Raw genomic sequence first — 57,671 nt, 5'->3', positions numbered from 1 at the left:
ACCGTGTCTTTCAATTACAGCACACGTAAAACCTATTTCAACTACGACTTTTTAAAGGCAACCGAAAATACCACATTCAAGGCCAACTTACCCGTAAACGATATTCTGTTGAACTTGACCGGAAATATGCAACGCTATGTTTGGAGTATGAATGGCGTACCACTTTCAGAAACCGATAAAATAAAAATCAAAAGTGGCGAAGTAACCCGAATAACACTCAACAATCTAACGATGATGCACCACCCAATGCATTTGCACGGTCATTATTTTAGGGTCGTTAACGAAAATGGTGAACGTTCACCATTAAAGCATACCGTCAATGTACCGCCAATGCAGAAAGTGGTCATAGAGTTCTACAACGAAGAGTATGGAGATTGGTTCTTTCATTGTCACGTACTATATCACATGATGGGAGGTATGGCAAGGGTGTTTAGTTATGATACCCCAAGAGATAAAAGGATGGAAGATTTTCCCGTTCAAAAACTCATCGATGAAACCGACCATTACTATTCTTGGGGATTGTTGCGTGCAGGCTCAAACTTTAATGAACTCTTTTTAACCTCTAGCAATATCCGTAACGAATTTGGATTACGAGCAGAATTCGATTATGACAAAAATCTTGAAGCTGAAGTAAATTACAACAGGTATCTCAATGATTGGGTGCGTCTCTATGTAGGTGTTAATACCGAAACCGAAATACCAAATTCCTTCGATGAGTTCAATACAGTTGGTCTTATTGGTGTAAAATACTTTACTCCTTATAGATTCAATGTAGATGTGAGTATGGATAACCAGCTACGCCCAAGAATACGCTTGGACAGAGAACTATTGATTTTTCCAAGAATATTTCTGGAAGGCGAATATGAATATAGAGCAGACTTTGGATGGGTCAATGATTTAGGAGATAGCTCTTTTGAAAGCGAAACACAATGGTTGGTAGGTCTTTCATACATCCTCTCTAGAAATTTTTCAATTCAAGGAAACTATAACAACCGATATGGTTGGGGTGGCGGTCTTTTAGCAAGATTTTAAATAAAGATTAACATATATCAATAATAATTAAATCAAAAACAAAATGAGCAAATTAAAATTAGTATTAGGGATAGTTGCAATAGCATTTGTAACCTTAACAGCAGTGTCTTGTAAAGACGCTAAAACAGACAAGAATAATTCAACAGAGCATCATTCAGAGATGAATGCAGATGGAGACCATTCAAAAATGAATCACGATAATAGCGATGGTCATCACGATGGTGATAAAAAGGAAATGACGATGAATGGCAACGGTACCTCACAGGCCGTATTAAATGATTATTTCAGTCTTAAAGACGCTTTGGTAGCCGATGACAACGCAAAAGCGAAAAATTTAGGAGGTGTATTGGCTAAATCACTTAAAGCTTTTGACACTTCTAAATATTCAGGTAATGAGCAAAGTGAACTGAATGATATAATTGAAGACGCCATTGAGCACGCCGAACACATTGCCGAAAGTGCTATGGACCATCAACGGGAACATTTCAAAATATTGAGCAAGGATATTGCCGATATGATTGCCATAACTGGAACAGAAAATACTTTATACCAACAGTTTTGCCCAATGTATGATGGTGGAAGTGCGTGGTTGAGTATGAGTGAAGATATCAAAAACCCGTACTACGGAAGTAAGATGTTGACCTGTGGTAAGGTACAAAAAGAAATCAATTAGATGAAAATTGTAAAAATCATAGCAGTGGTTTTATTGGTGGCGTTTGTGGGCATACAGTTTGTGCCCACCGAGCGTAACCAAAGCGATGTCGTTCCAAAAACTGATTTTATGTTGGTCAACTCTGTGCCAGACCACATCAAGAGCAAGTTGCAAACTTCCTGCTATGATTGCCACAGTAACAATACTCAATATCCTTGGTACAATAAAGTACAACCCATTGCTTGGTTTTTGGAAGACCATATCAAAGAAGGAAAAGCAGAATTGAATTTCAATGAGTGGGATTCGTTATCAAACAGAAGAAAAAAGAGCAAGTTAAGATCCATCATCAAACAGATTGAAAATGACGAAATGCCTTTGGATTCTTATACTTTGATTCACAAAGATGCAAGCTTTTCAGAAGCCGAAAAACAGGAACTAATCCAATGGGTAGGACGATTAAAAGATAGTATATAAACAATAATAATTAAAAATAAGAAAATGAAAAATTTAAAAATGAGTATAGCAGCAATGCTATTGTTAACCCTTTCTTTTGCCAATGGACAAGAAAAAGAAAAAATGAACCACGATCACGCAACTATGAAAATGGACCATAGTAAAATGATGAATATGAACAATGATGCAAAAGTAGAAGCAATATTAAACGATTACTTCAACTTAAAAGATGCCTTAGTAGCAGATGACACCAAAAAGGCAGCCCAGGAAGGCTCTAAATTGGCTGCCTCACTAAAAGCATTTGATGCTTCAAAATATACAGCAGAAGAACAAAAAGAATTAGCTGATATTATTGAAGATGCCACTGAGCACGCCGAACATATTGCAAAAAGTGAAATGAGTCATCAAAGAGAGCATTTTAAAACCTTGAGTAAGGATATTTCAGATTTGATAGCAATTACAGGTACAAAAAGCACTCTGTACGAGCAGTTTTGCCCAATGTATGATGGTGGTAGCTCTTGGTTGAGTACAAGTGATCAAGTGAGAAACCCATATTATGGCAGTAAGATGCTCAAGTGTGGAAAAGTAAAAAAGACTATTAATTAGATAATCCCTTCTTTAAGATTAGGAATCGTTCTGGTTTATTAGTTAACAGAATGGTTCCTGTCTTAAGGAAATATTAATAGTCATTAAGTCCTGTCACGGGAAGGAAAAAATATTGATGGTTAGTGGTTAATTCCTTCCCTTGTCAGGCACAAAATTAATTTTTCCCCTAATTAATGGCAGCCGATAGGGAAAGAGGTAGAAGATTTGAAAGATTGGTAAAAAGAACCTCTTTCCTTAAAGGTATTAAAAATTGAAAAAGAAAAGTTTAGTAAAAGGTACTTGACTATGAGAGGAGAACCTATTTTTTGATTGATGGATAGAGGCTGACTCTCATTTTCAAGTACTATTTAAATATGAAATAGAAATTTAATTTAGCTAAAGTAATGAAAGATTGTTGCAAAGACAGCTGTAAACAGAATACTGAAAAATCAGTTGTCAAAAAATGGATTAATTATATAGTCTATGCAATACTTATCCTAATAGTTGGTGGTGCATTGATACTTCAATTATTTAGTTAAAACAACAAGTTAAAATGGTGATAGGGAATAGAATAAAGATATCTAAAATAAAAATCTAATAACAAACCTTTTAATACCAAAATTATGAAAACACTAAAACTAACAACAATGTTAATGCTATTGTTAATTACGACTAGCCAAATGTTCGGCCAAAATGTAAATGGAGAGATAGAAAAGGAGGCTGTTCTTAAAGTAATGAAAACTTATAAGGATGCCCTACAAAGCCTAACCACGGAAGGTACGTTCAAATTGTTTACCAAAGATTCCGAAGTCTTTGAATCTGGAGGAGTCGAGGGGTCCTATGCGAATTACATAGAACATCATTTAGGGCCTGAATTGGGGCATTTTGAAAAATTTGAATTTTCAGATTATGAGATTGATGTAAAGGTAGATACACCTTATGCATTTACCACCGAGACCTATATTTATACTATTGTTCTTAAAGCAGATGAAAAAGGCGATGCAAGAACAATTAAGAAAAAAGGAGTGGCAACATCTATCTTAAAGAAAGTGGATGGTGATTGGAAAATTATCAAAATGCATTCATCTTCTAGAAATATAAAATAATACATAATGAGACAATATTTTTCCTTTGGCCTTTTATTGTGTGCACTTCTTTTTACAAGCTGCAAGCAAGAAATAAAAGAAACCAAAACAATTCCTGAAAGCCCAAAAACTGACACCACAACGGAGTCGCCAAAAAAACCGTTGAGTCCACATACTTCAACGATGGCAATGATAGGGGGAGCCCACATCCATATTGACTATTCATCACCTGGAGTAAGAGACAGGATGATTTTTGGTGGTTTATTGGCATATGACCAAGTCTGGCAAGCAGGTGCGCATATGGCAACGTGGCTAGAGACAGACAAGGATTTAATAATTGATGGTCAAGAACTTCCCGCTGGGAAATATGGGTTCTTTACTATCCCATCAAAAAATGAATGGACAATAATTTTCAATTCCAATTGGGACCAACACGGAAAAGATGAGTATGACGAAAAAGATGATGTAATACGATTTGAGGTGACACCAATTATTTCAGATGAAATTACGGAGCATTTAGAATATAAAGTTAGCCAAGTTAGTAAAAACGAAGGCACTATAGCATTGGCTTGGGAAAAAGTGTCAATTAGTTTCAATTTTAAAGTGAAGCAATAATGGTAAATAGGCATACAGCATTAAAAATAAGAAAGGTTCATCGCTATTTGGGTCTGTTTCTGGGAATCCAATTCCTAATGTGGACTATCAGCGGAATGTACTTTAGTTGGACAAACATTGATGACATTCACGGCGACCAATTCCGTAATATGGACTATGTGCCAAAAGCATTTGACAACCTTATTAGCCCTTCACTTATTAAAAGTAATGAAGACATTCGTGAAATCGAAATAAGGGATATCAATAACGAGCCGTATTATTGGATAAACAATGAACAATTATATAATGCGAGAACTGGCGAAGCAAAAAAGACGATTTCTGAAGAAGAAGCCTTGTACATAGCCAAAAACCAGATGAAGGAGAATTTAAAAGTTTCCAATATCCAAAAGATAAACGAAGTGGGCGACCATCACGAATATCGTGAAAAATTATTGCCTGCCTATGTGATATCGTATGATACCGATGAGGCTCTAAAGGCCTACGTTTCAGTAACCGATGCAAAATTCCAAACTGTAAGGCACAGGGCGTGGCGTTGGTTCGATTTTTTGTGGATGACACACACTATGGACTATGAAGGGCGAGATAATTTTAATACCATTGTTTTAAGAGTATTCTCATTGTTGGGATTAATAACCGTATTGAGTGGTTTTTTACTTTGGTATACATCATCACCTACAATTAGAAAAATAAATAAGAGAACAAAAAAGTAATATTATGAATAAAAACATTATTTACATAAGTGTTGCGGTAATTGTTGGCCTGTTTGGTGGCTATCTAATTTTCGGTAGAGGTTCTGCTGATAAGGCAACTAATAGTGCTAAAGACAATCACGAACATTCAGAAGAAATTGCTACTAATCAAATGTGGACCTGTTCTATGCACCCACAGATTATGCAACCAGAACCTGGCGACTGCCCAATATGTGGAATGGATTTAATTCCAGCTGAATCGGGTGCCGATGGCCTCAATGCCAATGAAATCAAAATGACCGATAACGCAATGGCCCTAGCCAATATTCAAACGTCACTTGTGGGACAAGGACAAATGGGAAATAATTCCCTAAAGTTATCTGGAAAGATAAAAGCAAATGAAGAGTCAAATGCCGTACAGGTCACATATTTTGGAGGAAGAATTGAAAAATTATACGTTAATTCTACTGGAGAACGTGTGGGCGCAGGACAACGCTTGGCAACTATTTATTCTCCAGAATTAGTTGCGGCACAACAAGAACTGCTTACCGCTTCATCCTTAAAAGAATCGCAACCAGAATTATATAAAGCTGTTAGAAACAAGCTTAAACTTTGGAAACTTTCAGAAAAGCAAATCAACGCCATAGAAAACTCTGGGAAAGTACAAGAAAACTTTCCTGTGTACGCAACCGTATCAGGAACGGTAACACAGAAAATGGTAGAGGAAGGAGATTATTTAAAACAAGGACAACCCTTATACAAAATTGCCAATCTCAATACAGTATGGGCAGAATTTGATGCTTACGAAAACCAAATTGCGTCCTTAAAAGAAGGACAAACCATTAAAGTAACCACCAATGCCTATAGAAATGAAGTGTTTGACGCCAAGGTCTCATTTATTGACCCCTTATTAAACTCTGCTACAAGAACGGTGGTCGTGAGAGCAGTTTTACAAAATAAAAAAGACCTCTTTAAGCCGGGAATGTTTGTGGAAGGAAAAATCGAGGGTGCTCAAACGAGCACAGAGAACACCGTTTCCATACCGTCAACGGCTGTTATGTGGACGGGCGAACGTTCTGTGGTCTATGTCAAAACAGACCCTAATAAAGCTGTTTTTGAGATGAAAGAAGTTTTATTGGGCAATGCCACTGGCGATAGTTATACCGTTCTTGAAGGTTTAAAAAATGGAGATGAAGTGGTAACTAACGGCACGTTTACAGTAGATGCCGCGGCACAGCTTCAGGGTAAAAAATCAATGATGAATCAAGAAGGAGGTAAAACTATGACGGGACACGAAGGGCATTTGGGAATGCAAGAAGATAGTTCTGGAGAAAATATGGATGTAACCGATCATTCTCAAATGAAGGAAAGAATTAAGGTTTCAAACAAATTTCAGATTCAGTTAGAACAGGTTTTTGATGATTACATTCTTTTGAAGGACGCATTAGTAAACACTGATACCAAGGGTGCTCAACAAGCAGGAGAACAAATCAACCAGTCCTTGAAAAAAGTAGATATGAAATTATTATCTGATGAAAAGGCACATAACCATTGGATGACCATTCAAAAGGAACTAAAGTCATCAGCAGATGCTATTGAGAACAGTTCAGACATAGCAGCACAAAGAGGGCATTTCAAGCATCTTTCGGCACATATGATAAGTGGTGTACAGCTTTTTGGGGTCAATCAAAATGTATATATCCAGTTTTGCCCAATGGCCAATAACAATAAAGGTGCCTATTGGATAAGTTTGGAAGAAGAAGTGCGAAATCCATATTATGGAGAGGCTATGTTAACCTGTGGAGAGGTAAAAGCAACTTTAAGATAAAACGAATTACGGATTAATCAAGTAATCTTCATAAGGCCAAAAAATAATCTTGGTTTTATAATGGCGAACGATAATGAGTGAAAGAAGAAGAAATAGACGAAAAAATGAAAGGAAGAAGCATCAACCTAAAAGTAATATCTCAAAAAAAGATAAAATTATAGCTTTTGTTGTGATAGTATTGGTTTTTGTAATTGCTGCGATAGCTGCTGTTTACTATTCACTAAACAAATCTGGGTTAACCTTGTTTTAAAACAAGTATTATATGAGTGAGATTATCTATATTAAAAATATGGTCTGCCCAAGATGTATCTCGGCAGTATCCAATATTTTAAAACAACTTGAAATATCCTATGCTTCTATTAAATTGGGAGAGGTTAAATTAATGTCAACATTAAATACAAACACCAAAAAAGAGCTTTCCGAAGCCCTTCAAAATTCAGGTTTCAATTTGATTGACGACCGTAAAAGTCAACTTATCGAACAGATGAAAACATTGGTTGTAAATAAAATTCATCTCTCATCCAGAGAACTGAACATTAAATGGGCAGATTATGTAAGCGACAACATACATCTTGATTATAAATATTTAAGCTCACTGTTTTCATCGGTTGAAAGTATCACCTTTGAGCAATACATTATCAACCAAAAAATTGAACGTGTCAAGGAACTAATAGTTTATGATGAATTAACCTTGAGTGAAATAGCCTTTAAAATGAATTACAGTAGCGTCGCTTATTTAAGCAATCAGTTTAAAAAGCTAACAGGAATGACCCCTTCGGAATTTAAAAAAAGTACTAATAAAAACCGTAAGTCATTAGATGAGATTTGATGAAAATTCAATTAAAATCAGAGATTACCTGTCCAAACTTCGGACACAAAAAAGTAGAAGAGATGCCAACAAACGCTTGTCAATTCTTTTATGAGTGTGAAAATTGTAAAACAGTCTTGAAGCCTTATGATGGAGATTGTTGTGTGTTTTGTTCTTATGGAACAGTTGCTTGCCCGCCAATTCAAGAAAATAAAGATTATTGCTCACACCTAAACAATCTTTGCACAACCTGTGCATCGATTAATTTGTATCTTTGTCAAACTTTATGAAAATATTCTTTTCCATATCAATGTCAATTTTATTCTTTTTTCAGGGAATTAGCATTGATATGGACTTTTGTGGACCAATTAAAGAAATTTCAAGCATTATTACCCATTATCAAGACCATAAAGTTTATGGAGACTCTTTCCTTGAATATGTAATTGAAGATTACATTGACAATGATGCAAAAAATGAAGGGCATCATAATAACCCAGATAAGGAGAATACACCAGTCCATTCCCATCATCAATGTTGTCACCCTTTAGTATTAATTATTGCGAACAACAATTCGGCTTTAACCAATCGACTAAAGTTTGAAGAGAAAAAACAGTTTAACTTACATAAAGTAAACTTCACTTCCAGATATCTGGAATCGCTTTTCCAACCCCCTAAAGTATAATTCAGTTTTTTTAAGGATATCTATATCCTATCGTGATGCTTTTCAAAGTAAGTATCACATCATAAACGTATTGCATCTATTTGCACTGCGAGGTTTAAACTGAATTAATACTTTTTCTATGATTAACAAAATCATTTCATTTTCCATTAATAACAAGTTTATTATTGGGCTTTTTATAGTGGCGCTTGTAGGTACGGGCATTTGGTCTATGGCCACTATAAAACTGGGTTCTGTACCCGATATTACCAACAACCAAGTACAGGTTATTACCGTTGCCCCAAATTTAGGGACTGAAGATATTGAGCAATTTGTAACCTATCCGGTAGAATTGGCAATGGCAAACCTTCCTGACGTTATCGAGCTGCGTTCCGTATCTCGTTTTGGGCTGTCTGTGGTTACCATTGTCTTTAAGGACGAGGCAGGTACTTATCTTCCCCGGCAATTAGTGCAGGAGAAATTAACGGAAGTTGCTGGCGAAATCCCCGAAGGCTTCGGCACACCATTTATGGCACCAATAACTACGGGTCTGGGCGAAATCTACCAATACACCCTAAAAGTAAAAGAAGGCTACGAAGATAAATACGATGCTATGGAGCTTCGTACCATACAGGATTGGATTGTAAAACGCCAAATGGCATTAGTCCCAGGAGTGGTAGAGGTTAATGCTTTTGGAGGCTATGTAAAGCAGTACGAAGTTGCCATAAACCCTGATAAACTAAAAAGTTTTGGCATTACAATGAATCAGGTTTTTGAAGCCCTGAAAGTTAATAACGCAAATACCGGAGGTGCGTATATTGAAAAAAACCATCAGGCCAATTTTATTCGTGGCGAAGGCTTGGCGCGTAGCATTTCAGATTTGGAAAACACCGTTGTAACCACACAAAACGGAAGCCCTGTTTTAGTGCGGGATGTCGCCGAAAAAGTGGGCTATGGAAATCAAGTGCGCTATGGTGCGTTTACCCAAGATGGCCACGAATCTGTTGGTGGACAAATACTAATGCTGAAAGGCGAAAGTCCAAGTAACGTTATAGAAAATGTTGAAAAGCGTATAACCGAAATCCAAAAATCCCTGCCGGAAGGCGTTTATATTGATGCTTTTTTAAGTCGAAGTGAACTTATTGAGGCAACCACAAGTACCGTAAAAACAAACCTAATAGAAGGAGCGCTTATTGTCATATTTGTTTTGGTCTTGCTTTTGGGAAGCTTCCGTGGAGGATTGATTGCTGCTTCAATCATTCCCTTATGCCTATTATTTGCATTTATTTTAATGAAACAATTTGGCATTTGGGCAAACCTGATGTCGTTGGGGGCAATTGATTTTGGGATTATTGTTGACGGGGCGGTAATTATAGTGGAGGGTACGGTATTCCACATTCATCAACGGATGAAAAAATCCAATGCCATTATAGGACAATCCGAAATGGATGAAATAACCTACGATTCTGCAAGTAAAATGATGAATTCTGCCTTTTTCGGACAATTAATCGTTCTCATTGTTTTCACACCTATTTTGTTCTTGACCGGCGTAGAAGGAAAAATGTTCCGGCCAATGGCATTCACTTTTGGTTTTGCTGTTTTAGGAGCGATTATCCTTTGTCTTACATACGTGCCAATGATGTCGTCCTTATTTTTAAAACCTGCTAAAAATCAAAACAGTTGGTTTGCCAAATTTGAAAACCAGATGGATAGGATAAGCGATAAAATTATGGATATTTTAAATCGGGCTTATTTACCCATACTTAATTTTGCACTTCGCTTTCGAGCCGGTGTCGTTATAGGTGCGATTGCATTGCTATTAATTACAGGATTTGTATTTAGCAATATGGGAGCAGAATTTGTCCCTAAATTTGATGAAGGAGATATTGCCTTTCAGGCCTTGATAAAACCGGGGAGTAGTCTTACAGAATCCATTGAGGCTTCAGAAAAACTTCAGAACTTAATCAATGAATTTCCGGAAGTAAAAACAGTGGTTTCACGGATTGGTGTGGCCGAAATACCAACAGACCCAATGCCTATGGATATTGCGGATAGTTACATTATTCTTGAAAAAGACAAGAGTAAATGGACTTCCGCAGACAGTAAAGAAGAACTCATAGAAAAAATTCAAGAAAAAATTTCAGTAGTTCCCGGAGTAAACTTCGTGTTTACACAACCTGTCGAACTTCGATTTAATGAATTGCTTACAGGTGTTCGTGAGGACGTAGCCATCAAATTATATGGAGAAGATTTAAACGTGTTGGCAGATAAGGTTCAGGAAATTGCTGCGGTAATACGGAAAGTTCCCGGTGCAGCAGACCTTAACGTAGAGGCTACAAGTGGTTTGCCCCAAATGACCGTGGTGTATAACCGCGCAAAAATGGCTCAATACGGAGTAACCGTTGACAAGCTGAATGATTATGTGAGTGCATCGTTTTCAGGAGAAGCCGCAGGTGTGATTTTTGAGGGCGAAAAACGCTTTGATGTAGTCATTCGTTTGGCAGAAGATTTTAGACAGGACATCAATAGCTTAAAAAATCTTTATATAGACCTACCAAACGGTGCACAAGTTCCACTAAAGGAAGTAGCAGATATTAGCTACAAACCCGGACCAATGCAGATTTCAAGGGACAATACCTCGCGGCGTATTTCGGTTGGTGTCAATGTTCGTGGGCGAGATGTAAAATCGATGGTTGAGGAGATTCAGCAAAAACTGGAAACGGAAGTGAAACTGCCACCGGGATATTATGTTACTTACGGAGGGTCATTTGAAAACCTGCAACGTGCGTCAGACCGATTGATGATCGTAGTCCCAATCGTTTTAATAACAATATTTGTTCTGCTTTACTTTGCTTTGAATTCATTTTCACAAGCCTTGATGATCTATATGGCGGTACCTTTGGCAGCCATAGGTGGCGTTTTCGTTTTGTGGATTCGTGGAATGCCTTTCAGTATTTCGGCGGGAGTCGGGTTTATCGTACTCTTCGGAGTTGCCGTATTAAACGGCTTGATTCTTATAAACAAATTCAATGAACTAAAAGACAGTGGAATGACAGATATAAAAAAACGTATATACGAAGCTACGCACGAACGTTTACGTCCAATTTTATTGACAGCCATTACAACAATTATGGGCTTTATCCCAATGGCGGTTTCCACCTCTGGTGGTGCCGAAGTACAACGACCATTGGCAACAGTAGTGATTGGAGGAATGCTTACGGCAACCTTTCTGACCTTGGTGGTTATTCCTATTCTTTATTACTGGCTCGAATCGAGAAAAGAACGAAACAATAACGATGGAGCTATAAGCTATGTCAACAAATCAACTAACATTGTAACCGTATTATTGATGGTTGGCGGTTTGATGGCTTCTGGAACTGCTTTTGCCCAAGACACCAATGCAGATGGAACAATTCCAAAAACCTTGACCGTGGATGAGGCCATCGCTTTGGCAAAACAGAATTATCCTTCTCTTAAAGAAAGTCAAGCCTTTATAGAACGTGAACAGGCTATGAAAGGCACAAGTTTCGACTTGGGCAGTACGCAAGTTTTTACGGGAAAGGAAGAATATGGCAATAATCTTCCCGGAGTACAGACTACCATTGGTGTGCAACAGGGCAACATTGATTTGCTTTCAGGATTTTCAAAATCGAAGTTTTACAAAGAGCGTATTGCCTTGGGAGAAAAGTTTTATGTGGCCAATGAACAACAGTTGGTGCGCAATGTGATGCAAGCCTATGACCAAATTAATTATTACAAGGCACAGTTGCGTTTTGCAGAACAGCTGGATAGTGTTTATATTAATTTTAGGGAGGCTGCTGAATTGCGTTATGAAACAGGGGAAACCGGGAAATTGGAATTTATTGCAGCATCTTCGGAATATCAGCAAATACAAGTATTAAAACAACAAGCCTATGATGATATTGAAATTGCCAAACGTGCTTTAAAACAGTATTTGGGAACGGATGAAAGCATTGAAACGGTGAACGATTTTTACGAGCCATTGGATTTTATGGCAAATTTGGATTCTACCTCGGTAGCAAACAACCCAATATTGCAATATGCGTTGCAGAACGCCGAAGTAAGTAAAGCAAATGTGGGTGTTGAAAAATCGCAACTCCTACCGAAATTCAGTTTATCGTTTGGAAGGCAAGTAGTGGATGATGTTTCTGGATTCAATACCTATCAGGCAGGTATTAGTATTCCGTTATGGTTTTTTCCGCAGAAATCGAGGATAAAGGCAGCCAAGGCAGATGCAATGGTCGCAGAAAATCAATATTTGGAGCAAAAGGCAACCACCGAAAGTAGGGTGTCGCAATTGTTCAAATCCCTTGAAAAAACGCGGAAAATATTGCAGTATTATGAAGAAGGCGCATTGCTTTTGGCGGAAGAACAAATAACCACCGCAGAATTGGCATCCAAGGAAGGCGAAATAGATTATGTCAACTATATAACCATCCTTAACAGTGCCATCAGGATAAAGCAAACACATTTGGAATACATCAATCAATACAACCAACAATCTATTGAGGTACAATATCAGTTGGGTAATCTATAATATAATAAAGAAGAAAAATGAAGAATATACTATTAGTAAGTACCGTATTATTTACACTTATGTTTATGAGTTGTAACGATGGCCAAAAATCTGAACTTGGGCATAACGAAGCTGAAGGCGTATCAAAAACCGAAGCAGGTGGCGAAGATGCACACGGCGAAGAAGGTCACGACGAAGAAGAAGGAGGCCATAGTGAGGAAGAAGGCGTTGTAGAACTTACAAAGCAACAGGCTGAAACCATCGGTTTGGAAATGAAACCTCTGGAGGAACGGAATTTAGGGAACAACATTAAGGTAACGGGTACGCTGGAACTTTACCCACAGGACAAGGCGAACATCAGTCCGTTTGTTGGTGGAAATGTGAGTTCCATAAAAGTTGTACCTGGAGATAACGTAAGCAAAGGACAGGTGCTTGCGTATATTGAGCATCCAGATATCATTGCAATTCAACAGGATTATCAGGAAAAAAATGATGAACTGGTCTTTTTGAAACAGGATTTTGAGCGTAAGCAGACTCTTTATGATAAAGGTGTTTCTTCTGGCAAGGAATTTCAGATGGCGCAGTCAAAATTTCGTTCCACAACATCCAGCGTCAATGGTTTGCGTTCCCAATTGAGACTGTTGGGCATCAACCCGGACAAGGTGGCTGAAGGCCAAATATATTCCGCAGTTCCCATTATCACGCCCATAAGTGGCTATGTGGATGAAGTAATGATTAGTCTGGGCGATTATGTGGCACAACAATCCAAAATGTTCTCAATAAGCGATAATTCAAAGATTTATGTCAACTTCAAAGTATATGAGAAGGACATAAAGCAAATCAAGAAAGGGCAACAGATATATTTTTCAACGGCTTCTCGTCCGGACGAACTGCTTAAGGCAACCGTTAGGTCTGTTGGCAAAACCTTCAATACTGACCCAAAAGCATTGGAAGTTTTGGCAGATATTGAGAACAAGGATAAAAACCTGTTGCCGGGTATGTACGTGGAAGGACGCATAGTGCAGGGCGAGAAAAAAGGTTTTGCAGTACCGGAAGCTGCCATTATAAAAGAAGGCGAGCAATCCTTTATTTTTATTTTGGATGAAGATGAAGCAATGGAAGCGAACAAAATGAAATTTAAAATGGTACCCGTAACGGTTGGACTAACTGATTTGGGCTTTGTTGAAGTCAATCTTCCTGCCGAAGTTTCAACGGATGCCAAAGTGGTCATCAAAGGAGCTTATAACCTGTCTTCTGAAATGGTTAAAGGCGAACTGGAACACGACCATTAATTCAAGAAAAACCAAAGGTTTTGATTCCGAGTTTGTTTATCGTCTTAATTAGTTTGTTAAAAATTAGAAAACAGGCTCGGTTCAAAATCGATTAAAAATTTAAAAAATTCATAATATGAAGGAAATAAAAGCATTTATAAAACCGAACCGAATCCAAAGAGTCATTGAAGCACTATCTGATAATGGGTTCAAAAGTATGACCCTTTCACAAGCTGAAGGCACTGGTGCATTCAAATCAAAAGGTGCAAGACCGTCGCTGGATTTTCACGTTACAGACAGTCCAGTGGTTAAGCTGGAACTGGTCTGCCAAAATGAGGAAGCCCAAGCGGCCATTGAAACAATTATAGCCAACGCCAAAACCGACGGGCCTGGAGATGGTATTATATATATAGCCAATATAGAGAATGCCTTTCAGATTAAAACTGGAGATTCCTTAAAACGGTACGACCTATAAAACACTTTATCACAAATGGAAAAAATAGTCCAACTACTTGAAAGCAAAGGGATACGACCTACGGCTATGCGCCTTATGACTTATAAGCGTTTAGCAGAATTAGAGGTGGCCATCAGTCTTGGCGATTTGGAAAAGGATTTTAAGGTCAGTGAAAGAAGCACCCTATTTAGGACTATGAAAGCGTTTGAGGAAAAAGGTATTGTACATCAAATTGAGGATGGGACAGGTGTTATAAAATACGCCCTTTGCGAAGAAAATTGTGAGTGCGAGGTTGGCAACGACCTTCATTTACACTTTCATTGCAACAATTGTAATGAAACTGTCTGTTTAACAGAGCATAAAATCCCTCATATCAACTTACCTGATGGCTACATTACCGAGGATATCAACTTGGTGGTAAAGGGCATTTGTGAAAAATGCAGCGACAATCTGGATTAAACGTTTGGTTTTTAAATTCAATTATCATTTATAAATAGTGAGCAATGATAACAATCTATAAAAAAGAGGCTACTGTATATATGGTGGCAGAGAATAAGCTGGATGCCAAGGATTATGAAAACTTGATACCGGTCTTAACAGAACATATAACTGCATATCAGGAAGTTTCCTGGTACATTGAAATGCAAAATTTTGAAGGCTGGACGGTAAGTGCCTATTGGAAGGGCATTGAATTAAATCTTCCGAATGAAACACATTTAAAGCGTGTTGCTTTAGTGGGTAGCGTTAAATGGCAGGAGCAATTTACCGAGGCATTGCTTCCTTTTTCAGAGGCACATATAAAATTTTATAAGCCAGAAGAAAAAGACGATGCCAAAGAATGGATTAAAAAAAATAGTAAAAAATGAAAAAACTACAAATAAAAATCCCGGTTATCCTACCGCAAGTTCCAAACGAAAAAGATAATTGTGTTGAAAGGCTTATTCAAGAACTACAGGCTAAAGAGGGTATTGAAAAAGTGCACGTTGCCGATACAAAAGAAGATGCCACGCCACAGCTCTGTTTTCATTATGACCCCGATATTATTTCCATAGACCGCATTCAATCTCTCGCAGAACGGACAGGTGCCGAGATTACCGAAAAATACGGGCATTTGCTCATTGAGGTTAAAGGAATCAGACATACAAGACAGGCACGTTCCATAGAGAAAAGCCTTTTGGCAATCAATGGGATTTTGGAGGCTTCCGTTTCGGCCTCTGGAATGGTTCGCCTTGAGTTTGATAAAAAGCAAACAAATTTTGATGAAATAAGTAAACAGATTGAAAAGGAAAACCTTCAGGTTCAGCGGAGTTCTTCAAACGAAAATGATTACATCGAAGCATCCAAAAAAAAAGAGGTGCGTTCAAAGAAGGAAGATACTAAAGAGCAAACTTCCACAAAGGGCCACGAGCACAAGGAGGGCGAGACCCACGAGGAAGGAGAAGAGCACGCCCACGGTGGGGTTTTCGGTAAAAATACGGAACTTATTTTTTCCATTATCTGTGGGGCACTTCTCGGGATAGGTTTCGGGCTTTCCTATGTGGAATCCATCCCAGATTGGGTCAGTCTTACTTTGTACATTGGCGCTTACTTTTTCGGTGGTTTCTTTACCACCAAGGAAGCGGTTCAAACTGTGGCCAAGGGTGGTTTTGAGATTGACTTTTTAATGCTGGTCGCGGCCATTGGTGCCGCCATTCTGGGCGAATGGGCAGAAGGTGCACTTTTGTTGTTCCTTTTTAGTCTTGGGCACGCCTTGGAACATTATGCAATGAACAAGGCAAGAAAAAGCATTGCCGCGCTTGCAGACCTTGCACCAAAAACAGCCTTGCTTAAAAAAGATGGTAAGACTGTAGAAGTTGGGATTGAGAAATTGAGTATTGGCGATATTATAGTGGTCAAGCCCAATAGTAAAATATCCGCAGATGGCGTCGTGGTCAACGGAAAAAGTAGTGTAAACCAAGCACCAATTACTGGGGAAAGTGTACCTGTGGACAAAATCCCTGTGGAAGATAAGGACAGAAACTATTCGGCAGACGATGATATCAAGGATGAAAACCGTGTGTTTGCTGGAACTATCAACGGTAATAGTATGTTGGAAATTAAGATAATCAAAGAAGCCAAAGACTCTACCCTGTCCCGATTGGTTAAACTGGTCAACGAGGCGCAGACCCAAAAGTCCCCCACACAGCTGTTGACCGATAAGTTTGAAAAATACTTTGTGCCATCCGTACTGATATTGGTTGGTGTCTTGCTCTTTGCCTTTCTGGTCATTGATGAACCGTTTAGTGCCAGCTTTTACCGTGCAATGGCGGTATTGGTAGCTGCAAGTCCCTGTGCTCTGGCCATTTCAACACCAAGTGCCGTATTGAGCGGTGTGGCGCGAGCAGCGCGTGGTGGTGTACTCATTAAAGGTGGGAGACCGCTGGAAGATTTGGGCGAATTGACCGCTTTGGCTTTTGATAAAACAGGCACGCTTACCGAAGGCAAGCCCAAACTTACCGAAGTAGTACCATTGGGGGATATTGAAGAAAATGAACTGTTAAAGATAGCCGTTGCCGTTGAAAACTTGAGCGACCACCCTTTGGCCAAAGCCGTCGTAAGGGATGGGAAAGAGCGTCTGAAAGGTACTGATATTATCGATGCGTCAGATTTGGAAGCAGTTCTCGGAAAAGGTATCAAAGCTTCTTTGGGCAAGGATAAAATCTATATTGGAAACCTTGACTTGTACGAAGACCTCGATGAAGCAAAACCATCCGAAGATATATCGAATAAAGTAAAAGAACTTGAAGGTGGTGGAAATACTACGATGCTCATAAGAAGGAACAAAGAATATATAGGTATCATCGCCCTGATGGACACCCCACGGGAAGCGGCCAAGGAAACACTGAAAAAATTAAAGGAAATCGGTATCAAGCGGATGATAATGCTAACCGGGGATAATCAAAAGGTTGCCGATGCCGTTGCTAAAGAAATTGGGTTAACCGATGCCTGGGGAAGCCTGTTGCCAGAGGAAAAAGTAGATGCCATTAAAAAATTAAAAGAACAGGAATCCAAAGTCGCAATGGTAGGCGACGGTGTGAACGATGCCCCTGCAATGGCAAACAGCACCGTAGGTATCGCAATGGGTGCAGCGGGCAGTGATGTGGCCTTGGAAACTGCGGACATTGCCCTAATGGCTGATAAACTGGAAACACTGCCCTTTGCCATAGGTTTGAGCAGGAAGGCAAAGGCCATTATCAAGCAAAACCTTTGGGTCAGCCTCGGTATTGTGGCATTGCTTATCCCATCGACCATTATGGGTTGGGCCAATATCGGTATTGCAGTGGTCATCCACGAAGGCTCAACGTTACTTGTGGTTTTTAATGCGTTAAGACTTTTGGCTTATAAAAAATAAATTTAATAAAAAGGGTTGCTTTTGAATCAAGGCTAAAATGACCAAAACGGAAAAAATATTATCATATCACGGTATTCGCCCTACTAAAATGAGGTCGAAGATATACAAGTTCCTGAAAAGGAAACAAAGTGCCGTGTCCTTTACCGATTTGAAAAAGGCCTTTGTTCAAAAGAGCGAAACCAATAAAACAGCAAACAGAACTACCTTTTATCGCAACCTCAAAATTTTTGAGGATAAAAGGCTAATTCATCAGATTAATGATGGGGTCGGAGTGGCAAAATATGCGATTTCTGATGAAAACGCCAAAGTTAAATATGGTATAGATTTACATATGCACTTTCATTGCACCGATTGTAGGAAAACAATCTGTTTACCGAATAAGATATCGGAAGAAAGCTTGCCAGACGATTATGAAGTGAGCGATGTGAATCTGGTATTAAAGGGAATATGTGAAAAATGCAGGCAAAAATAACAGGTGGGAGTTCCAGAACTCTGAACCCTTGCGCTCAATGGTCAAGTTCAGGTTTCTTCCACCTTCTCTAACTTAAAAATATTATGGCAGAATTAAAAAAATCCTTGGGTACGCTTCGTCTTACTTTTTATGGCGTTGGTACCATTGTGGGTGCTGGAATCTATACTGTGATTGGCGCGGCAGCCGGACAGGCAGGAACCGATATTTGGTTGAGCTTTATTTTTGCAGCAGTTGCAGCCAGTATTTCTGCAATGTCCTATGCTGAATTATCATCTACCTATCCCAATGCAGGTGCCGAATTCATTTTTGTACGCAAAGCGTTTCCGAAAATTGACATTCCTTCCTTTCTCACTGGCTGGACAATTGCCTTTCACAGTTCTGCCACGATAGCCGCTGTATTGCTGGCCTTTTCAGGTTATTTCAACACTTTTTTTAGTGTGCCTTCCCTATTGATAAGTTATGGCGTATTGATAATTCTTTCATTGATAAGCATTACGGGAATCAAGAAATCATCTACTGCCAATATTATAATGGTTAGCATACAACTTTTGGGATTGTTCATTCTTATTGTGGTCGGGCTTGCAGAAACTGGCCCGCCAAAGGCTGAATTTTTTAAAGTTGAATCCTTTTCCGGTACTTTGGCGGCTACCGCAACCTTGTTTTTTGTCTATACAGGTTTTGAGCATATGGCTGCATTGGGTTCTGAAGTAAAAAACCCTGGCAAGACCATTCCTCGTGCCTTTCTACTGACAATGGTTTTTACAACCGTTATCTATCTGCTCATAGCTTTTACGGTACTTAACATTGCCGACCCGTCAGAACTGGCAAAAGTAGATTCGCCACTTTCACTTGCGGCATCAAATCTCAACAGTTGGTTGCCCGTGACATTGGCGGTCGCAGCACTTTTTGCTACTGCCAATGCGGCCTTTAGCGGTATTATCTCTATCAGCAGGCTGCTGTTTGGAATGGCAAGCGTGGGCGAACTTCCGAAATTTATGACCAAAACCAATGCACATAAAGTGCCGTGGGTTACTACCATTGTGGTTATGGCGGCAGTTGCGGGTTTTATGCTATTGGGCGATATTAAAATCGTAGCGGGAATGTCGTCATTGGGTGCGTTGCTCGTCTTTGTCGCCGTGAACATTGCCCTTATCGTATTGCGTTTCAGAGCACCAGATAAATACAGGCCCTTTAAAGTTCCTTTATCTGTTGGGAAAGTTCCGATACTGCCAATTTTGGCGATAATCATAAGCCTCTCTTTGGTCATACAATTTGATTGGAAAGTTTATGCCGCGTTTGTGGGAGCGATTGTAGTAGGTATCTTGCTGGATTATTTTTTGGATAAAAGAGAAAAAAAAGATATAGACCCCGAAAAGGAAAAGGAATTGTTTAACCACTAATATATTTTTTATGGACTGGACATTTGAAGAATTTAGAGCAGAGCTTGACACCCTTAATCCATCGGTAAGAAAAAAGGCAATTGAAATTGCGAAAGAATTAATCGAAAAGGAAGACTTTTCAAAAGAAAAGGCTATCAAAAAAGCAATTGTAATGGCTGAAGAATGGTTTTACGATTTAGAAGGATAATAATTAATTAAAAACTATATAAAATGTTACAGATAATTGAGTTAAAGGAAAAAAATATTGTTGCAACAAAAGCTTCGGGCAAATTGAGAAAAGAAGACATCGAAAAAATCCATCCACTTATCCACGCTATACTGGACAAGGGGATGAAGGTTCGTTGGTATTTTGAGATGGACAATTTTACGGGTTGGGACTTGCCTAGTTTATGGGAAGACCTCAAAATGGATACGGCCCACGCCAGAGACTATGAAAAAATAGCAATGGTAGGAGATAAAATATGGCAAGAATGGATAACCCAATTTATGAAGCCTTTTACCAACGCCGAAATTAAGTATTTCAATATAGACCAAAAGGAAGATGCCAAAAGTTGGATTGAGAGCCAGTAAGCTTACTTCCGTAAAAGACAGACGATGAATAAAAAGAATATTCTTATTACCATACTAATTGGGTTTGCCATAGGTGTTTTTATCCTTCAACCTTTGGGGATAACAATTTTCACGATTAGCAGTCAGAATTATGAAATTAATTGGTGGCAATATTTAATAAATAATTTCATTGAAATTGTGAATATCAATGGGAATCAAATTTTCGAGAATATTCTGTTTGGACTATTAGGTGCAAGTGTTGCTCTGATGTATTATTTCGGTAAAAGAGAAAAGGATATAGATAATAAATAGCGGTAAGTGGTTATGTGAAAGAGTGAAATTTTTTATTTAAAATAAATTAAGTGAAAACTTAATTAATAGCAGGCAGCTTTTATGATGCTTCTTAAAGCAAAATGATTAATAGCATTAAAAGCAAAAGTAGAAGCTGCTTTTTTTTAATTATACAATTAAAGATGGATATTATGAATGTTAAACATTGTATTTTAATAATCTTGTTGGTTAGTTATTATAAAGTAAACGCCCAAAAAATTTATACAACTGAAGAAGGTCATATTATGATGATGACTTTGGTTAACTCTAAACCCGTCAAGGCAGAAAGCCATAAATTGGCCTTATATCTTGATTATGATTCCAAAGTGGTTAATGGTGTACTCGACCTTAAGACTTTATCAACAGATATTCCTGAAATCAATACCATTTTACAACAGCAGGAAGCCCCTTTGATGCTTCGGTTCACGGGCACTATTCCATCACAGGATTTTTTATCAAAACGGCACGACCCTATCAACTTTAATTGGCTGATAGATGTTACTTATCAAGGAAAATCCTTTAAATCACAATTTAAAGCAACCATTACCCATATAGAACAAGGAGTAAGTATGTCCTGCTTGATAAGTGCAACCGGACAATTATTGGTTTCAAATACTGGTTTGGATTTCTTAATAGAGGGTATCGATGATACCATAGAAGTGCAGTTTGCGCAATTGGTGTTGAGATTGGAATAACTGTGAATTAAAATAAAATTATTATCAAACTAATGAAAAAAAAGAAAGTCAATTTAAGAGATTTGAATAAAACTTCTTCAGATACTCACAAGCGCAATGATGCCCACAACCAAAGCAGCGCAGAAAGCATAGGGAAATTTAAAGTTTATGTACCAGCAATTTTCAGCTTTGTAATGCTGATTATTGGCATTGCGATGGATTATTTTGACGTAGCATTTTTTAAAGATTGGATACGTATCGTCTGGTATGCAGTCGCATACCTTCCTGTAGGTTTTCCTGTGATAAAGGAAGGTTGGAACAGCATCAAAAATGGCGATTTCTTTACCGAATTTCTATTGATGTCCATCGCATCCATAGGTGCATTCGCCATTGGCGAATATCCGGAAGGTGTGGCAGTAATGTTGTTTTATGCGGTAGGCGAATTATTCCAAAGTGCCGCGGTTAAAAGAGCCAAAGGAAGCATCAAGGCATTACTGGATGTAAGACCCAATGAAGCTTTGGTTTATCGGGACAACAATTATGTTTCTGTAAATCCCGAAACCGTTGCTATTGGCGAAAAAGTGCAAGTACGTGTGGGCGAAAAAATTCCTTTAGATGGTATTTTATTGTCCGAAAAAGGCTCGTTCAATACCGCAGCATTAACGGGCGAAAGCAAACCTGATACCATTGCAAAAGGCGAAAAAGTATTTGCTGGAAGCATAAACTTGGACGGTGTAATTGAAATAAAAACTACTAAAGAATTTAAGGATAGTTCTATTGCAAGAATTTTGGATATGGTGCAAAACGCCACCGCACGGAAATCAAAGACCGAATTGTTCATTAGAAAGTTTGCAAAAATCTATACGCCTATCGTGGTATTCTTGGCAATTGCCTTGACATTTCTACCTTACTTTTTTGTGGACGATTATGTTTTTAGCGATTGGTTGTATAGAGCATTGATTTTCTTGGTTATTTCCTGTCCGTGTGCTTTGGTTATCTCTATTCCGTTGGGCTATTTTGGTGGATTGGGAGTAGCTTCAAAAAACGGGATTTTGTTCAAAGGCGCATCTTATTTGGATGAAATGACGAAGGTTAATACCGTTGTTATGGACAAAACAGGAACTGTAACCAAAGGTGTTTTTAAAATCAAAGAAATAAAAGCCATTGGCTGGAAAGAACCTGAATTTATGAAATACCTAATGGCGATGGAAGAACAATCTACCCATCCCATTTCCAAGGCAATTATGGATTATAAAGCCGATGGCGAAGATTTTCAAGCTTCCGAAGTAAGTGAAGTAGCAGGAAAAGGCTTAAAGGGAACAGTAAACGGCAAAACCGTATTGGTTGGGAATAAACCATTGATGATTTCAAACAATATCGAAGTTCCATCTGAAACCGACAACATTGTAGAATCTATCGTGATGGTTTCCATTGAAGGCAAATTTGCAGGCTATGTAATCATTGCAGACGAGCTAAAGGATGATGCACACGAAGCCATTAAGCAAATTAGGGAATCAGGAATTTCCAAAATCATAATGCTTTCAGGCGATAAGGATTCCATTACGCAACAAGTCGCAAAAGAAATGGGCATCGATACCGCAAAAGGCGGATTGCTTCCAGAAGATAAATTGAACGAAGTCGAAAAATTGATGTCCCGAAATGACGGAAGAGTAGCTTTCATTGGCGATGGCATCAACGATGCCCCAGTATTGGCAGTAAGCGATGTTGGTATAGCAATGGGCGGCTTGGGAAGTGATGTAGCGATAGAAACGGCAGACGTTATCATCCAAACAGACCAACCGAGCAAAATTGCAAAAGCTATTAAAATTGGTCGTTCAACCAGACGTATTGTATATCAAAATATTGCGCTTGCTTTTGGAGTAAAAGCTGTGGTACTTGTTTTGGGTGCAGGAGGCCTGGCGACAATGTGGGAGGCTGTGTTTGCAGATGTAGGAGTGGCTTTGTTGGCTATCTTAAATGCTGTTAGATTACAGAAGATGAAATGGTAATAATCAAAAACGATGTATCAAAAACAGAGAAATAAAAGAAATAAAAAGGTTAGTAAATCATCGAATAACAAAATCACAAAAAAAGATAAGTTTAATGGGATTCTTGCAATAATCTTTGTGGTAATAACCGCATTCCTATTATACTATTTTGTGCTAAAAGGGAATATTCATAAGCATTGATTAACTGCGAGAATATAATTTTTGGGGTTACAGCAGATGAAGTGGAAGTGGTTGATTGGTTGGTTGGTTCATAGCAAAAATGATATTCTATGTTAGAAAATAGACGAAATAGACGAGATAGACGAAATAAAAAAAACACTAAAGTACCGTCTGTAAAAAATAGCATTACCAAAAAAGATAAAATAATTTGGATTGGTATTCTAATCGTTGTTATCCTGTTAATCTGCTTTGTACTGTTCTTACAGTTCCTAAAGTATTTTATATCTGTTTAGATACAACGCTTTTGCAATAGATGAACCGAATTCAGCAAATTCTACAAATCATTCAGCAAATAACATAATACATTAAAGTCTTTTAATCCTGAAATTTGCAGAGTACAAATTAGAATAGGACTATGGAGACAATTAACATATTTGAAACCAAAGAGAAAAACCATAAGCAAGGAATAAAAGAATCATTCCCAGTTACAGGAATGACCTGCGCATCGTGTGCAGCGAGTGTTGAATCTGTGTTAAAACACACAGACGGTGTATTTGATGCAAGCGTAAACTTTGCGAGCAGTTCTGTTCTTGTAGAGTACGACAAAGAGTTGAGTCCTAATCAGCTTAAAAATGCACTTCGCGAAGTTGGCTATGATATTATCATTGATGCGGAGAATCCTTCGGAAGTACAACAAGAACTACAGCAAAAGCACTATCAAGACATAAAAAATCGCACTATTTGGTCAGCCATTTTAACGCTGCCCATTTTTATTCTGGGAATGTTCTTTATGGCTTGGGAACCCGGAAAATGGATATCGTTGGTGTTGACCGTTCCAGTTTTATTTTGGTTCGGTCGTAGCTTTTTTATCAATGCTTTCAAACAGGCCAAACACGGTAAAGCAAATATGGATACCTTGGTGGCGTTGAGTACCGGAATCGCCTTCCTCTTTAGTGTATTCAATACCTTTTTTCCTGAATTTTGGTTAAGTCGTGGCATCGAGCCTCACGTATATTACGAAGCGGCTACCGTGATTATCACCTTTATTTCCTTGGGGAAACTATTGGAAGAAAAGGCAAAATCAAATACATCTTCAGCCATTAAAAAACTAATGGGGCTTCAGCCTAAAACCCTTAAAATTATTGAGAATGGGGAAGAGAGGGAAATCCCTATTTCATCCGTACAGGTTGGTCAGACCATTTTGGTGCGTCCCGGAGAAAAGATTCCCGTGGATGGCGAAGTTTCCAAGGGAAGCTCATATGTAGATGAAAGTATGATTACTGGAGAACCCGTTCCAGTTCAGAAATCCCAAGGGGAAAAGGTATTCGCTGGTACCGTTAATCAAAAAGGAAGTTTTCAATTTACCGCTGAAAAAGTAGGTGGAGAAACCCTGCTTTCCCAAATCATTAAAATGGTTCAGCAAGCGCAAGGGAGTAAGGCACCCGTTCAAAAACTGGTCGATAAGATTGCAGGTATTTTTGTTCCGGTGGTATTGGGTATTTCCATTGTCACCTTCATCGTCTGGATGTTAGTAGGAGGCGATAACGCCTTTTCACAAGCCCTATTGACCTCTGTAGCAGTGTTGGTTATCGCTTGCCCCTGTGCCTTGGGTTTGGCAACACCTACCGCCATTATGGTGGGAATTGGTAAAGGCGCAGAAAATAATATCCTTATAAAGGATGCCGAAAGTTTAGAACTCGGTCATAAAGTGAATGCTGTCATTCTTGATAAAACAGGTACAATTACAGAAGGAAAACCTTTAGTAACTGATATATTTTGGAAGGATAAACTCGAAGATATCAACGAATACAAAAAAGTTCTTCTAGCTATTGAAGCACAATCAGAACACCCTTTGGCGGAAGCTGTAGTCAATCACTTAAAAGATGAAAATATTGAAAAAGCTGAAATTGCTTCTTTTGAAAGTATTACAGGAAAAGGTGTGAAAGCTCAAACAGAAAATGGTTCACCATACTATGTTGGAAACCATAAACTAATGCTTGAGAAAAATATTCAAATCGATGCTTCCTTGATGCAAACAGCAGAAAGTCTCGAAGAGCAAGCGAAAACCGTCATTTTCTTTGGCAATGAAAAACAAGTGCTGGCGATACTCGCCATTGCAGACAAGATTAAGGAAACTTCAAAAATGGCCATAGCAACACTTCAAGAACGAGGCATTGAGGTCTATATGCTTACTGGAGATAACAATAAAACCGCATCTGCTGTCGCAAAACAAGTAGGAATAACAAATTACCAAGGAGAAGTGATGCCTTCGGACAAAGCGGCTTTTGTCGAAAAATTACAGGCGGACGGAAAGATAGTAGCAATGGTGGGCGATGGTATCAACGATTCGCACGCCCTGGCGCAAGCCAATGTGAGTATTGCTATGGGCAAAGGTTCGGATATCGCAATGGATGTAGCAAAAATGACCTTGATAACATCAGATTTACAATCTATCCCAAAAGCATTGGAACTATCAAAAAGAACCGTGTTGGGCATACGTCAGAACTTATTCTGGGCATTTATTTACAACATTATTGGCATTCCAATTGCAGCGGGAGTTCTTTATCCTGTAAATGGGTTTTTGTTGGATCCGATGATTGCAGGTGCAGCAATGGCATTCAGTAGTGTATCCGTAGTTGCAAATAGCTTAAGACTTAAACGAGTAAAACTTTAATAATAAATAAATTCAATACTATGAAAACTTTAAAATTTAAAACAAATATCAATTGTGGTGGGTGCGTATCAAAAGTCACCCCTTTTTTAAACAAACAAGAAGGTGTAGAAAGTTGGGAAGTAGATACCTCTAATCCTGATAAAATCCTAACCATTGAAAGCGATGGTGTAACCGAAGAAGATGTAAAGGCGACTTTGCAAAAAGTGGGATTTAAGGCCGAACCTGTAGATTAATACGTTTTTAATATGGCTTATATTTTTATTTCGGTTGTGATTGTTCTTTTTGCTGTTCATTTTTATAGAAAAGCAAAACGTCATAGTGTAAAGCCATTTCCAGAACATTGGCATAAATTATTGACGGATAATGTGCTGTTTTATAGAAATCTATCAAAAGACGCACAGCTAATTTTTCAGCAAAAAATGATGCTATTTTTAAGTGAGGTCTATATCGATGCTGTGCAGTTTGAACTGGAAGAGTTGGATAAGGTTTTAATTGCAGCAAGTGCCGTCATTCCAGTTTTTGGCTTCAAGGAATGGCACTACACAAATTTAAGTGGCATCCTTTTATATCCTGATAATTTTAATGAGGATATGCAATTTAGCAGTAAGGATAACTCACGGAATATTGGTGGAATAGTTGGAAATGGAAGGTTCGAGAAACAGATGATACTTTCCAAGAAAGCATTGTACCACGGCTTTAAAAATACAACCGATAAAAGCAATACTGGCATACACGAATTTGTGCACCTTATAGATAAGTTGGACGATAGAACAGACGGTGTGCCAGAGCGGCTAATGGAACATCAATATGCCATACCTTGGTTAAACTTAATCCATAAAGAAATGGAAGCGATTAACGATAACCATTCAGATATTCGTAAATATGGTGGAACAAATCAAGCTGAATTCTTTGCGGTTGCTTCAGAGTATTTTTTTGAACGAGCGGATTTACTAAAAAGAAAACATCCAGAACTTTATGGGATGTTGGTGGAATGTTTTAGGCAAGAACCGAGCACTTGAGAAAATGAATCAGGCAAACTATAGAGAGTTCAGTTTACACTCTCGTGTAACGTGCTCAAACGTTAGTTTACTATGATTTCCGCATATCCTGCAAGTTCCTTTACGTTTCAAATTATCCTATGAATCCAGTTTTTTGATTTTATCAGTTAGTTCTTCAGGTTGTAAAATTGGTATTGCTTCACGTTCTACATGCAATCCCAATCCTTTGGTCTGATTTATATGGTTAGTAGTAAATTGATTTATGTGAACGTAAATAATTCCAATATCATCACTCATTCGGGTTTGCCAGTCAAAACCATACAATTCTTTCAACCATTTAAAAGGTGTAGTTCTGAACATAACATTGGGGTTTTTGTAATGCCGGCCATCATCCAATAGTATGATTAGCAGATAAACCCTGTTGAATCCAATTTCGGTATATCCATTTGCCTGAATAGTTCCCTTTTTTTGAACGCTTGTAATCTTGTTTATTTTTGGTGGTTGATTTTCAAGCGATTCGGTTTTTACTATTTTACATTCTATTCCAACCGCATTTTGTTCCTTTCCTTGTTCATACAGAAGAATGTCAATATCCCCTGGCATTTTGTTTGGGATTGTGATAGGTTCTTTAACGCCACATTGGTATTTCACCGAATTTGCGGATGGAAATACATTACTAAATAACATCTTTTTGAAATCTCGATTTTCCATAAGCCAATTAACGGCTTGGTCTTCGCTATCAAAAGTTCTGGTAACACTTACATCTGGCTTGGGATTGTTTACGAAAAATGAAATGGTCGAAGAACCATCAAGAGGTTGTCTATCCGAAAACACATATTCTGTCACCTCATATTCTGGTGGTGGTTCTTTTCGGAAGAATTGAACTATTCTATTTTTAATACCTGCCCATATTCTCATACGTTAAAATGGAAATATTTGGTTAGTAAATTGTTTGAATATGTCGCTGGCGATAGCTTTGTCAATGGCTTTGGCTGCGACCAAATCGCCAAGTTTTGATTTTAATAACTGACCAAACGATTTTTTGCTAAGATGCGGAATGTCTTTGCGCAGCTCATCAAACTCATCGAAGATGATTTGCTGACCATATCCTGATCTTTTAACTTCGGCAAGTACCTCTTTGAGAAGTGTTTTTAATTCTTCATCAGAATCGCTAATTTTTGAGTAGTCGGGCACTTGGGATTTTCTGGCTTGTTCAATGGCATACTTTCCCTCAAGTTTTAGTTTGGCATTTACCTCACGACCATTCATAGTCTCAATAAGGCCTCGTTCTTCAAGCATTCTACCATAGTCCCAATCTTCGCTACGCCCACCTAACTTTAGGCCGTTACCTTCAAGAATCCACTTAATAGAATAGTATTTCCCATCATTATACAGTTCATATAGTTTAGAAAGTATAAGATCAAGAATGCCTTCGGTATCAAGGTTTTTACGCTCTTCTAAATCAATGTCATCAGCTCGCACAATAGCATCTGAAATGAATAATATTTTTAAATAGTAATCAAGCCCATTAATTTCATCTTTAATGGTTTGAATAGTGTTTTTGACTCTTTGGTCGATACCTAATTTCATTCCGAAATTATATCCTTGTTGAGCCTTAAACTCGTATGCAAAATTGGTGTGTTCAGGGTCAAAAGAAGCCTTTACATAACTGATTACATCGCTTTCCCACGATTGTTTTTCCTCTTTCAATTCATTTAATAAATCCTCAGTTCTTGCTGCTTTATATTTTTTAATAAGCGCATTTCCTTCGGACTGAAAATTTTCAAGACTACTTTTAAATTCAGTCCATTTAACCTTTAACACCATAAACATAAAATTATGTTGGTAAAGGTAAGGGAATGGCAATTGAATATGTTGAAATATGACTTTAAAATATTTGCAGATGGCTGATAATAGTTCAAAAATTTACCACACTATCCAAAGCATCATCTGCTTCTTTGTGAATAAAATTAGCTTGATAGTTCAATGTGGTTTTTAAATCGCTATGACGATACAATTTTTGCAGCATAAAGGGATGGATGGTATCACCAGTAATATTGCCAAAGGTATGCCTCGCAATATGCATTGTAATTTTCTTATCAATTTTCGCCTTTTTAGCTATAGATTTTAAGTTGTCATTAAATTTCTTGGTAGCTGTCTTTCTCTTGTTATAGACATCTTTTGCATCATCGAGATTCGCTTTTTTCAATTCGGGAAAAACAAAATCGGTTGCATATCTTTTGTCTTCTTTGTAATAATCTAAAATTTTGAAAACCTTATCTGGAATTTTTAATGATAGTAATTTTGAGTTTTTGTTCATTCTATAATGCAACCTTTTGTCGTATATGTCAGACCACTTTGTCCACAATACATCGGTAACTCGCATTCCGGCAAAATTAAAACTAAAGAGCCAGACATTTCGAGTGTGTATTTCACTCAAAGTTAAATTCTCAAGAGCTTCTATGGCTCTTACTTCAATAATATTCAACCCGACTTTGCTTGTTTCTGGAAACTTAATTTTAATCTTGTCACCACCAAAAGGATATAATTCCCTACTAACTATTTTGAGCTTAATAGCTCTGTTGAACAACAACCTAATGAGGACTAAGATGTTCATTACTGATGTTTCTGAAAGTTCGTGTTTGGCTTTCAAATATATCATCAGCTTTTTTAGGAAGCGTTCGTTAATTTCCTGAAAAGCCAACTGTTTTGATTTATTAAACTTTATGATATAGCTAACCAAAGCACTATCCGTAGATAAGCGGTTTAATTTTTCGGCGATTTCCAATTCGTCCAGATGCTCTTGTGCTAGTTCAAAAAAGGTAGCAGAGTTTCCCGAGGCATATATCTCTTTTTTGATTTGGTTGGCAGATGCATCTTTATGCTCGGATTGTAAGTCAATAAGTGCTTTATTGGCGTTCGAGAGTTCCTGTGATAGCAACTTGTTTAAACTATCAGCATTTGAATTAGACTTTCTTACTCGAATATTTTTTTCGTCCCAATCCTCTATGTCAATATAATGACCTATATATTGATATGTTGAACGACGATTTTTTGTAATTCGAACAGCTAATGGGTAAAGCCCTTTACTGTTTGGTTTTTTACGTAGAACTATCTTTGCGTTTGATGACATAATTGACCTGTTTTGAGTACGAAAGTCAAATCAGGTACAACATAGGTACAACATTCCATTTTGAATGTATTCCTTTACCTAAGTACACCATAAAGATACGAAATTATTGTTCTTTTCAGGTACAACATAGGTACAACAAATGTTGAAATCAATTGATATTAGATGATATTAAAGAAAATGTAGAATCGTATAATCAATTGAAAATGAATGACTTTGTTTCAATTTGGTGCAATATACGCTAGACTTAGGATCTAGTGCCGCGAGGTGTGGGAGTTCGAGTCTCCCCACCTGTACAACCCTTTAAAAATGGGCTAATCGAAAGATTAGCCCATTTTTTATTTGGGTTAAATAGTAGAGGTGATTTTGAAATATATGACCTTGATTCATTTAATTGTGAAATAGTCTGACAAAGGATTTAAATATACGATTCACTAAATAGTCAGAATATTATAATATTATGTAAATGTTTCAGCGAGATGCTATAAAAGTTTTACCTTTATATTTATCTATACCACTATGCTGAAAATACAAGATGTGAGTTGTGAGCTAGCCGTATAAAAGTTCAATGTTCACAAAAATAGATAGGACTGAATTATTTTGACAGTATTGTCACTTAAACGAAGAGTAGAATCCAGGAACAAATTAAAAAATATATAAAATGAAAGCAGAATATATTGATATCCCTTTAGTAAAAAACGAAGAAAAAAAACGTTTCGAAATTGAGATTGATGGTCATTTCGCCTTCATAAATTATGGCGAATTTGGTGACCAAATAGCATTAGTTCATACTGAAACCGACCCAGAATTAGCAGGAAAAGGAGCTGCAAGTGCAGTGGTAGAGAAAACCTTAAATTATCTTGATGATCATAATATTGTACTTCTACCTTTTTGTCCTTATGTTTTTGCATATATCAAAAAACACCCGGAATGGAAACGTATCGTTAGCCCGAAGTTTAAGGGCTATGATAAGCTGTAATCGTCACTTATAATAAGTGGTTTGATTTATAAGAATTATTAAACAGTGACTATTTTTCAATAATATAAAGTTGATATTGAAAATAGTCACTGTTATTTTTATGAAGTGGAAATGATCTTATAAAACTTCTTCATAGTTTTAAAAGAAATGATTCTACATAATGTGGCTTAGGCCATAGAAATCACTAATCGTTTTCCTGTATCTATTTTTTGATGCCATAGGTATTCAATGTTCTTAAGGGATTCTACAACCAATTCTATGTGTAGCTTTCCGTCTGCTGCTAGCTGGAACATTTCCGGGAGAATTTCTTGACTTAGTGATTGAAGGTCTTCTTGAGATAGACTACCAAAGCCTGAGCCTCGAATTTCGATAGCAGAACTTCTTAAAACGCCAGAGGATAGACTAATATTTTCACCAGCCATAGATCCAACCGTTACTAGTCGTGTTTTATGGGTGAAATTATGCAATCCACCTCCTTTTAGGGCTTTTATTATCAATTCTACAGGTTTTCCCCATACGTAATCAATCACCAAATCTATTGGCGTTTCAGCGTGTTGTTTTTTTAATTGCTCAACAATTTCTTCATCGCTTTGTTTTAGGGAAATCGTAAAGTCGGCACCAAGCGCTTTCGTTTTTTCTAAATTCTCTTGGTTTCTACCGGTTGTAATCACGGTATTTGCACCATAATATTTGGCAATCTGAACGGCTAAAAGTCCTGTAACACCCGTTGCACCATTAATTAAAACATTTTGCCCAGGTTTAATTTCCCCCCTTACTTTGAGCGCCATGGCCGAACCTAATACTGCATTTGGTAGTGCCGCAGCTGTGTAATCATCTAAGTTTTCAGGAATTATAGTGTATTGGCTTTTGCCGATAATTGCTTTTTCGGCAATCATTCCTGTAACACCTTGTGCATACACTCTAGTGCCATCTTCTAAAACACCGACGCCATCCATTCCAACAACTACAGGTAACTCAGTGTAACTTGCGTAATGAGTTCCACTAGCTCTTAATTTATCTAAATTCTTAACGGCTGCTGCTTTTACTTTTATTAATAACTGTTCGTTATTTTGAACTTCTGGAGAAGGAAAATCTTTGTATTTAGGAGATTGTCCTAATTGTTCTAAAACTGCTGCTTTCATGTTCTGATTTTTAAGTGTCTAAAAAATAGTATTCAAATGAAAAAGAGGCAGTGTGAAATACTGCCCCTAATCCTTTTTATTCTAAAATCTACTATAGAAAATTCAATCTCTAAGTTTAGGCTTGTTTTGTAAACTGTACGTCAACAACCATTTTTACTTTATCTGAAACTACGATACTTCCTGCTTCAGTAACAGCACTCCAAGTTAAGTTAAAGTCTTTTCTGTTAATAGTACCTGTCATTTCAAATCCAGCTTTGGTTTGTCCGTAAGGATCTTCTGCTACACCATTTAATTCAGCGTCTAAAACAACTTCTTTCGTGATGTCTCTTATCGTTAAATCTCCTACTAATTTTTCACCATCAAACGATTTTGAAACGAATTTCATTTCAGGAAATTTTTCAGCGTTGAAGAAATCGTCAGATCTTAAATGTGCATCTCTATCTTTGTTTTTGGTATTGATAGATGCTGTTTTAGCACTAAATGAAAAGTCAGCATTTTTAAAATCGTCTCCATCAGTTTTAGCAGTTGCTTCAAAATCTTCGAAGTGACCTGTTACTGTTGAAATCATCATGTGCTTTACTTTGAAAGCTATTTCTGAATGTGCGTTGTCTAATGACCAATTTGTGTTTTTACTCATTTTAATATGTTTTATAAATTATTATTTCGTTTTATTTAATAGTTTACTTTTTCGATAACCAGTTGTCTAAAGAATACTTTCCTGCTCCTATTAGTGCGATGGAAATATATATGGCTGCGTAAAGAAGTGGTAATTCTTGTCTTCCAAACCCATCATTGGCATGTACTATAAATGCTGCAACTAGCATGGTAATCGCTAATGGGATTGCTGCTAGTCTAGTACCTAGACCGATGATCAATAAAATAGCACATAATACCTCTGCAAAAACGGCTAGTGCTAAGGAGGCTGTTGCACCTACTCCTATAGGATCTCTGAATTGAATTGGTTCTCCACTAAAAAGAGCTTCAAACTTTCCTAAACCATGTGTTAACATAAAGGCTCCTCCAACAACTCTTAGTATTAAAAGGGCAACACTTATATAGGTGCTACTGACGCCTGAACTCATGGCTTTCTTTAATATTGCATTCATCTATTTTTGATTATCTTAATACGTCTTGAATATCTTCTAGTTTCTTGAACATTGCTGCAGCAAATGGACACAAAGGCGTAATTTTTATGTTTTTCTCTCTAGCCATTTCTACAATTTTATAGAGCAACTGCTTACCCACACCTTTCCCTTTAAATTCTGGATCTACTTCAGTATGGTCAATGATAATATGATCTGTTCCTGCTATAGAATAGGTCATGATTCCTGCTTTTTTATCTCCTTCAGAAGCTATTGCAAAGCCCTTATTTTCTCTTTCTTTTATAATTATTTCCATCTTATAATGTTTTAAATCTTATAAAGACATTGGCACTTCCATTAATAGTACACGTGCATTTTCTGTCGCTTTTACATCAATGCTTTCAGTGTCCCAAATACCCATACCATCTCTTTTGGAAAGTTTGGTACCATTGATTTCTACCTCACCATCAAGAATGAAAGCGTACACGCCATTTCCTTCTTTTTTGATTTTGTATTCATCTGATTTTCCTTTTTCAAACTTTCCTATATGAAACCAAGCATCTTGATTAATCCATACACCTTGATCGTCTTTGTTAGGAGAAAGTACTTGATAAAACTCGTTGTCTTTAGCAATATCTCTTATTGAAATTTGATCGTAACGAGGTTCAACATTTTTCTCTTTAGGGAACACCCAAATCTGAAGGAATTTCACTTCCTTGTCCTTGTTTTTGTTGTATTCTGAATGCGTGATTCCTGTACCAGCACTCAACACTTGCACGTCACCTTCTTTAATTACAGCAACGTTGCCCATGCTGTCTTTATGTTCTAGATCGCCTTCTAAAGGTATGGAAATAATTTCCATATTGTCGTGTGGATGTGTTCCAAAGCCCATTCCTGCGGCAACCGTATCATCATTTAGTACACGTAGTACACCAAAATGCATACGCTCTGGATTATGGTAATTAGCGAAACTAAATGTATGGTGTGAGTTTAACCAACCGTGATTTGCGTGTCCTCTTGTCTCTGCTTTGTGAATTATTGTGTTCATAGTCTTTATATTTTTATTAGGTAAATGATTAAATCCTACTCGTTGCATCAATGTATCGTAAGTTGATGTTTTAGGTTTACTATTTTCTGTTTTAAGTACTTGAGGAGCAATCGCGCCAACAACACCTGTTAATAAAACATTTTTAATAAACTTTTTACGATTCATAGTATTTGCTTTAAGTATAGTACAAAGATACAGTCGATTAGAAATCTGTGGAATATGAAAAAAAGGGATAGACTTATGAAAATCCGATATTGAAGAATTATACTAGTTGTTATGGAGGTTAGAATGCTCTATGTGAGTGCTTTTTTATGACAAAATGGTAATTAGTGTTTCATACCAAATTCCGATGTAAGCTTCACTTTACACTATATTTAATGTGAGGTTTTACTAATTTAAAAGTTAAATACCCGAAAACCATGTCGCAATAGAAGTGCTAACATTTAAAACCTCATTTGATATAAATACAAAAGCCAAATTCGAAAATTTGGCTTTTTATTTTGCCTTAATTTATAAGGGCCTTTAGTATATGTATCTATAATTTACTAGATGTATTAAAACTGTAAATCGGCAATAATATCGAACTCATCGTAAATAGCTTTGTCTTTAAGATCATCAAAGAAACTTGTAGATCCATAGCGTACGTCAAATTTAGATCTGTCTATTTTTAAAGCTGCATTAGCTTTATTTCCATAAACTGAAAGTTCAAATGTGATGCTTTCTGTTTTTCCTTTTATAGTAATATCACCTATTACTTCATAAGAGTTTTTCCCTGTTGGTTTTACTTTCGTAAATTTTAAACTTGCCGTAGGGAATTTTTCAACACCAAAGAAATCATCAGATTTTAAATGTCCTTCTAATTTACCTTTATATTCTCCTTCTAAATCTGTAACCGTGATCGTAGACATATCAATTATAAATGCACCTCCAATTAATTTATCTTGATCGAAGTTAAGGTGACCTGATTTGATAGAAATTAGACCGTCGTGAGCTCCAGTTACTTTATAGCCTTTCCAAACTACTTTACTCTCTGCTACTTTAATTTCTTTTTTATCTCCTTTTATAGTGGTAAAAGAAAACGTCATAAATGCTACTAAAGCTATAGCTGTTATGTTTTTAATGGAATTTTTCATTTGTATCTTTTTTAGTATTAATTATTACGGTACAAATTTCCAACATATTTGAGCTGTAGAAAATGAAGTAGTTTATAAAATGAAGTTAAACTAGATTAACTTTTATCGCTCTTGAGTCATTTGACTTTTAATTTTACTTAAAAACTCTTTGGTAATTCCTAAATAAGATGCAATCATATACTGAGGTACACGTTGTTCAATTTTCGGATAGGTGGTCTTAAAAATTTGGTAGCGCTCTTTAGCGCTAAGACTAAAGTTTCTTATGATTCTTTTTTGTGAAGCCACAAAAGCACGTTCTGTTATTTTTCTAAAAAGTCGTTCTAGTTTAGGAATTTCTTCATATAGCTCTTCTAAATTGTCATAGGTGAATTGAAAGAGTTTAGTGTTTTCCAGACATTGTACATTAAAATCTGCAGGTGTTTGGGTTATAAAACTTCCCAAGTCCGAGGTCCACCAATCCTCTATAGAAAACCCGACAATATGTTCTTGACCATCGGTATTCATATAGAACGTTTTTGTACATCCAGATATGATAAAGTTGACCGTTTTACAGGTGTCTCCTTGTTGAACTATATATTGGTCTTTGAGGTAATTTCTTTCGATTATTTTTGAAAATAGAAGATTTTCTTCTTCAATTGTAAGATGGATATAGCGATTAATGTAGTTTAAAAAAGGTTTTTTATTCATTGTTTTTTCGCTTAAGCTGAGATTTTAAATCAAAAATAAACTCCGTAATGCAATTTACAGCTATTAGCTCTGTTCTATTTAAAAATGTCATGGATTCTTTGAATATTGTTGTTAAGATAGAGTTCAACTAACTTAGGTAGGGCTTTTAAATGCCTGGAAAACAATATACAGTTGTAATATTAATTTGGTTTAACTAGTCTATTAATAATTGTAAACTAGCGATAGATTTATTTTAGCTATTTGATATACTGCTTTAATAAGACCTATTAAAAATGAATTGCTTTAATTAAATTGTAATTATTTTTAAGGTTTTCTATTCGCTTATCATTTAAAAATATCCCAAATTTGTGACGATTTATTCAAATCTCACCTGATGCTATTTTTACCAATCACGAATAATCTCAATAATTTTAGGCGGTTTGTTAGTGTTATGCTAATAGGATTTTCATCTCTTCTTATAGCGCAAACTGAAATGAAGACGTATCAACCTTTCATGTTTACTGTAGAGGCTGATCCTGCTTCGAATACGACGCCAATCCTAAATGCCGAAGTTGAAGCTATTATATCAGCTCAAAAAAAAGCTAAGGATTCTACCTATGATCAAATGAATTATTGGAATTCCGCTTATCCTTCATATCGTTGGCATCAAATTATGGTTGAAGCAGGTAAGCGTTCTAAAATTCGAAAAAATGGCGGTCGTATGGCTATACTTCATTTAGCGATTTATGATGCCCTTTCAGATGTGTGGAATCGGAAGCAAGAGACGAAACAAGCTGCTCCTTTTGAAGATTATTCAAGGGTAGAGAGCTTAGGGCATCTTCCTAAATATTCCACCTATATCTGTGATTATAGTGCAACAGCAGCTGTGGCACATAGTATTATAAGTTACTATTTTCCTGATCAAAAACCATTCTTAGATCAAAAATTAGAAGAATTTAAAAAAGCGCGTTTAGTTACAGGATTGCAATATCCAAGCGATATAGAATTAGGCTTAATTATTGGCGAAAACATAGCGGAAAAGTACATCGCATACGCAAAGACCGACAGAACCGATAAGATTTGGGAAGGAACATTACCTAAAGATACGTCTTTATGGCGTGGAAAGCCCAATAAATACGATCCTATGAGAGCTCAATGGAAGCCCTTCACGTTAAAATCGACAGATCAATTCAGACCTGGTCCACCTCCAGCGGATTGGTCGGCAGACATGAAGGAATTACAAGAGTTTAATAAAACTAACGCGTATAGCGAAATTGCCTGGAAATGGAGAAGTCAGCCTATTTGGGATCTTCTATTGGAGCGTAAGCTTTTAGAATACGGATTTGATGCTTTTGAGGCGGCCTATGCAAGCGCATTATTTCATACCACTCGCTTTGATGCTACGATTACAGCTTGGGATGGTAAATATCATTATTGGGGAATTCGTCCTTTTCAGTACGATCCTAGTTTTAAACCAATCCTTATAGATACACCCAATTTCCCAGGTTATCCTGCGGGACATACAACCGTTGCAGGAGCCTTAGCTGTTGCCTTGTCTAATATATTTCCTTTAGATGCGGATTATTTTCAAGAATTAGCTCTAGAATGTTCTGAATCACGTTTTGAAGGTGGCGTTCATTTTAGAACAGATAATGAAGTTGGTTTGGAAATAGGAGAGAAGGTTGGTAAACACGTACTTGAAAACTTCCCTAAATAATTTTTAGTTTTAAGACTACAATCATCCTAAGGTAATACTACTAATGGTGTTTGACCTTCGTAAACCAATTCGTTGATTAAAAAACGTCTAAAAAGTTGATCGGTCATAATACGTGTGCCTTTTTGAACAATGAGAATCTCATCAATTTTATTATTGATCACACTCTTAATACCATCCAATCGATTGTCGGCTTCATAAATAGCAAAGTCGGTATTAAACTCATCCGCATAAGATGCTGATAGACGTTGTAGTCTTTCTTTTATTTCACTAGTCTCTTCATTAGGTTTTGCCAAATGGAAAAATGTAATACTTGTGTTTTCGTGATCTATGAATTTTAGAAAGTTATTTAGTGCTTCCAAATTCAATAGTTCTTTAAGGCCTACTGCTACAAAGATTTTTTCGTGTGAAAAGGTGTCAATGCCTTTTGGCATGCCCACCACAATATTTTCTGAATTGTTTATAATTCTAAGCGCATTACTTCCTAAGAATAATTTCTTTAAAGCACCTGTGCTTTTTAGGCCGATGAATATTAAATTATCAAAAGGTTCTGCTAAGAGTTCTGGTAAAATTTGGTGAAAATCTATTTCTGAAACAAAAAAAGATACTTCTACGGTATCAGGAATATGAGACTTAGCTAGCGCTTTTAATTCTTCACGGGCTTTATCATTAATGTCTTGTATAATAAATTGCCTAGATTCGTCTTCTGCAAAAGCAGGTAAAAACGGATTGGTTTGATGAACCAAGAGCAGTTTTGCATTTGCTTCCTTACTCCATTCAAAAGCATACTTTATGAGATTGCTCGAGTAATCTGAAAAATCAATTAATAATATAAACCGTTTTGTCATATTTAAAATTTTAGTGTGCGGTTCTGTTGTATAGACACTCTTTTACTTTTACGTAGTCTTCATCGCTATCTGCTAAAACTATTAAGATGTCATGTGGTTTTACTACTGTAGAACCGCCAGGTCTAATATATTCATTATTTCGCTTTATCATTACAATAAATGCCGATTTCGGAAAGTTTAAATCAACAATTCGCTTATTTGAAGACAATACATCGGGTAAAATTTTAAACTCTTGAAGTGAGGATTTTGGTAGGTCTGACATTAATTGATCAATTTCAGTGAGCTTTTTTGTTTCTTCTGGTTCACCAACATTCAACCATTTTGCAAAGATTGAAAGTGTTGTTCCCTGTATTAAAATAGAGGTAACCGAAATGAAGAAAACAATGTTGAAAATAACATTAGCCTTGTCAATTCCTGCTAACAATGGATAGGTTGCAAATACAATTGGAACTGCACCGCGTAATCCAACCCAAGAGATATAGAGACGTCTTCTTAACTTCATTTTAAAAAACATAAGACTTATAAAAACGCCTACAGGCCGTGCTACAAGTATCAAAAAGACTGAAATTAAAAGTCCAATACCCATAAATGGTATAATTTGGGAAGGAAAAACTAATAAGCCTAGGGTAAGGAAAAGAACAATTTCTGTTAGCCAGGCCAATCCATCATACATTCTCAGTATAGTTTGTTTATGGATTAAATCTTGATTTCCTAAGTATACCGCACAGATATAAATGGCTAGAAAGCCATTACCTCCTACAAAATCTGTTGCCGAAAAGGTAATAAACATCAAGGCTATGACTAAAACAGGATATAGGCCTTCAAAATCAAGGTTAATCTTATTGATCACATGTTTACTGATATAGCCAAAAGCAAATCCAGCAATTGCACCTACTACCATCTGCTGAATAAACATGGGGATAATGGAGAGAATATTCTGGTCTTGATTTACGACTAAGGTTAAAAAGGCAATGGTAAGCACATAAGCCATAGGATCGTTACTACCACTTTCTAATTCTAATGTGGGTCTTAAGTTTGTTCTTAGCGCCAGATTTTTAGAACGCAAAATGGAAAACACGGCTGCGGCATCTGTAGATGAAACAATGGAACCTAACAACATACTTTCGTAAATTGTAAAATCTGTTATAAACCAAACAAATGTTCCTAGTGAAAGAGCCGTTAATAAAACCCCTGCTGTAGATAAGGCGAGGCCCTCTTTAAGTACAGGTTCAATACTCTTGAAATTAGTATTAAGACCTCCCGAAAACAAAATAAAGTTTAAAGAGACAACACCTATAAGCTGCGCAATTTTAGGATCGTTAAAGAAAATACCACCGATACCATCAGACCCTGCTAACATTCCAATGGCTAAAAATAGAATTAAAGTCGGGACTCCAAATTTATAGGATGTTTTACCTACAACGACACTAATAAATAGTAGAATAGAGCCAACAAGAAGAATGTTTTCAATGGTTAAGTTCATTATGATTTTGTATTCTGAATCTTATATGTTTAGGTGAATTACAGTTAAAATGGTTTTATGTAAATATACAAATTGCTTTATTTCTTAACGGAATACTTCCTTTAAAATACGCTTGCTAAGTGTTGATTTATTATTCTTTTTAAAATTAGAAATATGAAGTGGAATTAACGGCTTGTAGATTATGTGTACAACGTAATAACGACATTGTAAGTGAATTTTAAACGAATGACTAATTAATATAGTTATAAATAAACTTACTAATAATTAGTTGAATTGGACCTAAGTCTTTGATATTGATTTGACAAAGGCGAATAGAACTTTGATGAATTATAGTTTGATTTTTAGAATCGGATGTTTCATATAAGAATGTGGCGTTTTACTGAGGAAAACATACTAAAAAAAGTATATTTGCCGCCGATTGAATGGTGTAGGGTTTAGACAGACACTTTTAATCATTTTATAACTTATGTTTAATTGAAATAAAAAATTATGAAAAATTCAATTGTAGTACTTACAGCCTTTTTAATTAGCGCCATGTCTTATGCGCAAGTTCAAGTTTCAGTTAGTTCTGGATATGCAATAGGTAGTGCTGAAATGTTATTAGGAGAAAGTATTAATTCATCAGAAACAAAAAACGAATACGGTAGTTATGGTGAAGGTGTAAGTTTCCAATTAAGAGGAACTTATTTTTTAAATGATTCTTTTGGTTTAGACCTAGGAGTTGGTTATTTGAATGGTACGGATCAGACGATAAAGAATGTTGATTTATCACATAGACAGACTGACGCAGTTGCTAGAGCACGTGCATTTGGAGGGTCACTATCAGTAGTTTACAAGTTTACTAATAACATTTATGGTCGTTTTGGAGCTTTAATTAAATTGGGCGGAATGACAGAAGCTGTGGTATATGATAAAAATTACTTTGCTGTTGACCCAAGTTTAGATAATCCACAGGGAGTAACTGTATCTCAGGCATTTGGTATCGAAGAAGGTTCTTACTCTGAAACAAATTATACGGAAGATTACCACGGACAGTTTCCTTTAGGTTTTGTGGGTGCTCTTGGATATAAGTATGACTTAGATTCAAACTTTAGTCTTTTTGCTGAGGCAGAATATTATGGAATCAGTTTAAAGCGTAAAGATTCTGAAATTACAGAATTTAATACAGATATTGTTTTACCTGATGGTACTGTTGCTGTAAAAGGTGTTTATTCATTGGATAATTTACCTGAAGGTTATAATAGAAAAACGACTTATGTTGATAATCTAGACCATAGCAATACTGATTCGTCTAAAAAATTATCTCAAAAAGTTCCATATTCTTCTTTCGGAATTAATTTTGGAATAACTTATAGATTTAAAGGAGCAGCTAAAAAGAACAATCAATAATAATAGTTCATTTTAGAAGGATGAAGATATAGAAGTTCAGCCTATTCATAAAAAAGCCTATTGAAACATGTGTTTTAATAGGCTTTTTTTATTACTAAGGTTTAGCAAACTCTAGACTTACATTTCAGAGATTAGTTGTGATTCAATTCCTTCATTATCTCTGCAAATAACTCGTAAGATCTAATTCTGTCATTAATATCATAAATATTAGTTACAGCAATAAGTTCGTCTGCTTTAGTTTTCTCTATAAATTCCTTCACTTGAGCCTTCACCGAAGCTTTGCTTCCTACAAAAGAAAATTTCAGCATTTGATGAATTTGTGGATGCTGTATAATCTCTTCGAGATCAGGAGTCATTTCCGTTGGCGGCTGAACAAAATCGCGTTTCCCTGTAAATATTCCAACAATCATTCGGATTAACGATGTGAAAAGACGTTGCGCCTCTTCATCGTTGTCCGCTATAATAATGTTTATACCAGCCATAACATAAGGGTTTTCTAAGTCTTTTGATGGCTGAAATTCTTTGCGATAAATGTCTATGGCATTCCATAAATGAGTTGTCGCAAAATGACTTGCAAAAGCATAAGGCAACCCTTTCTCTGCCGCTAAATGAGCACTGTCTGTACTTGATCCTAAAATATAAAGAGGAACATGAACGCCTTCAGCAACCGTAGCGCGAACTTTCGCAATGGCATTGTCCTTAGAAAAATATCTTTCAATTTTTTCTATTTCATTAGGAAACGAATGTGCCGCTTGCATAAAGTCAGATCGAATAGCTTGTGCCGTTTCTCTGTCTGTTCCTGGTGCTCGCCCTAAGCCTAAATCGATTCGATTAGGATATAAAGAGCCTAGCGTACCAAATTGTTCAGCAATAATTAATGGCGAATGATTAGGAAGCATAATTCCTCCCGAGCCAATACGTAGTGTCATTGTGCCTTCTGCAACATAACCTATTAACACCGACGTTGCACTACTTCCAATATTGGGCGCATTATGATGTTCTGCTAACCAATAACGAGTGTAGCCATATGATTCGGCATGCTGTGCTAACTTAAGCGCATTATTAAAAGTTTGTTTAAGCGAATGACCTTCAGAAACTAAGGCGAGATCTAATATAGAATATAATGTTTGTTTTTGGCTCATAATGTTATAATCAGTTGTCACTTCTAAGAAATAGTAATATAACTATTTCAAATAGGCTGAATACATCCAAACTAACTTCTCTTGTTCACGAATATAATCGCTCATCAGTGCATTTGTTCCCTCGTCTCCTGCATCTTCAGAAAGGTCTAAAAGTTCACGTTGAAGAGCAATAATAATTTTGAAGGATTCAAGTGTGTCTTCCATATCCTTAGTTCCGTCTGCAACTTCAGAACTTTCTTTGATATCAGCTTCTTTTAGGTAGTCTGAAAACTTGTGATTTGGCGTATGTCCAAGAGTTCTGATGCGTTCTGCGACTTCATCAATTTTTATGAATAAATCTTCGTAAAGTTCTTGGAATTTATCATGAAGTTCAAAGAATTTATCTCCTTTAATATTCCAATGATAGCCTCTCACATTTTGATAAAAGATTGAATAATCTGCTAAAAGTTCATTGAGTTTTTCTGCAAGTTTTTTGGATTTTGTTTCGTTCAATCCAATAGAATTTAATTTTCCCATGTCTAATGTTTTAAAATGATTAATTGTTATATATATGTTTATTCACGATATCTACCAGAATTTTTTCATCAGAAAGTCTGTTGTTTAGTAGCGTCGAAGCCTTTAATAATAATCTCATCTAATGATTAATACTAGTAAATAGTATTTTACCGGTAATTTATCACTCCTAATTAAAGCGATTACCTATGTAAAATTATTTAGATAGGCTGCTGTTCTAAACTTTGCAGCTCTGTTTGTTGTTCAGTAGGGTTTGAATGAATGGTATGTTTAAATAAACTAATGTCAGATTTTTTGATGCCTTTCGATTAAATGCCATTTATTCAAAAATGTTAAGCTCTAAAACAGCTCTTTCAAATATTTCATATTCGATTTTGCGGTATCGATTACATCAGCTACTTGGCCATTTAACATTAGTTTCCCCATACTTTTTGTAAAGCCTTTAATTTGGTCAAACTCAACTTTAGGTGGCATGGCCAAAGCATCGGGATCCGTAAAGATGTTGATTAAAGCAGGTCCATTGTGTGCAAAAGCTACTTCTAAGGTGCTTTGTACGTTCTCGCATTGATCTACATTCCAAGCTTTAATACCCATGGCTTCTGCCACTTTAGCAAAATCTGGATTTTTCATGTCTGTTTGCCAATCAGGATAACCGGCAACTAACATTTCCACTTTTACCATTCCTAGTGTTCGATTGTTAAAGATAATTATTTTAACGGGAATGTTGTATTGGCTAATAGTCATTAAATCGCCTAAAAGCATGCTAATACCACCATCGCCACAGAGTGCTATAACTTGTCGATCTGGTCGGGATAATCCTGCGCCAATAGCCATTGGCATAGCGTTAGCCATGGAGCCATGATTAAATGAACCCGTTAGGTATCGATTGCGTTTACCTTTGATATATCTTGCAGCCCAAACCGCAGACATCCCTGTATCAACTGTAAATATAGCATCATCAGTAGCTACGTCATCAATAACAGATGCCACAAATTCAGGATGAATATTCTTACCTTCTGATTTGGCCTGAACATAAGAGGCGTACTTTTCTTCTTGGTCATTATGCAATTCTCGCATGGCCTTTAAAAAATCATCGTCAGTTTTTCTATCTAATAGAGGAAGCAAGGCCTCTAAGGTGTCTTTAATTTTCCCTGCATAACCATAATCGACTTTTGCACGTCTGCCAATGCGTTCGGGTTTATCATCAATTTGAATAATAGTATTGTCTTCTGGTAAAAAGTCTGTATAAGGAAAGTCCGTACCTAATAAAATAAGCAAATCTGCTTCTTGCATCGCTTTAAATCCTGATTTACTTCCTAATAGTCCATTCAAACCTACAGCGAAAGGATTACTTATTTTATCAAAAAATATCTTTCCTCGAAAGCTATAACCCATAGGCGCATTGAGTTGTTCTGAAAGTTGCATTGCTTCGTCTTGTGCGTCCTTACATCCATAGCCGCAAAATAACATGACTTTTTTGTTCGTATTAATAACCTCTGCGAGTTCTTTCAATTCTTCCTTTCCTGGAATCAGTCTTGAATGGGTAGTGAAATTCTTATTGGCCGTCGTGATTTCAGTAACTTCAGATTCTGAGACATCGCCTGGTAAGCCTACTACCGCTACACCTCTATCTTGAATAGCATGTTGAATAGCTGATTGAAATGCGTTCGCCGCTTGCTCTGGTGTATTAGTCATTACGCAATATTTACTGCAATCGTCAAATAATTTAACGATATTAGTTTCTTGGAAATTATCCATCCCCAATTTATCGGTATTAATTGTGGTCGCAATAGCAATTACTGGATTTCCAGAACGGTTGGCATCGTACAGACCGTTGATTAAGTGCACATGACCTGGGCCACTGCTACCCATACAACAACCAATACCATCGAGTTCAGCATCCATAGATGCCGCATAGGCTCCCGCTTCTTCATGACGCACATGAATCCACTCCAACCTTCCATCACGTCTTACGGCATCATTAATAGGATTTAAACTGTCTCCGGTTACGGCATATAATCGTTTAACACCTGCATTGACTAAATTTTCTACGAGTAAATCTGCTACTTTTTTTGCCATATCTTCTTTAATTTTAATCTGTTTAATTTTTGAAAATGTTAATATGTCTAGGAGTACCTAAGACATATAAATTGTAAGTCTTCAATTTATAACTAAACGTCCTTATTCTTGAACTCAAATAATACAATCCTTGATTCCTTTCATAAAACATGCCATATCCCTTAAGTTTATTCAACCTAATACGAATGCGATTTCTAAATTAGGTGTCTCAATGAAACAACCTCAGCTTATACTTACAACTATGTTTCTTTATAGTAGTTAGTTGTAAACACCTATATTTTTTTTAAAAAAATTATTGAAGATGATATCATAAACTTAGGATTTACTCATCCACATAGAACCATTTTTTGTTGTTAATTTATCTAAAGCTCCTTGATCCGAAAGTTCATTTAAAAACGTTTCGCTTTCGCTTCTCGGTGTACCTGAAAGTTCAGAATACTCTTTAGCTGTGAGCGTCGGGTAGATAGCGAATAGATGCTCCCATGTTTTGCTGTATTCACTTTTTTCGGCATTCGGATTTAATTTTAGAATAGCCATTTCGTAAAAAGCATAAGGTCTGGTACCGTAAACGGTTTCTTGATTGCCTGCCTCATCAACAAAGAACATGGTTGGAAATCCTCTCACACCTAATTCTTGACCTAATTTTAAATCTTCCTTAAATAAGTCCTGCGCTTTTCCTTCAAAATCCGTTTTTAATTGCTTTAGGTCTAGTCCAACTTTTTCAGCTGTAATGGCCAAATTTTCCCATTTAGCCATATTTTTCTTTTCTAAAAACATCATTTCTCTCATTTCACGCATATACAAAATAGCTTTCTGCTTATCTTGTAGTTGAGCGGCTTTAAAAGCAATAGAGGAAGGGTAAGATGAATCCATAGGGTCTTCTAACCAAAGGTCACCATCTATAGGCATATCGTAGTGAACACTCACTTCATCCCAATGACTAGCAACATCGGCAGGAGAACTTATTCCGCCGCTATTATAACTCCAGTCCGGTAATAAACCACCCATTCTATAGTCGATTTCCACAGCATCTCCATACTCTAATTTGAGTTTGCGTAGTTGCGGTTCGATTCCCCAACATGAAGAACAGATAGGGTCTGTATAATAAATGATTTTAATGGATTTTTTATCCGAAGAAACTTTGTTTGTAGAAGTGCTTTCAGAGGTCGTATCTGTAGTTTCACACATTCCAGTTTCTATATCGCATATCAGCGGATTGTTTTTTGATGTTTCGTTATTCATAATTTTATTTTTTTATCTCTTCAGAAGTGGCAAATTCTTCCATTCTGGTAATTAAATTGTTTTCTACGGTATAAATCTGAACCCATTTTTGCTTTAATTCTCTTCCCGATCGTTTTACTCTTTGATGTTCTTTTCCTAAGACAACCACCATATTTCCTTCAACAATATACTGAAGTGGTTCAAAATTGATGATTTCAGTGCGTTCCATGATATTATTATAAAAGGCTCTTACACCTTCTTTCTTTTCAAAGCTCCCTTTCGGGATTATTTGTGTGCCATGGTAAATCCATACCGTATCATCTGAAACCGTTGCTACAAATGCATCGGCATCACCGCTACTAAATGCAGTAAACATGTTTTCTACAACCTCTCTCGCTGAATTTTTCATGGATTTATTGTTTTGCAAACTGTAAGTGAATCACAATGTTGACGTCTTTTCCAACTCCAGCAGCTGTTGGGTCAAAATCAATATGATAATCAAATCTATTGATGGTGGTTTTAGCTTTCATACCTAATTTTTCACCTTGATCACTTTTTACTGTTCCACCGTAATACACATCAAAAATCACCTCTTTTGTGACATCTTTAATGGTTAATTCACCATATAATAAATAATGATCAGGTTTACCCGTAGCGAAAATTTTAGAGCTTTTAAAGGTCATTTCTGGATAGGTGTCGACTTCAAAAAAGTCGGCGCTTCTCAAATGTTTGTCTCTGTCTTCAACATTGGTGTTAATACTTTTTACTTGTACCGTAAAATTAAACTGAGCATCAGTAAGAGCTTCCTCACCTTTTGTTAAATTTCCAGTGTATTCTAAAAACTTCCCATTTACTAAACTAATCCCTGAATGAGATATATTAAAATTTAATGACGAATGATACGGGTCTACCTTCCATTCGGTTTGTGCATATGAACTTACCGTCAGTAAAATCAGCGCTAAAATTGACATAATTTTTTTCATGATATTTAAGTTTTTAAATGTTAATAATTCTATTCGTTGTCATGTTCGAATCGTCCTTATGAACTATCCTTTTAAGTTAAGGCTTTTTTTGCAAAAAATGAAATGATTATGCCCGGGACAGATAAGGCAATGGCTAAATATATTAGGCTTGAAGGCGCGTATATACCGAGTAACAAACCTCCTGCCGATGAAGCAATCATAATCGATAAGTTAAAGACCGAAGACTGAACGGATGTTGCAACGTCTTTGGCGGTTTCAACCTGTCTGCTTACCGCTGCTTGTAACAAAGTTACTAAAGGCCCAAAAGAAACTCCCCATAAAAAGAAGGCGAAATGTCCCATACCTGTTGTACCTCCGGATAGGAGAAAAATAACCATGGATATAATAATCAATCCAAACATAGCTATGGTTAATAATCTTAAGTATTTGTCGGTATATTTAATGGCTATTAAGACCGAAATCAAAGAGCCTATTCCGAAAAATAGTAAGGCACTTTCTACACCTCCAGCAAGCTGAATCTCTTCAACAAGACTGGTGATATATACATAAACACCATAATGCGCAACAACACCCAGAAGGGTAAGCAGAAGTATAATTAGGACTTCAGGTATTTTTAATAAGGCGAAAGGTGATGAGCTTTTGGTGAGCTTTTCTCCTGGTGTTGAAGGTAAAGCAAAGAAACTAACTAAGGCGATAAGAATAATAAAAACTCCAAGTCCTATAAACTCTGTTCGCCATCCATAATCATTTCCAATAGTCGTCATGATAGGCATTCCAACACTAATGCCCAAGGTGGTTCCGGCCATAATTACAGCAATGGCTTTACCGTGGTGTTCTTCACTTACTAATCGCATACCATAGGCTGCAATCATTGGCCACATCACCCAATAAGAGTAGTAAAAGATACTTTCGGTTGAATTGCATGGTTAATGAAATCAGTGGAATAGCAAATATTGCTGAAGCTATGGCGTAGTAACCTACTAGATTTCCGGTTTGTACTTCACTAATATTAAGATCGTCCATCATTAACGGTAAAACCCCTGATGGCATAAGCTCAGAGAGAATCCCAACAAAAGTCACCGACGACATCAATATCATAATCAACCACGGAAAACTACTTTTTACTTGTTCCGTAATATTTTTTTTGCTCATAGTTATTTATTGTTTGTAAGGGTTCAATTTGTTGCTTGATTCAGAATTAAAACTCCGTTTCTCGGCCCACTAATTTCCATCCGGCATGTGTGACTTCCAATTTCATGATTAGATTAGTCACTAAATTTTCTAAAAGGTTTTCCTGCTCACCAATAGTAGCGACTTCAACTTTAATTTGAACCTCTTTCGGATTGTTTTCCGACAGATTTCTATTAATAGAACGTAGTAATAACTGATCATTCGTTTCAATATGGTTTAATAACCAAAATCGAACGTTGGACTCTGTATTCAAAGCACATTCAATAGAGACTTGATAGTAGGTTTCTTTAACTTCAGTTTTACGATAGGCTGAAAGTTTTGATAGTCGTAAACTTATAGGTCGTAGAATGATATGCGACAAGACTACGGCTGTAGTCGTAATGACTGCTTCCACTAGAAACCCCATTCCAGCTAATGTTCCAACCGCTGCAGAACACCAAATTGTCGCTGCAGTATTTAGCCCTCTCACATCGAAGCCATCTTTCATAATCACACCAGCGCCTATAAAACCAATACCTGTCACAATCTGTGCCGTTACCCTGCTTGGATCACCGCCAGTTAGACTGTGAAGATCTATAGATAATAATACAAATGAGGCTGCACCAATAGCAACTAAGGTATTGGTTCGGAGTCCAGCGTTCTTTTGTCGCCACTGTCTCTCAAAACCAATGAAACCACCTAAGAAAAATGCGATACCAATACGTAAAATATATTCTGTTATTTCTACAAATCCATCCATAAAAATAATAGGATTAAAGTCTTATTGTTGCAACCTCAAATGTTAGTTTATTTATAAGTTTAAAGGAATATCATATGCTGGTTCTTTACGACGGAAAAGAAAATCTCCGTTACGTACAGAGGCTAACACATCCACTCTTTTACGAATGGCTTCATAAACGGAGGACTCGTTAAGAACAATGAAGTTAGCAGCTTTTCCAACCTCTAGGCCGTAGCTGTCTTGTATATTCAAACAACGTGCGCCATTGTAGGTAATTAAATCGAAATTGGTTTTTACATCTTCCGAAGACATAATCTGCGCTAAGTGGATACCATTATCCAAAATATTCATCATATTTCCGTTCCCCATTGGGTACCATGGATCGTTAATAGAATCTTGTGCAAAAGCCACATTAATACCGTACTCTAAAAATTCTTTCACTCTCGTTAAGCCACGACGTTTTGGATAGGTGTCTTGTCGACCTTGTAAATAAGCATTCTCTGTTGGACAAGCAATAAAGTTCATCTTAGTCTTTTGGAAGATATCTAGCATTCTAAAGGCATAGGAGTCGTCTGCCGAACCAAAAGAACAGGTGTGACTTGCTGTGGTTCTAGTCCCATAATCTTCCATATACACAAGCGCATTTAATAGTTCTACAAATCGTGAATGCGGATCATCGGTTTCGTCACAGTGCACATCGATCATTTTATCGTATTTTAAAGCCAATTTTACGATATCGTGAACCGATTTTTCTCCAAACTCTCTCGCTGGCTCGTAATGCGGAATGCCGCCTACAACATCGGCACCCATTTTAAGAGCTTCTTCTACGAGTTCCAGACCGCCTTTATACATATACATGCCCTCTTGAGGGAAAGCGACAATCTGAATGTCCACAGTATCTTTTAGATCTTCTTTCATTTCCAACATGGCTTTTAAGGCGGTGAAGTTTGGATCTGTAACATCTACATGCGTACGAATGTGCTGTACACCCTGAGATACTTCGTTTTTAATACCTTTCATTGCCAATCGTTTTACACTTTCTACCGTTAGTGTTTCTTTGAATTTTGGCCATAATTCGATAGCTTCAAATAGGGTTCCGGAGCCAGCACCCTCTTGCCCTAATTCTGATAAAGTATATACGTAATCTAAATGTAGATGTGGATCGACATAAGGTGGCAGAACTAACTTTCCGCCAAGATCGATTTCTTCATCACATTTAGGTAAATTCGTTCCAATTTGTGTGATTTTCCCATTTTCAACAATCATTTCTGTTGCTGCATCATTGCGATAAATTTTCGCATTAAAAAACTTCTTCTTCATATGAGATAAATTTTAAGTGAATATTAGACAAAACAATAATTATAGCTATTCGATCTTTGTTCGAAATAGCTGTTTGTAAAACAATAAGTAGATGTGAATAGTTTGAAACCTGATTTTTCAAGGCCAACTTACAATATAAGCTTATTTAATCATATCTCTATGAGTGTTGTGAGTTATTTAACTATTGGTCAGTTGTTTAGTGTGCATTTGTGTGCACCCATTTTTCGAAAGCTTCCATAAAACTTGTTAAAAAGTCTTTTGTAGAATCGTTAGTAAGTTGTCCTTCCTCATTAAAAAGTTCGGCAACGCCACCAATATAAGCTTCTGGTTGCGCCATTGCAGGTACGTTTAAGAAAGTTAGTGACTGTCTTAAATGATGATTTGCACCAAAGCCACTGATACTTCCTGTGGAAACACTTACTACAGCACCAGGCTTTCCATCCCAGCAGCTTTTACCCGGAGGGCGAGAACCTACGTCTAATGCATTCTTAAGGACACCAGGAACTGATCGATTGTATTCTGGTGTGAGAAAGAGTAGGGCATCTACAGCTCTTACTTTATCTCTTAGCTTCACCCACTCCTTCGGCGGATTGGCTTCTAAGTCTTGGTTGTACATAGGTATATCAGCGATATCAATTAAATCAAAGGATAGAGATTTTGGCGCTATATCCATTAGGACCTTCGCTGTTTTAAGATTAAAAGATTCTTTTCGCAAGCTTCCTACGATAACTGCAATTTTATAATTTTTCATAAATTTTGAATTAAGTTTAAAATAGAGTTAAAAAAAACACCATAAATTTTTGATTGACTTAAATTTATGGCATTTCTTTATTGTTAAAATAATATTATTATCCGTTAGTAGGTCTTGGCGCCCATTTATCATAAGGTGTCATATCGAAGTTATTCACTTCATCCATAGTTAATCCTAATGCTTTTGCAACACCTTCTCCGTATTCCGAATCGGCTTTATAACAGTTTCTTATATGACGTATCTGAATAAACTTTTCTGCACCACCAACTTGAGATGCAGTGTTTTTAAATAGGACGTCTGCTTTGCCATCGGCTTTAATAATGCGGAATAAATCACCAGGCTGTGTGTAGTAATCTTGATCATCATCTCTAAAGTTATGAGCGTAAGCACTACCTTCTAATTCTAAAGGCGGTTCTTTAGCCTCTGGTTGTTCTTGCCATAAGCCATAACTATTAGGATTGTAATGTTTGGTACCACCGTGATTGCCATCTACACGCATAGTTCCATCTCTGTGATTAGAATGATACGGACAAGTTGGTTTGTTTACAGGAATTTGATAATGATTCACTCCTAAACGGTAACGTTGGGCATCGCCATAAGAGAATAATCGACCTTGAAGCATTTTGTCTGGAGAGAACCCGATTCCTGGAACAATATTGGTTGGATTAAAGGCAGCTTGCTCTACATCTTGGAAATAGTTCTCAGGATTTTTATTCAATTCAAACTCACCAACAGGAATTAAAGGAAAGTCCTTTTTAGACCATACTTTAGTTAAATCGAAAGGGTGGAAGCGGTAGGTTTTTGCCTGTTCTTCCGTCATGACTTGAATGTACATTTTCCATTTAGGGAAATCTTTTCTTTCGATAGCATCAAACAAATCGCGTTGCGAAGATTCTCTGTCCATTCCCACAACTTTCATGGCTTCTTCGTCAGATAAGTTTTCAATACCTTGTTGCGTCACGAAGTGAAATTTTACCCAATGCCTTACATTGTCTTTATTAATAAGACTGTAAGTATGGCTACCAAATCCGTGCATGTGACGGTAACCTTTTGGAATACCGCGATCACTCATTGTTATAGTCACTTGGTGCAAGGACTCAGGAAGTAGGGTCCAGAAATCCCAATTATTATTTGCGCTACGCAAGTTGGTTTTAGGATCGCGTTTAACAGCACGGTTTAAATCTGGGAATTTCATCGGGTCACGGAAGAAAAATACAGGTGTATTATTTCCTACTAAATCCCAAATACCTTCATCGGTATAAAACTTTAGTGCAAATCCGCGAATGTCTCTTTCGGCATCTGCGGCACCACGTTCTCCGGCCACCGTAGAAAATCGGCTAAACATTTTAGTTTGCTTTCCAACTTTACTAAAGATATCGGCTTTAGAATATTTTGAAATATCATGTGTTACTGTAAATGTTCCAAAAGCTCCAGAGCCTTTCGCGTGCATACGTCTTTCCGGTATAACCTCTCTATCGAAGTTTGCCATTTTTTCAAGAAACCAAGCATCCTGCATTAATAGTGGACCACGAGGTCCCGCCGTTTGTACGTTTTGGTTATCTCCAACCGGAGCACCGGTCTGTCTAGTAAGTTTTGGCTTTTTATCGTCCATAATTATGATTGTTTATATTTGATTAATTAAGTCCTTGAAGGTACAATAATTTTAAGACATTTAAAATGCTATTAACCAATATTGGGTTGTGAACTCACTATGTCAATCAGTAAATTTACAGTAAGGAAGTAACCCTTATTTAACAAAAAAAAGAGCTTCTTGCTTAAGAAACTCTTTTCAATTTTTGAATATGTAATGAAGAACTACAACTTAACCAATTTAGTCGTTAGTATTTGGTTAGTTTGGTTTTTAGCTTTTATCATATACACTCCTGGTTTTAATGTTGACACATCAAGAGTATCGGTTCTTGTGAAATCTCCAGTATAGGTTTTTATTAGTTTTCCTGTTAGATCATAAATTTCAACATTGGTAACATTCACATTAATGCTAAATGAGGTTTGTGATGGATTAGGATAAATACTTAAACTTGGAGACACCCGGTCTTCGATACCCATAGTATGAGGTTGATTTCCTAAAATTCTAAATTGTCCAGCGGGAATTGTAATAGCTGCTGTGGAATTACTAACTGTAGTATTACCTGTTGGATCCATCAGATCGTACCAAGTTGTTGCAACTCCACTTGGAAAATTAGTATTAACGGTTTGCGCAACAACATCAAAATTTGAAAGTATAATAACGTTATTTAAAGAAGATGTTGGCAATGTATTGTCAAACACATCAATTCTCGGTGTGAGATTTCCTGAAGTTATCGTATAATCACCTTTAAAAACAGGCTCTTCAATTTTAAGCTGGTGTAGCTTAGACCAATCCTCATAAATTTGCCCTCTTAGTGCATCGGTTAACCAATTATCTGTCCATTGTGGTTGAGGTTTCGTATCTAATTTACAATCGCCATTTCCATCGGCATTTCCAGGGAAATTTGTTGTTCCATTGTTACAGGTAAAGATGGAGTTATCCATGCCTAGTTCTCCAAAATGCCATATCATTTTTGGACCAGGAACCATAACAGACATGGCGCCTAAAGCCGACATTCTAGAAAGTGCGATGTTTGGATCTTGTACGTTATGAGCAGTATTACTGCTATTTCCATAGGCCAAGTTTCTGTACATTAATCGTTCTTCATCATGGCTTTCTGCGTAACCTATAACTCTTGGTCCATTAAAACCAGCATGAGCTTTATGTCCCATTCTGTCGATGTTTTTATTTCCAGATTGTGCCATTGTAAGTTCGTTATAGGAAGAATTCATAATACCCCACATCATAATTCCTTTGCCTTCTTCTAAGCGGTAATTTGCCCATTCTTTTTCTTCATTATCTGAACCTAAATGCTCAAAAATAACGTAGTGGTTAGGATCAATGGACCAAGAGTGATCGGCGTATTCTTTTAGTACATCCACTCGGTCTTGTTGGTACGATCCTGTACAACCTTCATTTCCGTCGTACGTGCCATTACCACAATTCTGTGTGAACCCCTTGGTTAAATCCCAACGGAAACCATCAATTTTAAATTCTTCAATCCAATAGCTCACCACTTGTTTCACATATTCTTTAGTGTGCTCTGAACTATGATCAAAATCATTACCAACATTATAAGAGTGAGTTGGGAATACATTGAAATATGGATTGTCTTCTGAAGGACCTCCCCAACCATCACCATCTGGATCGTCCATCCACATTCTTACCATAGGGTTTCTTCCAAATGCATGATTAAAAGCTACGTCTAAGATGACCGCTATACCATTTTGATGACAGACATCTACTAATTCTTTAAACTTCTCTTTAGTGCCATAAAACTTATCTAAAGCCATATGAAATGAAGTGTTATATCCCCAGCTTTCATTACCTTCAAATTCCATGATTGGCATGAGTTCAATCGCGTTAATATTTAAATTTTTAAAATAATCGATTCTGTCTATGATATTTTGAAAGTTTCTATCAGCGTCAAAATCTCTAATCAATACTTCATAGACGATTAAGTCTTCTTTCTCTGGTTTTGAAAAGTTAGGTACTTCCCAATTATATGGCGATTGTCCGGTTTGTAAAACGGTAACTTCACGCTCTTGGCCTTCAGGATATGAAGGTAGGTTAGGGTAACTTGATTCTGGAATGTATGGATCGTCAAAAGGAGATAAAACTAAGGTTGAAAAAGGATCCGCTACTTTTACTAATTTAGGTGAATTGGGAACAGGAGTCATGTCTCCAACCCAATATTGAAAAGTTTCAATTTGCTGAGCTGTTAATCCAGTTAATTCTAACCAAAACTTATTATCAGTTATGTTCTTTTTCATGGCATAAACACTTGAAGGACTCCAATTGTTGAAACTTCCAGCGACATATACAAAGTCTTTTCCAGGGGCATTTAAAACTAAAGTTGCTTTTGTAGGATCTGAGGAATTATAGTTAATTCCATTTTTTAATCCGGCAGGCAAGTCTTCATTTATTGTATTGTTTACAATGATTAAAAAAGTTTTTGAAACACTTATACCATTTTGAGTAACGACTAGTTCACAAGATTGATTTTCGGTGAGATTAGAAAATAAATAACCGTTGTAAAATGTGGTATTGTTTTGTGTATGCACACTCACGCCATTGGCAAATAATTCATAATTAGCCGGGCCATTGGTATTCTGAGCTAATATCTGGGTGTTTGCACCATTGTCCACCACAATTATACCATTAGCACTAGGGGAAGGGTTAATCATGGTTACTTGGAAAGCACCAATATTAAAAACAAAATTGGAGCAACCAGAGGCTTTTAACTCTTGATTACCTGCTGCATTTCTAAATACCATTCCCATTTTAGTCACCTGACTTTCTTGGGTAGACGTTAAGTTGAAGTAGGTGTTTGGGGTAAGTGTTATACTCCATGTGCCATCGCCATTATTTGTCATTTCTCCTACACCGTCATCTTGACCCCAATTTCCAACTACAGAAACTCCATATTCATCAGAGTCCGTTCCTACACCTAAATGAGCGTAAACTTTTGAAGGGTTGCTTATACCATTACAGTCCGAGTCATTGCTATTAATGTCCACTGTAATTGTTACAGGTTGATTAATAAGTATTGGGCTTGGATTTGTGCTTACTTGAGCCGCTACGAAAAGGGGTAGGAGCAGTATGAATTTGAGTAGTGAAGTTTTCATAATGTGGATTTTTATTAAAGGTAATGGCTTAACCGTTTAAAACAAAAAAGGTTGCGTTCTAAAACCACAACCTTTTTGTTATTTAAATGAGATAGATAATTGTATCTATTTTGTGTTTACTCTAAAGTAATGGTTAAAGCTACGGTATCTATAGTAATAAAATAAGTACCTGTAGTTCCTGTGAATGCGAAGTTGCTATCATCATCTTCAGCATTTACAAGGGTTTCACTAAAAGTATAACCAGCATCTGCAAAATATGGGAAGTTTTGACCAGATGCCCAATCACCTTCAGTAGTAAAGAATCTGAAGTTGTTTTCAGTACCATCTATATTTTGAAGGTTAATACTACCAGAGTATACGCCTTCACCTGTACAAGCTAATTTTACTGGTGAGTTCCATCCCCATCCAGCATCTGTTGCACCAGCACCTAAAACCCATAATTGGTCAAATTCACAGTTTCCAGTAGATTGCGGGTCACCAATTGTAATGGTTTTCTCAACGGTATTAACGACTAAACTATAGAAACCTGTTTCTCCGATGAATCTAAAGTTGTTGTCTTCATCTAATGCATCTTCAAAATTCTCATCAATAGTATAACCTTCTTCAACATAGTGAGGGAAATTTAAACCAGAATCCCAATCGCCTTCAGAAGTAAAGAATCTAAAAGACTCAGAATTTAATAAATTAACGTTCCAAGAGTAAATACCATTTCCAGTACATGGAAGGCTAACAGGAGTCGTCCAACCCCAACCTGCATCAGGTAAACCTGCACCTACAGCCCATAATTGATCTAATTCACACACAGCGCCTTCTTCACCCGTACTTTCTGGAAGCACTAAAGTTAAAGCTTGTGAAGGAGAGATCATTTCAATTGAAGAATCTGCACCAACTGATGCTCTTAATCTAAAATAAACACTACCCGTATTAGGAATATCTACAGTTTCAGGATCATTGTCTAAACCAGCTTCAGCTGCGAATTGAAGTAAATCTCCAATAGTCACTGCATATTCATTTTGACTAGTTGTTCCAACAACCTCCATGTCTGAAAAATCCCCAGTTATCGATTTTTGTAACTCGTAGTTCACGTTTGTTGGTGTTTC

The 57,671-nt window shown here is 36.8% G+C and carries 55 protein-coding genes and 1 pseudogene (2 of these 56 cut by a window edge); 30 read left to right on the top strand and 26 right to left on the bottom strand.

The annotated features are described in order from the left end of the window. From DFQ11_RS01735 to DFQ11_RS01610, 27 genes and pseudogenes are all read left to right on the top strand, one after another. Positions 1 to 1,032, top strand: partial view of a multicopper oxidase domain-containing protein gene (locus DFQ11_RS01735; RefSeq protein ID WP_110473905.1) — the 3' end only. 1,251 nt of this gene lie to the left of the window's left edge; only the last 1,032 of its 2,283 coding nucleotides appear in the window; its start codon lies beyond the left edge, outside the window; it ends in the stop codon at positions 1,030 to 1,032. Positions 1,033 to 1,075: 43 nt separating this feature from the next. Then, positions 1,076 to 1,705 carry a DUF3347 domain-containing protein gene (locus tag DFQ11_RS01730; RefSeq protein WP_110473904.1) on the top strand — a complete coding sequence of 210 codons (630 nt, stop codon included), beginning with the start codon at positions 1,076 to 1,078 and terminating at the stop codon, positions 1,703 to 1,705. Then, positions 1,706 to 2,158, top strand: coding sequence for a heme-binding domain-containing protein (locus tag DFQ11_RS01725; protein WP_110473903.1), 453 nt, complete (start codon positions 1,706 to 1,708; stop codon positions 2,156 to 2,158). A gap of 24 nt (positions 2,159 to 2,182) precedes the next feature. Continuing rightward, entirely contained in the window at positions 2,183 to 2,743 is a 561-nt protein-coding gene (locus DFQ11_RS01720; RefSeq protein ID WP_110473902.1) for a DUF3347 domain-containing protein, read from the top strand. A gap of 602 nt (positions 2,744 to 3,345) precedes the next feature. Then, positions 3,346 to 3,828 carry a YybH family protein gene (locus tag DFQ11_RS01715; RefSeq protein ID WP_110473901.1) on the top strand — a complete coding sequence of 161 codons (483 nt, stop codon included), beginning with the start codon at positions 3,346 to 3,348 and terminating at the stop codon, positions 3,826 to 3,828. Positions 3,829 to 3,834: 6 nt separating this feature from the next. Next, positions 3,835 to 4,422, top strand: coding sequence for a DUF2911 domain-containing protein (locus DFQ11_RS01710; protein ID WP_110473900.1), 588 nt, complete (start codon positions 3,835 to 3,837; stop codon positions 4,420 to 4,422). Then, positions 4,422 to 5,132 (top strand): PepSY domain-containing protein, encoded by a 711-nt coding sequence (locus tag DFQ11_RS01705; RefSeq protein ID WP_110473899.1) that lies wholly within the window; start codon positions 4,422 to 4,424, stop codon positions 5,130 to 5,132. The genes DFQ11_RS01710 and DFQ11_RS01705 overlap by 1 nt, the downstream gene beginning before the upstream one ends. A 4-nt stretch (positions 5,133 to 5,136) precedes the next feature. Continuing rightward, on the top strand, positions 5,137 to 6,939 hold the full coding sequence (locus DFQ11_RS01700; protein WP_110473898.1) for an efflux RND transporter periplasmic adaptor subunit: 1,803 nt from the start codon (positions 5,137 to 5,139) through the stop codon (positions 6,937 to 6,939). A gap of 262 nt (positions 6,940 to 7,201) precedes the next feature. After that, entirely contained in the window at positions 7,202 to 7,768 is a 567-nt protein-coding gene (locus DFQ11_RS01695; RefSeq protein WP_110473897.1) for a helix-turn-helix domain-containing protein, read from the top strand. Further along, positions 7,768 to 7,971: pseudogene (locus DFQ11_RS15320) on the top strand (GDCCVxC domain-containing (seleno)protein); the annotation flags it as partial. The gene DFQ11_RS01695 and the pseudogene DFQ11_RS15320, both read left to right, overlap by 1 nt. Before the next feature lie 62 nt (positions 7,972 to 8,033). Then, positions 8,034 to 8,429 carry a hypothetical protein gene (locus DFQ11_RS01685; RefSeq protein ID WP_229791217.1) on the top strand — a complete coding sequence of 132 codons (396 nt, stop codon included), beginning with the start codon at positions 8,034 to 8,036 and terminating at the stop codon, positions 8,427 to 8,429. 118 nt (positions 8,430 to 8,547) lie between these two features. Next, a complete protein-coding gene (locus DFQ11_RS01680) occupies positions 8,548 to 12,963 on the top strand; it encodes a CusA/CzcA family heavy metal efflux RND transporter (RefSeq protein ID WP_110473895.1) in 4,416 nt (1,471 codons plus the stop codon). A gap of 17 nt (positions 12,964 to 12,980) precedes the next feature. Beyond that, entirely contained in the window at positions 12,981 to 14,234 is a 1,254-nt protein-coding gene (locus tag DFQ11_RS01675) for an efflux RND transporter periplasmic adaptor subunit (RefSeq protein WP_110473894.1), read from the top strand. Positions 14,235 to 14,349: 115 nt separating this feature from the next. Further along, a complete protein-coding gene (locus tag DFQ11_RS01670) occupies positions 14,350 to 14,688 on the top strand; it encodes a P-II family nitrogen regulator (protein ID WP_110473893.1) in 339 nt (112 codons plus the stop codon). 15 nt (positions 14,689 to 14,703) lie between these two features. Further along, positions 14,704 to 15,126, top strand: a complete 423-nt coding sequence (locus tag DFQ11_RS01665; RefSeq protein WP_073217630.1) for a Fur family transcriptional regulator — start codon at positions 14,704 to 14,706, stop codon at positions 15,124 to 15,126. Positions 15,127 to 15,170: 44 nt separating this feature from the next. Continuing rightward, positions 15,171 to 15,533 (top strand): SpoIIAA family protein, encoded by a 363-nt coding sequence (locus tag DFQ11_RS01660; RefSeq protein ID WP_027126745.1) that lies wholly within the window; start codon positions 15,171 to 15,173, stop codon positions 15,531 to 15,533. Continuing rightward, on the top strand, positions 15,530 to 18,058 hold the full coding sequence (locus DFQ11_RS01655) for a heavy metal translocating P-type ATPase (RefSeq protein ID WP_110473892.1): 2,529 nt from the start codon (positions 15,530 to 15,532) through the stop codon (positions 18,056 to 18,058). The genes DFQ11_RS01660 and DFQ11_RS01655 overlap by 4 nt, the downstream gene beginning before the upstream one ends. 37 nt (positions 18,059 to 18,095) lie before the next feature. Then, entirely contained in the window at positions 18,096 to 18,530 is a 435-nt protein-coding gene (locus DFQ11_RS01650) for a Fur family transcriptional regulator (RefSeq protein ID WP_110473891.1), read from the top strand. A gap of 83 nt (positions 18,531 to 18,613) precedes the next feature. Beyond that, positions 18,614 to 19,930, top strand: coding sequence for an APC family permease (locus DFQ11_RS01645; protein ID WP_110473890.1), 1,317 nt, complete (start codon positions 18,614 to 18,616; stop codon positions 19,928 to 19,930). A gap of 10 nt (positions 19,931 to 19,940) precedes the next feature. Next, a complete protein-coding gene (locus DFQ11_RS15240; RefSeq protein ID WP_165586669.1) occupies positions 19,941 to 20,117 on the top strand; it encodes a hypothetical protein in 177 nt (58 codons plus the stop codon). A 23-nt stretch (positions 20,118 to 20,140) separates the two neighbouring features. Then, entirely contained in the window at positions 20,141 to 20,500 is a 360-nt protein-coding gene (locus DFQ11_RS01640; protein WP_110473889.1) for a SpoIIAA family protein, read from the top strand. Positions 20,501 to 20,524: 24 nt separating this feature from the next. After that, on the top strand, positions 20,525 to 20,791 hold the full coding sequence (locus tag DFQ11_RS01635; protein ID WP_110473888.1) for a hypothetical protein: 267 nt from the start codon (positions 20,525 to 20,527) through the stop codon (positions 20,789 to 20,791). Positions 20,792 to 20,961: 170 nt separating this feature from the next. Next, a complete protein-coding gene (locus tag DFQ11_RS01630; RefSeq protein WP_045079774.1) occupies positions 20,962 to 21,504 on the top strand; it encodes a hypothetical protein in 543 nt (180 codons plus the stop codon). Between the two features lie 32 nt (positions 21,505 to 21,536). Then, the gene (locus tag DFQ11_RS01625) at positions 21,537 to 23,492 is read left to right on the top strand and encodes a heavy metal translocating P-type ATPase (RefSeq protein ID WP_110473887.1); all 1,956 of its coding nucleotides are present in this window, start codon (positions 21,537 to 21,539) and stop codon (positions 23,490 to 23,492) included. Positions 23,493 to 24,066: 574 nt separating this feature from the next. Beyond that, complete coding sequence (locus tag DFQ11_RS01620; RefSeq protein ID WP_110473886.1) at positions 24,067 to 26,325, top strand: heavy metal translocating P-type ATPase; 2,259 nt, start codon at positions 24,067 to 24,069, stop codon at positions 26,323 to 26,325. A gap of 20 nt (positions 26,326 to 26,345) precedes the next feature. Further along, on the top strand, positions 26,346 to 26,558 hold the full coding sequence (locus tag DFQ11_RS01615; protein WP_008616468.1) for a heavy-metal-associated domain-containing protein: 213 nt from the start codon (positions 26,346 to 26,348) through the stop codon (positions 26,556 to 26,558). 12 nt (positions 26,559 to 26,570) lie between these two features. After that, the gene (locus DFQ11_RS01610; RefSeq protein WP_110473885.1) at positions 26,571 to 27,344 is read left to right on the top strand and encodes a M90 family metallopeptidase; all 774 of its coding nucleotides are present in this window, start codon (positions 26,571 to 26,573) and stop codon (positions 27,342 to 27,344) included. Between the two features lie 117 nt (positions 27,345 to 27,461). On the opposite strand, the gene DFQ11_RS01605 is transcribed toward DFQ11_RS01610, so the two are convergent. From DFQ11_RS01605 to DFQ11_RS01595, 3 genes are all read right to left on the bottom strand, one after another. After that, the gene (locus tag DFQ11_RS01605; RefSeq protein WP_110473884.1) at positions 27,462 to 28,241 is read right to left on the bottom strand and encodes a hypothetical protein; all 780 of its coding nucleotides are present in this window, start codon (positions 28,239 to 28,241) and stop codon (positions 27,462 to 27,464) included. A gap of 3 nt (positions 28,242 to 28,244) precedes the next feature. Continuing rightward, positions 28,245 to 29,150 (bottom strand): hypothetical protein, encoded by a 906-nt coding sequence (locus DFQ11_RS01600; protein ID WP_229791216.1) that lies wholly within the window; start codon positions 29,148 to 29,150, stop codon positions 28,245 to 28,247. A gap of 91 nt (positions 29,151 to 29,241) precedes the next feature. Further along, the gene (locus tag DFQ11_RS01595; protein ID WP_110473882.1) at positions 29,242 to 30,456 is read right to left on the bottom strand and encodes a site-specific integrase; all 1,215 of its coding nucleotides are present in this window, start codon (positions 30,454 to 30,456) and stop codon (positions 29,242 to 29,244) included. 658 nt (positions 30,457 to 31,114) lie between these two features. Here DFQ11_RS01595 and DFQ11_RS01590 point away from each other — a divergent pair. After that, positions 31,115 to 31,432 (top strand): GNAT family N-acetyltransferase, encoded by a 318-nt coding sequence (locus tag DFQ11_RS01590; RefSeq protein ID WP_110473881.1) that lies wholly within the window; start codon positions 31,115 to 31,117, stop codon positions 31,430 to 31,432. Positions 31,433 to 31,599: 167 nt separating this feature from the next. Here DFQ11_RS01590 and DFQ11_RS01585 read toward each other — a convergent pair whose 3' ends face one another. The 7 genes from DFQ11_RS01585 to DFQ11_RS01555 form a co-directional block, all read right to left on the bottom strand. Further along, positions 31,600 to 32,574, bottom strand: coding sequence for a quinone oxidoreductase family protein (locus DFQ11_RS01585; protein WP_110473880.1), 975 nt, complete (start codon positions 32,572 to 32,574; stop codon positions 31,600 to 31,602). 115 nt (positions 32,575 to 32,689) lie between these two features. Then, a complete protein-coding gene (locus DFQ11_RS01580; RefSeq protein WP_110473879.1) occupies positions 32,690 to 33,211 on the bottom strand; it encodes a YceI family protein in 522 nt (173 codons plus the stop codon). A gap of 43 nt (positions 33,212 to 33,254) precedes the next feature. Beyond that, positions 33,255 to 33,680, bottom strand: coding sequence for a DoxX family protein (locus DFQ11_RS01575; RefSeq protein ID WP_110473878.1), 426 nt, complete (start codon positions 33,678 to 33,680; stop codon positions 33,255 to 33,257). Positions 33,681 to 33,690: 10 nt separating this feature from the next. Next, entirely contained in the window at positions 33,691 to 33,972 is a 282-nt protein-coding gene (locus DFQ11_RS01570) for a GNAT family N-acetyltransferase (protein WP_110473877.1), read from the bottom strand. An 18-nt stretch (positions 33,973 to 33,990) separates the two neighbouring features. Next, entirely contained in the window at positions 33,991 to 34,704 is a 714-nt protein-coding gene (locus DFQ11_RS01565) for a pirin family protein (protein ID WP_110474800.1), read from the bottom strand. 554 nt (positions 34,705 to 35,258) lie between these two features. Continuing rightward, positions 35,259 to 35,837: a YceI family protein gene (locus DFQ11_RS01560; protein ID WP_110473876.1), complete on the bottom strand. Its 579-nt coding sequence runs from the start codon at positions 35,835 to 35,837 to the stop codon at positions 35,259 to 35,261. 102 nt (positions 35,838 to 35,939) lie between these two features. Beyond that, entirely contained in the window at positions 35,940 to 36,524 is a 585-nt protein-coding gene (locus tag DFQ11_RS01555; protein WP_110473875.1) for a Crp/Fnr family transcriptional regulator, read from the bottom strand. A gap of 472 nt (positions 36,525 to 36,996) precedes the next feature. Here DFQ11_RS01555 and DFQ11_RS01550 point away from each other — a divergent pair, with 472 nt between their 5' ends. Beyond that, positions 36,997 to 38,220: a phosphatase PAP2 family protein gene (locus DFQ11_RS01550; RefSeq protein ID WP_110473874.1), complete on the top strand. Its 1,224-nt coding sequence runs from the start codon at positions 36,997 to 36,999 to the stop codon at positions 38,218 to 38,220. Between the two features lie 26 nt (positions 38,221 to 38,246). Here the strand turns inward: DFQ11_RS01550 and DFQ11_RS01545 are convergent, their stop codons facing one another. After that, positions 38,247 to 39,065 carry a universal stress protein gene (locus tag DFQ11_RS01545; RefSeq protein ID WP_110473873.1) on the bottom strand — a complete coding sequence of 273 codons (819 nt, stop codon included), beginning with the start codon at positions 39,063 to 39,065 and terminating at the stop codon, positions 38,247 to 38,249. Between the two features lie 10 nt (positions 39,066 to 39,075). Further along, positions 39,076 to 40,548, bottom strand: coding sequence for a potassium/proton antiporter (locus tag DFQ11_RS01540; protein WP_110473872.1), 1,473 nt, complete (start codon positions 40,546 to 40,548; stop codon positions 39,076 to 39,078). A 489-nt stretch (positions 40,549 to 41,037) separates the two neighbouring features. Between DFQ11_RS01540 and DFQ11_RS01535 the strand changes: the two genes are divergently transcribed. Further along, entirely contained in the window at positions 41,038 to 41,937 is a 900-nt protein-coding gene (locus DFQ11_RS01535; protein WP_110473871.1) for an outer membrane beta-barrel protein, read from the top strand. Positions 41,938 to 42,068: 131 nt separating this feature from the next. Here DFQ11_RS01535 and DFQ11_RS01530 read toward each other — a convergent pair whose 3' ends face one another. From DFQ11_RS01530 to DFQ11_RS01470, 14 genes are all read right to left on the bottom strand, one after another. After that, positions 42,069 to 43,079 (bottom strand): LLM class flavin-dependent oxidoreductase, encoded by a 1,011-nt coding sequence (locus DFQ11_RS01530; protein ID WP_110473870.1) that lies wholly within the window; start codon positions 43,077 to 43,079, stop codon positions 42,069 to 42,071. A 42-nt stretch (positions 43,080 to 43,121) separates the two neighbouring features. Continuing rightward, positions 43,122 to 43,595, bottom strand: a complete 474-nt coding sequence (locus tag DFQ11_RS01525; protein WP_110473869.1) for a Dps family protein — start codon at positions 43,593 to 43,595, stop codon at positions 43,122 to 43,124. Between the two features lie 336 nt (positions 43,596 to 43,931). After that, a complete protein-coding gene (locus DFQ11_RS01520) occupies positions 43,932 to 45,671 on the bottom strand; it encodes a thiamine pyrophosphate-dependent enzyme (protein WP_110473868.1) in 1,740 nt (579 codons plus the stop codon). Between the two features lie 315 nt (positions 45,672 to 45,986). After that, on the bottom strand, positions 45,987 to 46,913 hold the full coding sequence (locus DFQ11_RS01515) for a DsbA family protein (RefSeq protein WP_110473867.1): 927 nt from the start codon (positions 46,911 to 46,913) through the stop codon (positions 45,987 to 45,989). 4 nt (positions 46,914 to 46,917) lie between these two features. Beyond that, the gene (locus tag DFQ11_RS01510) at positions 46,918 to 47,301 is read right to left on the bottom strand and encodes a nuclear transport factor 2 family protein (protein WP_110473866.1); all 384 of its coding nucleotides are present in this window, start codon (positions 47,299 to 47,301) and stop codon (positions 46,918 to 46,920) included. Positions 47,302 to 47,305: 4 nt separating this feature from the next. Beyond that, positions 47,306 to 47,875, bottom strand: a complete 570-nt coding sequence (locus DFQ11_RS01505) for a YceI family protein (protein ID WP_110473865.1) — start codon at positions 47,873 to 47,875, stop codon at positions 47,306 to 47,308. 71 nt (positions 47,876 to 47,946) lie between these two features. Then, the gene (locus DFQ11_RS01500; protein WP_199446461.1) at positions 47,947 to 48,729 is read right to left on the bottom strand and encodes an MFS transporter; all 783 of its coding nucleotides are present in this window, start codon (positions 48,727 to 48,729) and stop codon (positions 47,947 to 47,949) included. Beyond that, complete coding sequence (locus DFQ11_RS15235; protein WP_199446460.1) at positions 48,713 to 49,027, bottom strand: MFS transporter; 315 nt, start codon at positions 49,025 to 49,027, stop codon at positions 48,713 to 48,715. The genes DFQ11_RS01500 and DFQ11_RS15235 overlap by 17 nt, the downstream gene beginning before the upstream one ends. A 46-nt stretch (positions 49,028 to 49,073) precedes the next feature. Beyond that, positions 49,074 to 49,805 carry an MgtC/SapB family protein gene (locus DFQ11_RS01495; RefSeq protein WP_110473864.1) on the bottom strand — a complete coding sequence of 244 codons (732 nt, stop codon included), beginning with the start codon at positions 49,803 to 49,805 and terminating at the stop codon, positions 49,074 to 49,076. 51 nt (positions 49,806 to 49,856) lie between these two features. Next, on the bottom strand, positions 49,857 to 51,104 hold the full coding sequence (locus DFQ11_RS01490; RefSeq protein ID WP_110473863.1) for an amidohydrolase family protein: 1,248 nt from the start codon (positions 51,102 to 51,104) through the stop codon (positions 49,857 to 49,859). Between the two features lie 196 nt (positions 51,105 to 51,300). Continuing rightward, positions 51,301 to 51,855, bottom strand: a complete 555-nt coding sequence (locus tag DFQ11_RS01485; protein ID WP_110473862.1) for an NADPH-dependent FMN reductase — start codon at positions 51,853 to 51,855, stop codon at positions 51,301 to 51,303. A gap of 97 nt (positions 51,856 to 51,952) precedes the next feature. Beyond that, positions 51,953 to 53,467 (bottom strand): catalase, encoded by a 1,515-nt coding sequence (locus DFQ11_RS01480; protein ID WP_110473861.1) that lies wholly within the window; start codon positions 53,465 to 53,467, stop codon positions 51,953 to 51,955. A 203-nt stretch (positions 53,468 to 53,670) separates the two neighbouring features. Next, positions 53,671 to 56,571 carry an alpha-amylase family glycosyl hydrolase gene (locus DFQ11_RS01475; protein ID WP_110473860.1) on the bottom strand — a complete coding sequence of 967 codons (2,901 nt, stop codon included), beginning with the start codon at positions 56,569 to 56,571 and terminating at the stop codon, positions 53,671 to 53,673. Between the two features lie 116 nt (positions 56,572 to 56,687). Continuing rightward, on the bottom strand, positions 56,688 to 57,671 hold the 3' portion of the coding sequence (locus DFQ11_RS01470) for a SusE domain-containing protein (RefSeq protein ID WP_158524973.1). Its footprint extends 201 nt past the window's final position; the window shows 984 of its 1,185 coding nt (coding positions 202-1,185); the start codon falls outside the window, past its right edge; its stop codon occupies positions 56,688 to 56,690.

The sequence above is a fragment of the Winogradskyella epiphytica genome, assembly GCF_003217215.1.
Taxonomy (GTDB): domain Bacteria; phylum Bacteroidota; class Bacteroidia; order Flavobacteriales; family Flavobacteriaceae; genus Winogradskyella; species Winogradskyella epiphytica.
Note: the sequence above shows the minus strand (reverse complement) of the source record. Positions and strands in the feature narration are given on the sequence as shown.

Bases quoted from the DNA above. Each gene is read 5' to 3' on its own strand.
- DFQ11_RS01730 (WP_110473904.1), top strand. From the start codon at position 1,076: ATGAGCAAATTAAAATTAGTATTAGGGATAGTTGCAATAGCATTTGTA.
- DFQ11_RS01725 (WP_110473903.1), top strand. From the start codon at position 1,706: ATGAAAATTGTAAAAATCATAGCAGTGGTTTTATTGGTGGCGTTTGTG.
- DFQ11_RS01720 (WP_110473902.1), top strand. From the start codon at position 2,183: ATGAAAAATTTAAAAATGAGTATAGCAGCAATGCTATTGTTAACCCTT.
- DFQ11_RS01715 (WP_110473901.1), top strand. From the start codon at position 3,346: ATGAAAACACTAAAACTAACAACAATGTTAATGCTATTGTTAATTACG.
- DFQ11_RS01710 (WP_110473900.1), top strand. From the start codon at position 3,835: ATGAGACAATATTTTTCCTTTGGCCTTTTATTGTGTGCACTTCTTTTT.
- DFQ11_RS01705 (WP_110473899.1), top strand. From the start codon at position 4,422: ATGGTAAATAGGCATACAGCATTAAAAATAAGAAAGGTTCATCGCTAT.
- DFQ11_RS01700 (WP_110473898.1), top strand. From the start codon at position 5,137: ATGAATAAAAACATTATTTACATAAGTGTTGCGGTAATTGTTGGCCTG.
- DFQ11_RS01695 (WP_110473897.1), top strand. From the start codon at position 7,202: ATGAGTGAGATTATCTATATTAAAAATATGGTCTGCCCAAGATGTATC.
- DFQ11_RS01685 (WP_229791217.1), top strand. From the start codon at position 8,034: ATGAAAATATTCTTTTCCATATCAATGTCAATTTTATTCTTTTTTCAG.
- DFQ11_RS01680 (WP_110473895.1), top strand. From the start codon at position 8,548: ATGATTAACAAAATCATTTCATTTTCCATTAATAACAAGTTTATTATT.
- DFQ11_RS01675 (WP_110473894.1), top strand. From the start codon at position 12,981: ATGAAGAATATACTATTAGTAAGTACCGTATTATTTACACTTATGTTT.
- DFQ11_RS01670 (WP_110473893.1), top strand. From the start codon at position 14,350: ATGAAGGAAATAAAAGCATTTATAAAACCGAACCGAATCCAAAGAGTC.
- DFQ11_RS01665 (WP_073217630.1), top strand. From the start codon at position 14,704: ATGGAAAAAATAGTCCAACTACTTGAAAGCAAAGGGATACGACCTACG.
- DFQ11_RS01660 (WP_027126745.1), top strand. From the start codon at position 15,171: ATGATAACAATCTATAAAAAAGAGGCTACTGTATATATGGTGGCAGAG.
- DFQ11_RS01655 (WP_110473892.1), top strand. From the start codon at position 15,530: ATGAAAAAACTACAAATAAAAATCCCGGTTATCCTACCGCAAGTTCCA.
- DFQ11_RS01650 (WP_110473891.1), top strand. From the start codon at position 18,096: ATGACCAAAACGGAAAAAATATTATCATATCACGGTATTCGCCCTACT.
- DFQ11_RS01645 (WP_110473890.1), top strand. From the start codon at position 18,614: ATGGCAGAATTAAAAAAATCCTTGGGTACGCTTCGTCTTACTTTTTAT.
- DFQ11_RS15240 (WP_165586669.1), top strand. From the start codon at position 19,941: ATGGACTGGACATTTGAAGAATTTAGAGCAGAGCTTGACACCCTTAAT.
- DFQ11_RS01640 (WP_110473889.1), top strand. From the start codon at position 20,141: ATGTTACAGATAATTGAGTTAAAGGAAAAAAATATTGTTGCAACAAAA.
- DFQ11_RS01635 (WP_110473888.1), top strand. From the start codon at position 20,525: ATGAATAAAAAGAATATTCTTATTACCATACTAATTGGGTTTGCCATA.
- DFQ11_RS01630 (WP_045079774.1), top strand. From the start codon at position 20,962: ATGAATGTTAAACATTGTATTTTAATAATCTTGTTGGTTAGTTATTAT.
- DFQ11_RS01625 (WP_110473887.1), top strand. From the start codon at position 21,537: ATGAAAAAAAAGAAAGTCAATTTAAGAGATTTGAATAAAACTTCTTCA.
- DFQ11_RS01620 (WP_110473886.1), top strand. From the start codon at position 24,067: ATGGAGACAATTAACATATTTGAAACCAAAGAGAAAAACCATAAGCAA.
- DFQ11_RS01615 (WP_008616468.1), top strand. From the start codon at position 26,346: ATGAAAACTTTAAAATTTAAAACAAATATCAATTGTGGTGGGTGCGTA.
- DFQ11_RS01610 (WP_110473885.1), top strand. From the start codon at position 26,571: ATGGCTTATATTTTTATTTCGGTTGTGATTGTTCTTTTTGCTGTTCAT.
- DFQ11_RS01605 (WP_110473884.1), bottom strand. From the start codon at position 28,241: ATGAGAATATGGGCAGGTATTAAAAATAGAATAGTTCAATTCTTCCGA.
- DFQ11_RS01600 (WP_229791216.1), bottom strand. From the start codon at position 29,150: ATGGTGTTAAAGGTTAAATGGACTGAATTTAAAAGTAGTCTTGAAAAT.
- DFQ11_RS01595 (WP_110473882.1), bottom strand. From the start codon at position 30,456: ATGTCATCAAACGCAAAGATAGTTCTACGTAAAAAACCAAACAGTAAA.
- DFQ11_RS01590 (WP_110473881.1), top strand. From the start codon at position 31,115: ATGAAAGCAGAATATATTGATATCCCTTTAGTAAAAAACGAAGAAAAA.
- DFQ11_RS01585 (WP_110473880.1), bottom strand. From the start codon at position 32,574: ATGAAAGCAGCAGTTTTAGAACAATTAGGACAATCTCCTAAATACAAA.
- DFQ11_RS01580 (WP_110473879.1), bottom strand. From the start codon at position 33,211: ATGAGTAAAAACACAAATTGGTCATTAGACAACGCACATTCAGAAATA.
- DFQ11_RS01575 (WP_110473878.1), bottom strand. From the start codon at position 33,680: ATGAATGCAATATTAAAGAAAGCCATGAGTTCAGGCGTCAGTAGCACC.
- DFQ11_RS01570 (WP_110473877.1), bottom strand. From the start codon at position 33,972: ATGGAAATAATTATAAAAGAAAGAGAAAATAAGGGCTTTGCAATAGCT.
- DFQ11_RS01565 (WP_110474800.1), bottom strand. From the start codon at position 34,704: ATGAACACAATAATTCACAAAGCAGAGACAAGAGGACACGCAAATCAC.
- DFQ11_RS01560 (WP_110473876.1), bottom strand. From the start codon at position 35,837: ATGAAAAATTCCATTAAAAACATAACAGCTATAGCTTTAGTAGCATTT.
- DFQ11_RS01555 (WP_110473875.1), bottom strand. From the start codon at position 36,524: ATGAATAAAAAACCTTTTTTAAACTACATTAATCGCTATATCCATCTT.
- DFQ11_RS01550 (WP_110473874.1), top strand. From the start codon at position 36,997: ATGAAGACGTATCAACCTTTCATGTTTACTGTAGAGGCTGATCCTGCT.
- DFQ11_RS01545 (WP_110473873.1), bottom strand. From the start codon at position 39,065: ATGACAAAACGGTTTATATTATTAATTGATTTTTCAGATTACTCGAGC.
- DFQ11_RS01540 (WP_110473872.1), bottom strand. From the start codon at position 40,548: ATGAACTTAACCATTGAAAACATTCTTCTTGTTGGCTCTATTCTACTA.
- DFQ11_RS01535 (WP_110473871.1), top strand. From the start codon at position 41,038: ATGAAAAATTCAATTGTAGTACTTACAGCCTTTTTAATTAGCGCCATG.
- DFQ11_RS01530 (WP_110473870.1), bottom strand. From the start codon at position 43,079: ATGAGCCAAAAACAAACATTATATTCTATATTAGATCTCGCCTTAGTT.
- DFQ11_RS01525 (WP_110473869.1), bottom strand. From the start codon at position 43,595: ATGGGAAAATTAAATTCTATTGGATTGAACGAAACAAAATCCAAAAAA.
- DFQ11_RS01520 (WP_110473868.1), bottom strand. From the start codon at position 45,671: ATGGCAAAAAAAGTAGCAGATTTACTCGTAGAAAATTTAGTCAATGCA.
- DFQ11_RS01515 (WP_110473867.1), bottom strand. From the start codon at position 46,913: ATGAATAACGAAACATCAAAAAACAATCCGCTGATATGCGATATAGAA.
- DFQ11_RS01510 (WP_110473866.1), bottom strand. From the start codon at position 47,301: ATGAAAAATTCAGCGAGAGAGGTTGTAGAAAACATGTTTACTGCATTT.
- DFQ11_RS01505 (WP_110473865.1), bottom strand. From the start codon at position 47,875: ATGAAAAAAATTATGTCAATTTTAGCGCTGATTTTACTGACGGTAAGT.
- DFQ11_RS01500 (WP_199446461.1), bottom strand. From the start codon at position 48,729: ATGCGATTAGTAAGTGAAGAACACCACGGTAAAGCCATTGCTGTAATT.
- DFQ11_RS15235 (WP_199446460.1), bottom strand. From the start codon at position 49,027: ATGAGCAAAAAAAATATTACGGAACAAGTAAAAAGTAGTTTTCCGTGG.
- DFQ11_RS01495 (WP_110473864.1), bottom strand. From the start codon at position 49,805: ATGGATGGATTTGTAGAAATAACAGAATATATTTTACGTATTGGTATC.
- DFQ11_RS01490 (WP_110473863.1), bottom strand. From the start codon at position 51,104: ATGAAGAAGAAGTTTTTTAATGCGAAAATTTATCGCAATGATGCAGCA.
- DFQ11_RS01485 (WP_110473862.1), bottom strand. From the start codon at position 51,855: ATGAAAAATTATAAAATTGCAGTTATCGTAGGAAGCTTGCGAAAAGAA.
- DFQ11_RS01480 (WP_110473861.1), bottom strand. From the start codon at position 53,467: ATGGACGATAAAAAGCCAAAACTTACTAGACAGACCGGTGCTCCGGTT.
- DFQ11_RS01475 (WP_110473860.1), bottom strand. From the start codon at position 56,571: ATGAAAACTTCACTACTCAAATTCATACTGCTCCTACCCCTTTTCGTA.